Origin of the sequence: Lysinibacillus sphaericus OT4b.31 (assembly GCF_000392615.1) — a bacterium.
Classification (GTDB): domain Bacteria; phylum Bacillota; class Bacilli; order Bacillales_A; family Planococcaceae; genus Lysinibacillus; species Lysinibacillus sphaericus_B.
In genome coordinates, this window is sequence record NZ_KB933398.1 from 2858045 (window position 1) to 2915715 (window position 57671).

Genomic DNA, 57671 nt, shown 5'->3' on the forward strand with positions numbered 1-57671 from the left:
TGATGGCCAAACGAAATGGGTTGTGCACGTTGTAAGTGTGTGTAGCCAGGAGCAATTGTTTCAACATGCTCTTGTGCTTTTTCAAGTAACGTTTTTTGGAATGTCTCGATTAAGCCGACTGCTTCCTGCACACGTTTTTTCAAGAAAATATGCATATCCGTTGCCACTTGATCATTACGGCTACGACCTGTATGCAGTTTCCCACCAACAGGGCCAATTAAATCAATCAACATTTTTTCTAAGTTTAAATGGATATCCTCTTGCGCAACGCTAAATTCAAGCTCACCTGCGCTTGCTTTTTCCTGTAATTGTGCAAGGCCGTCAAGAATGCTCTCAACATCTGCTGCTGGTAAAATACCCGTTGCCCCAAGCATTGTAACGTGCGCTACACTACCTTCTAGGTCTTCCATTACAAGTTGTTGGTCAAAGCCGATAGATGCGCCGAACTCATCAACCCATGCTTCTGCTGATTTTTGGAAACGTCCGCCCCAAAGTTTTTTCATAACAGCTCACCTTTTCCTTTATTACTTATCGAAAAGGTGCAGTACAGCGCGCTGCTACACCACACCTAGGTTTTTCGTTGTGTCTAGCTCTAGTCTAGCTCCTCGCTACTTGCAATCCCTCGGGTTCGCAAGCAGCGGTTCGGTGCCAAACAATTTTCTTGACTATTTTTTATTTACTGAAGAATTGACAACTGTTGGTAAGCCCCATAATTCGATGAAACCAACTGCTGAAGCATGGTTGAATGCATCTTCTTTTGAGTAAGTTGCCAGTTTTTCATTGTATAAAGAATTTGGCGATTTACGTCCTTCAACGATTGCGTGGCCTTTGTAAAGTTTCACTCGAACAGTACCATTTACATATTGTTGTGACTCTTTTAAGAATGCTTCAAGTGCATCACGTAATGGTGAGAACCATAAACCATCATAGATTAATTCAGATAATTTTTTCTCAATTACAGGTTTAAAATGCGCTAATTCTTTTACAAGTGTTAAATCCTCAAGCTCTTTATGGGCAGTTAACAGTACTTTTGCACCTGGAATTTCGTACACTTCACGAGATTTAATACCAACTAAACGGTTTTCTACGTGATCGATACGGCCAACACCGTGTGCGCCAGCAACTGCATTTAATTCTTGAATTAAATCAGCTAGTTTCATTTCTTTGCCGTTTAAAGCAACAGGTTTACCAGCTACGAATTCGATTTCTACATATTGTGCTACGTTTGGTGCTTGTTCTACAGAAACTGTTAAACCGTAAGCTTCTTCTGGTGGTGCTACCCAAGGATCTTCCATTACGCCTGCTTCATTTGCACGGCCCCATAGATTTTGATCGATTGAAAACGGAGAATCAAGTGTTGCAGGAATTGGTACATTGTGTTTCGCTGCGTATTCGATTTCCTCATCGCGGCTCCAGCCCCATTCACGAACAGGTGCTAAAACTTCTAAATCGGGGTTCAATGCTTTAATTGAAACTTCGAAACGCACTTGGTCATTCCCTTTACCTGTGCAACCGTGAGCAACTGCGTCCGCGCCCACTTGGTTGGCGATTTCCACTAATTTTTTTGAAATAAGTGGACGAGATAAAGCCGATACTAATGGATATTTTTGTTCATACCAAGTATGCGCTTGTAAAGATACTAGTGCATAATTTTCTGCGAATTCGTCCTTTGCATCCACCATGTAAGACTCAACTGCACCTACTTGAAGCGCTTTGTTTTTAATGAATTCAAGATCTTTTCCTTCACCAACGTCAAGACAAACTGCGATAACGTCCCAACCTTGTTCTTTTAACCAAGGAATTGCTACTGAAGTATCAAGACCGCCTGAATATGCTAATACTACTTTTTTATTTACCATGAAAAAATGCGCCTCCAATTGCTCTATAGAATATGTATTTTTATACATTCTATTAAAAGTTTATACACGAATAGTATCATGTTATAAAAATAAAAACAAGTGTATTTTTATAAAAAAATAGACTTTTGTGTTTAATCATAAAAGTCAGTCATTACATGTTTTTAGCTACTGTTGGAACAGTAAATCTTTTTACTCGAAAATACGATTAATTCCTAATCACGCTAATGTATACAATATAAAAAAATGATCTACTAACGAAAAAGAGAAGCCGTCTCAAAAATCAATTGAAACGACTCCTCTAGTAAGTAAGGCATCATCTAAGCTGTTATAGTTATTTCTTATTAAAAAATGGCTTACCTAAAAATTCAATTGTGGCCGGCGCTAAAGCATACAACTTACTCGATAATCCCATAATACGTGGTAAATTAACCTCTCGTACAGGGCGTTCAATTGTTTTTATCGTAGCTTGTGCAACTTCTTCAGGCGTGAGTAAAAATCTACCCAAAGACGCTCGATAACCACTTTCATCATTTACCTTATCTAAAAAAGGTGTATCAATAGGGCCAGGATGAATCGCAGTAACTTTTACATTATATGGTGCCAGTTCCATACGCAGGCCGTTTGTAAAACCAACAATAGCATGCTTTGTTGCTGCGTAAACACTAGCCTTTGGTGTTGCTACCTTCCCTGCCTGTGAACCAATGAAAATAAGCTGGCCCCGCCCACATTCTATCATAGGAGCTGCTATACGTTTTGCTAAGTAAATTGGCACACTGACATTGAGTTCCACCATTTGAGTAATAGCCTCATCCGATAACGCTGGTGCAATGCCAAACTTACCAACCCCCGCGGAAAGAATAGCTACATCAAGCGTTGGTAACTGTGCACAAACTTCGTCAATTGCTGTAAGTGTTGTTAAATCAGCTTGGATAACATTAGCGCCTAATCGTTCTAGTGCTTTTAAAGCTACTGCATTGCGTCCTGTAGCATAGACCAAGTGACCCTGTGCAACTAATAATTCTGTAATTTTCAATCCTACGCCACTAGTGGCACCAGTAACAAAGATTGTCTTTTTATTCATTTTCATGTATAAACCTACTTTCGTTTAAACAGATTGACACCTTCATCATTTTTCATAGATGTCACAAGGTGGTTTGCCTCTAAGTAGTCTATATGACCCAGTGTTTTAGAAAGCGTTAGACCAAGTTTATGCTGAAAAATGGCTGGATATAAACGTTGTGTCATTTGCACGACTGTTAACTGATCTTCGTCGAACAACTCTAAAACCTTCAGTGATTGCTGATGTTGGCGTTCAAGTCGCTTATCGATTAAACGTGGAATATCTTGTAAATCTGCACCATGCCCTGTATACATTGTTTTTACGGGTAATTGGCGCAGAATTGCAAGTGATGCATTATATTGCAATAACGATTTCGTGCGCCCTATTGAACGATCTAATGGTGGTTCAATTAATGGATTCGGTGTAATCTTTTCAAGCAGTAAATCACCACCAATAACATTATGTGATTTTTCATCCCAAAAAATAAAATGACTTTGCGCATGTCCTAATGTTTCAAACGCCTGTAATCCAGGATGTCCAGGTACTTCATCACCGTCATTTAAAATTTGTGTCAACGGTCGTTCCCCTACGAGCTCTAATTCACGACGTACATGGACACTAGGTTGAATATATTCACGAGGGACACCATGTTCAAACAAACACTCACTATAAAACTGTTCATGATAACGTAAAAATTCTTCGTCATGACGTAGCCATTTATCGTTATAGGCATGCCCTAAAATCTCTGCATGCGGAAACGCATCCACCCAACCTGCATGATCTGGGTGATGATGGGTTAACACAACCTGTTCAATATCTTGCAACTGAAAACCAGCTGCCCGAATCCCCCATTTCAGAGCATCATATGCTTCCATTGTTTTTGGACCAACATCAAAAATTGTTAGTGCATCCCCTTTGACAACAAATGCATTAACATCTCCTACTTCATAGGGTGTTGGTATTTCAATTTTGTGTATAGACAAAGCTGTTTCCCCCTTAAATGCTACTTATGAATACCGATTCATTCTATTTTACAAGTTTTTCTCTCTTTCGTCACCCTCCTGTTGACAGGAGGACGTATTATCAATATAATTTTGAATAATCTAATTATTTATGTGCGTTGAGGAAGCCAAGTACGTAGTTGGTGAAGGTGTTCTAGAGAGTGTTACATTTGCTGCAAGTAACATCACCCACTCCCATTACCGAACCTACTTCTGAGCAGTTATGACAACATAACCGTCCCCCTTGCGATAAAAGGGCTATGAGTTGTGCCAATTGGCAAACAAAGGTGGTACCGCGGAAACGACAGCGTTTTCGTCCTTCTATGTAAGGACGAGAGCGCTTTTTATTTTGAACTGGAGGTTTTTCTTATGAAAAAAATACTATTTATTGGCGCAGGCTCAATGGCAGAAGCATTAATACAAGGCTGGATTAAGCAGAAGGTATTCATAGCGCAAGAGATATATGTCACCAATCGCTCAGATAAAGAGCGCCTACAATTCTTACACAACTCATACGGCGTGAACTATTTGATTGATAATGACATTTATATGCAGGCGGATCTAATCATTTTAGCGATGAAACCAAAGGATGCCACTGTTGCCATGCAAGAACTGAAACCAAAAATTTCCCAACACACGGCTATTCTATCTATTTTAGCTGGTATTGCCATTAACACTATAACAGAAGATTTAGGCTTGCGCCCGGTAGCACGTGTAATGCCTAATACTTCTGCAACGATTGGGATGTCAGCAAGCGGCATTGCATTTAACGATAAAGTTTCAGCTGAACATCGTACCATGTTTCTGCAATTATTAGAGGCCGTTGGATCAGTCATTGAAGTCGAAGAAGACCAGCTACATGCCGTTACTGCACTTTCTGGAAGTGGCCCAGCTTATATTTATTACCTTATGGAAGCCTTTGAACGTGTCGGTACAGAGGTGGGTCTTACAAAAGATACTGTACGACTACTGATGACGCAAACCCTTGCTGGTACTGCTGAAATGCTAAAACAATCTGTTGATGAACCTGATGTACTACGTAAAAAAGTTACAAGCCCAGGTGGTACAACGGAAGCCGGCATTAAAGCGCTTGAACAATACCAATTTAATGAAGCCATTACCGCATGCATCAAAGAAGCGGAAGCCCGATCTCGTTCACTTGCAAAAAGCAAGTAATCCATGCAAAATAGAGTTAACTACTAGGGATTAGGGGGACTTTGCATTGACTAAATTATTCGACCCATATCAATTAAAAAATATTTCTTTAAAAAATCGTATCGTCATGGCACCGATGTGTATGTACTCTGCTCAGGACGATGGATTAGTGACACCATTTCATGTTGTGCATTACGCAACACGCGCAGCTGGCCAAGTAGGATTAATCGTTGTGGAGGCTACAAGTGTAGTACCTGAAGGGCGTATTTCAAACAAAGATCTTGGTATTTGGGATGATGCTCATGTTGAAGGTTTAACACAGTTAGTGGATGGGATGAAAGCATATGGAGCAACAACAGCGATACAACTTGCACATGCAGGCCGTAAAGCATCAATTGAAGGAGAGATATTTGCACCATCTGCCATTGCGTTTAGTGATGCCTATAAAACACCAACTGAAATGACAATAGAAGATATCGAAAAAGTTATTGAAGCTTTTAAACTAGCAGCCATTCGTGCGAGTAAAGCTGGTTTTGATGCACTTGAGATTCATGGGGCACATGGCTATTTAATTAGTGAATTTTTATCTCCAGCAGCAAACAAGCGCACCGATGTATACGGTGGCTCACAGGAAAATCGCTATCGTTTATTGCGCCAAGTTATTGATGCAATTCGTAGTGTTTGGGATGGCCCACTGCTCGTTCGTGTTTCCGCTGAAGACTATGCCGAGGATGGCACAACAATGGAAGATTTTATCGTATTCAGTCGCTGGATGAAATCACAGGCTGTCGATTTAGTCGATGTCTCAACAGGTGGCGTCGTTCAAGCCAACATCCATGTGTTCCCAGGTTATCAAGTGCCACATGCTGAAATGATTAAGCAAGGTGCTGATATTCCAACAAGTGCAGTTGGTCTTATTACAACCGTTATTCAAGCAGAGGAAATTTTACAAAATAATCGTGCCGACTTGATTTTCTTAGGCCGTGTGCTATTACGTGAACCCTATTGGCCACTACATGCTGCAAAGGAATTAGGCGAAGAAGTGACACCACCCGTGCAATATATTAGAGGTTGGTAATTAAGTACCCTCTTTACAGATCATTAACAAAGTAAAGAGACTGTGATTTATGAATTACATGTCACAGTCTCTTTTAATAAGAACAACCTAGGTTGACATTCACAACCAGTCTCCTAACAAACGTATTGATGAACATCCGCAAGTCATTTTCTTCGATTTTCGTAAATACACTCTAGTACCTTTTCTATCATCCATCATCATCACTACCCGCTATAATGTGCTCTCAAAGAGGATTTAGATTAATTTCCTCATCTATTGCTTGCACTAATGTCTCAGCATCATCCGCCGTAATCACTTCTCCATTGACAATAGCGAATATACCTTGCTCGCAAACTTCACAGTGCGATGTACAGCCTGATTCTTCAATTTCAATATCTGGTCGCTCCATTAATACATCATAGGCATCTGCTGCACCAAGTGATAAGTTCGTTATGCAAAACTCCACTCTATTTTTCAATTGTTGTGGCTCTTTATTTTTCTTAAAAAAAGAAAACACCATATCATTTACACTCCCTTTGACGTTTACTTCCACACGATTAAATAAATTGTGCAAATAAATTATATCAATAAAGACGAATATTATTAAAGAAATTATAGTAATTGTTCATATCACATTGGTATTCCATTTATTGTTGGCAGCTGTACACCAAAGTTCGTACTTTCTCACTTAGATGAATTGAAGGTTATCATGCAGGCAAAGCTTGTGCCAACAAATGAAATTCGTCGCTGCGCGTACCTTTATCCGATGATGACAGAAATTTATGCAAAACATCAAAAGCCGCTCGCTTTTCTAGAAATTGGCGCAAGTGCGGGCTTGCAGCTGCATGGATCAATATAACTATACCTATAATCGAAAATTATCTGTAATAAATTCAGCAAGTGACCTAGTATTGACCTCGGATAATCAAGGTGAAGAATTACCACATTCCATTAGTAATTCAATTGTTGTTGGTCAGCGTATCGGCATTGATTTAAATCCAATTGATGTCCATAATGAGGCAGAACTTCGTTGGCTACAGGCGTTAATTTGGCCTGAACATCATGAACGACGTTCCATGTTAAATAAAGCAATCCCTATTTTAAAAGGACTTGATATACAACTTTTAAGAGGCGATGCCATTAACATCTTAAAAGAGATTAGTAGTACTATTGATCAACAAGCCATTTTGGTTGTCTACCATACACATGTTGCAAATCAAATACCTAGTGCGTTACGACTTGAATTGATAGAATGCTTACAAGAAATAAGCAAGCAAAGACCACTTTATCATTGTTATAATAATTTGTTTGATTACCAACTGCATCAAGACTTTATTCATCAAACAGAAATAACAACAGTTCGCACAATGGATCAACCGGACGGTCATGCACGGTGGTTTACGTGGGCAAACAATTAATATAAAACAACGCTGCAAGAGGAAAATCCTCATGCAGCGTCTATTGAATTAAAATCTATTAGAAATACTTTCACCTCTAAAAGCCATACTCCGCATCTTTTTTTGCACGAATTTCTGCGAAAGCATCGGCTACCATAACTGTATCCTCAGCCAAACGCTCTAAGCGGAAAAGAACGTCATCATTGAAAATTTCTTTACGTAAGAAATCCTTTTCTTCTATAAAAACATAGGTCGGTACAATATGTGCTTTCATATAAGCAAGAATCGGTTTTAATTGCTGTTCCACCATTAAATAATGCTTAGATGTGCCCGCAGTAACGACTGTACTCACAGTTTTATCTCGGAAGGCATTTACAGGTAGTAAGTCAAAAATATTTTTTAAAGTTGCAGGAATTGATGCTTGAAATGTTGGTGTGCCAATAATTAGTGCATCAGCAGCCATAATTGTTTCTGCTACATATTTTGTGTCGCCCTCGTATTCAAAATAGTTTCGACCATCGCTAAATTCCATATTGTAGTCAGCGAGATCAAGTAACGTTACTTCATGCTCGGGGTATTTTTGGTGAAGCATTTCAACGACTTTTGACATCGCTGTTTTTGTTTTAGAGCCGACAATTGAACCGGCTAGTGCTACGATTTTCATGTAGTGATCTCCTTAATTTGCTGTATATTTTTTAATCGCTGGTAATATATCATTGCCAATGATTTCGATGTTTTTCATAATTTTATCGTATGGTACACCACCAAAATCTATTTGTGCCATAAAACGTTGCATACCATAAAGCTCATATTGATAGAGTATCTTTTCGATAATTTCTTCCTTACTACCGACCATCAGTGCATCTCGTGTATCGGTAGCTTGAGCAAATTGCTGCTTTGGATAGCCACCGCCACGAATTGCCTGGAAGCCACCATTAATATGTGGGTACATACCTTGTAATGCTTCTTTTGTTGTGTCAGCTACATAAAATAAGCTTGTTGTAGCAATTGGTAATTCTTGTGCATCAAAACCACTTCGTTCTGCCGCCTCACGATAGGCATCAACAGATGGTTTAAAGTTCACGGCTGGCCCTCCTAATGTTGTTAACATCATCGGGATACCCATATATCCTGCTTTAATGGCACTGGCAGGTGGTCCCCCCACCGCACGCCAAATTGGAAGGGAGCCATCTTTCGGTTGTGGCAAAATTTGAGCATTGTGAAGAGGTGCACGGTATTGCCCTTCCCAAGTGATAAGCTCTTCGTCATTAATCTTTTTTAGTAGTTCCAACTTTTCCTCAAAAATTTCTTCATAATCCTGAAGTTCGACGCCAAGTAAGTGATAGGCACCGACGCGAGAACCTCGCCCAGCAACAATTTCCGCACGTCCATCTGAAATTAAATCAATCGTCGCAAAATCCTCATATACCCGTACAGGGTCAGATACACTCAGCACCGTTGCAGAGCTTGCTATTTTAATTTTTTTCGTTGCTTGTGCAATCGCTCCTAAAACGACCGTATGTGCCTGTGTTGTAAAATACGATTGGTGACTTTCACCAACTCCAAATACATCAATGCCTGCCTGCTCTGCTAATTGACTTGCTTCGATTAGCTCTTGAAGACGTTGCTGTGCAGAAATTCGTTCACCTGTTAATGGATTTGGAATATGGTCCCCTAACGAATAAAGTCCAAATTCAATCCCTTTTGATTGGTCTATACGATATTTTTCCATTATTGTTCTCTCCTTTAATCTAATGGTTCTAAAATTGCTTCAATTTCAGCTCGTTTTCCCTCTAAAAATGGAGGCAAATCAAGCTCTTTGCCAAGATCTTCTACAGGGGAATCCACGGTAAACCCTGGACCGTCTGTTGCCATTTCAAATAGAATGTTATTACGATCTCTAAAATAAAGACTTTGGAAATAATAGCGGTCTACAACGCCTGTACTTTCTAAACCGCGCGCTTTAATTAAGGCATCCCATTCTTGAAGTTCTTCCACTGTTGCTACACGTAAAGCTAGGTGGTGAATACTTCCTCGACCAGGTTTTTCACTTGGTCCCTCCAGTTCTTTAACGACAATCTCGCCAAGTGTTTCCCCTGCAATAGATTGAAGGCGAGCTTCTTTTTCATTTTCAGTGACAACTGTATAATGAAATAGTTCTTGTAGTAAAGTCACTGTACGACTTAAATAACGTACTGTCATTTCTACTGTACCCATACCTAAAATGCGATGCTCCACAGGGATATCTGAACTTTCCCATGCTTGCCAATCGGTAGGTGTCTCTTGATTGTGGTGATTTAATAGCACCATTCGCAAGCCTTCATGATCCTCAAAAAACAAGGCATCTTTGCCCGCATATATCGTAATCTCACTATGTTGCACCTCTAGGAGCTCAAAACGATTTTTCCAAAAAACTAAACTTTCATAGTTTGGTACTAATAGGCCAATGCGTGTAATCGCATTTGTCCCACGTACTGTACGGCCAGCAACAGGCATTTCGAAAAAGGATAATTCAGTTCCAGCAGCGCCTGTTAAATCTCCATAAAATAAGTGGTACATAGACGGTGAATCCTGATTGACAGTTTTTTTCACACGACGTAAGCCAAGGACTTTTGTATAAAAACCGTTATTTCGTTTTCCATTTTTTGTTAACATTGAAATATGATGATGTCCACTTAATTTTTGCATAAGTGCTTCCTCCTTATTTTCACTTGACTAAGCAAGTGATGGTGTAAAAAAAATCACACGAGTGGTAATTTTTTTTCTCGGCTATGCTTTTCTATCTTTGACATGAGTGTATATAATGATTTCTGCTCTTCTTCTGTTAATACATCTTCAAAAAATGAGGATTGAAAGTGAAGCTGACTTGGTGTCGCTGCATCAATCATCTGCTCACCCTTTAACGTTAACGAAATTGTTTTTGTCTTCCAATTTTGCTTACGCTCAATCAGACCGTCCTTTTCAAGTCGAGCAAGCATCCGAGATATGCCACCTTGCGTAACCGTAACTTTCTCTGCTAACGCTGATTGCGTTAACGGTGCATATGTTTTGATTTGAATTAATACATCAAATTGTGCGGTTGTTAAATCAAAGCGCTTTAAAAAGTCATTGGATAGCTGATTACTTTGATTTGTAAAGCGCATCATACGCAACCATGTAAGTGAGCCCAGTGTATGTTTTCGCATCACTTTTGTCCTCCCTGCTTTGTATTGTACTCTCACTTTACCACGCAAGTGATAAACAAGCAAGGGAAATATCTCGAATTAGAGATATTTTTAATTTAAAGAATTCCATGCGTTGTAATTGGATGCAAATTTCCATTAAAAGCAAATGAAATTCTTCCTGTTTCCTCAGACACGACCATAATAAGTGCATCACTTCGTTCACTTAATCCGATTGCAGCTCGATGTCTTGTGCCTAGTTTCTTTTCGCCAGTATAAATATCTGAAAGTGGAAGAACATTTGCTGCTGACACAATTTTATTGTGGCTCACTAATACAGCTCCATCATGTAGTGGATTTCCTGGGAAAAAAATAGATTCCAATAATGAATGCGTTAAGTCTGCGCCGATATGGATACCAGGTTTTAAGAAAGATTCAAGTGCATCTTCTCTTTGAATCACAATGAGCCCACCATGTCTTCTCTTAGACATATTTTGTACGCAATTTGATAGCTCTGGGTATTTTTCAGTAAACGGAGACAAATAACAATTTAAATAGAATGTCGCAGCCTGCATTTCAATCGTAATAAATTTCTCTTTGATTTTTTCAAAATCTCCAAGCAGACATTTTGATTCTGTATCCATTAATTCTATACTGTGCTGTATGGACATGATGACTTGACTAAGTTCTTCTTTTACCGTTTGTTTCATTGGTGAAAAATCACAATTTGATTGATTCACAAAAAACACGCCTCTTTTCTAATATAATGATGGATCACCTCTTGTTATATTTAGTCTCTCTATCTGGATTTTTTTTATTCGCTTTGGAGGCATTTCGCCAATCCCTTCCTTTATTTTCAAAATAATAAGGCGACTACCTGTTCATATGTGAACAAGTAGTCGCCTATTTTTGGGTCAATAAGATATAAATTGTGCACTAATTTCAGCTATTAAACCATAGCCTGGCGCAAAATAACTGCCAAAGGATTTTTCTACAACATTTTATTTGACACGATCCATTTCATAATTAAATGCTTGAACGATTATTCTTGGACTATAAAGAATGACAATACTAGCCCACAAATACTTAGTAAAGTGGCTGTAATAAAGGCAATCTGGATTCCTTGTAACATCGCTACCTCTAGTACATCCTGCTCTCTAAATGTTATGACGGTACTCATTACAGTAACAAGCAAAGCCGTTACAATGGCTCCCCCTACCATCCTTAATGTGCTATTCATGGCAGTTCCATGAGCCATTAAATTAGTAGGTAGAGCATTCATACCAGCAGTAGTAAGTGGCATCATAATCATCGCAATGCCTAAAGAAATAAATGTAAATAGCAGTGCCAACAACCATAGGGCTGTATTCATAGTTACTGTTACTAACATGCTTGTAGCAAGCACAATAAGAGAAAACCCGACAATCGCCAATTCCTTTCCACCAATTTTATCGAAAATTTTACCCGTCACAGGAGACATAAAGCCCATTACTAGAGCTCCCGTAAATAGAACTAGCCCCGTTTCAAGTGCAGAAAGACCGCGTACATTTTGAATGTAAAATGTTAATAATATTTGCGTGCCAATCATTAACGCATATACTAAACTGGATAAAATTGTGCTAATTGTAAAGGTCTTCGATTGAAAAACACGAAACTCAAGCATAGGATTTGCTAACGCAAGCTGTCTTTTAATAAATACATAAAGAGCTATACCTCCAACCCCTAATGGAACAAACACTTGTGCATCAGTAAAACCAACTGTCCCAGCTAAACTAAAGCCATATAGTAACCCTCCCCATCCTAGAGAAGATAACGCGATAGAAAGACTATCTAGCTGACCATTTTTTTGAGGTGTTACATTCCTCATAAATAAAACAACAAGTAACAACACAGCTATTGACGCAGGAAATACCATATAAAATAAATGCCGCCACGTAAAATGCTCAATAACCCAGCCCGCTAAAGTTGGACCCACTGCTGGAGCAAATCCAGTAACGAGCCCCGCAAGCCCCATCACCGAACCTCGTTGCTCTTTTGGGTACATGAACAATAAAACTGTCTGCATTAAAGGCATAATAATCCCAGCCCCTGCAGCCTGTATCACTCGCGCTACAAGTAATACGGTAAAGGATGGTGCAAATGCGCCTAGTATCGTACCTATGCTAAATAAGCTAAGTGCAGACATTAATAATAGACGGTTTGAGAAACGCCCGATTAAAAAAGCAGTAATTGGTATTAGGATCCCATTTGTCAATAAATAGACGGTTGTTAACCACTGCGCTAGATTCGCATCAATGTGAAAATCATGCATGATTGGTGGCATCGCAATTAATAATAAGGTCTGGTTTAAAATTGAAACAAACGCAGCCGCTAGTAAAATAGCGACGACTAAAATTTTCTTACTTGCCGTTATGTTTTTCATCTTTTCCTCCCTTAGTTAGTTAGTAATAACTAACATTTTTAAAAAAAATAAAACTATGCTTGCACTCCCTTCATAAAAACTTCTACTGTATCTTGAACAAAATTTTCTTGCTGATCTTTTAGAAAATGGTTCTCCCAAATCGCATTCGACACGAAAAAGCCAAACAATCCCGTTAAAAAAACAATCGCTTGCCCTTTTGTATCGATTTCCTTCTTCATGTGCCCCAATTCGATTAATTTTTGAAAATAGCTGGCCAGTAAATTTTGTAGTTGACGTGTATTATTATCAGAAATTATATCTATTAACTCTGGTAATATGCTTCGATCTTGAATGGCAATAAGAAAAATAGGTTTATTTTTCTCCATAAACGTTAAATAGCTGTGAGCAATTTGCTGCAAATCATTTTTTAAATGACCAGTCAATTCATGTAAAAAGAAATGTTCGAAGTACGGAATGTAAGAATACGTTTGAATAAGTGAATGTAATATCCCCATCTTTGTATCAAAATGACGAAAAACAGTCATCTCACTGACACCTGCTGTTAAGGCAATTTCTTTCACAGAAACATTGTTGTAACCACGTTCGGTCATCAATGCAAGTGCTGACGCTAAAATTTTGTCTGCGGTATTTTTTCTCAAAGTATGACCTCCTAAATGTTAGTTATGACTAACAAAAATATAGATGACTTCTTTCATGCTGTCAATCATTCGTAATTAGGCTAATAAAAAAACACACGCCATTCGGATCTACCATGACGTGTGTTGAATACATTTGGATGTTACATATGGCCGGCACGAATTTTCTTGACAATACTATATGTAGTAAAAGCAGCTGCTGGTGCAAGGACTACAATGAAGATTAGCCATACTTTCAAGCTTTCTGTTGACTTCAGTATTTCATAGTTTGTCGTAACATAAATAATAAGTCCGCCTAATAATAAATAGCTCAGCACGTTTGGAAAAATAACAAGTAAACGTAATACAGCTGGTGGCATTTTTTGTTGATCCATACAACCACACCCCTTTTACTTAATTATACGTAAATCATCTATTAAACGCACTATATTTCTCATAGAGTGCCGACCAACTATCTCCTACTTCCACTTGTCTACATAAATATAGTAGTTGACACCTTTGTAACTTTTGTTTACAATTTTCATAATTTGATACGCAAACTCACACTAACTTGTGAGTGGCGAAATTTTGTAGAGTTTTAACTCTGTTTCATTCGCCCGTCGTCTACTAATAGACGGCGGGGTTTTTTATTTTTTTGGAGGGGTTTTTTTGAATAAATTAAAGTTTTCATTAATCGTTTTATTAGGTGCCTGTAGCTATGGGATTCTTTCTTCCATTCTTAAAATTGGTTTTTTAAATGGATTTTCTTTTCCTGCACTTTTAGGTGGACAATATGTATTTGGCTGGTTTGGATTATTATTACTCGTTATGTTCTTCTCTCGCTATAAAGTAACCCTAAAAAATGTATTCTCTTTATTGGCTGTTGGGATGACAATGAGTTTAACCAGTATTTTTTATGGGCTTTCTGTAAAAGAATTACCTGCATCTATTGCTATTGTTCTATTATTTCAATTCACTTGGATGGGCGTGCTTATTGAAGCAATTGCTAACAAAACTTTTCCAAGTCGAGAAAAGTTATTATCCATCCTCATCTTATTTATAGGAACGATATTTGCTGGAGGTATATTTGATGGAATAGGACAAGAATTATCTATAAAAGGAATCACCTTTGGGTTATTAGCAGCTATAACTTTTTCCTTATATATATTTGCAAGTGGACGTGTTTCTACTGATGTTCCAATCTACTCAAAAAGCTTTCTTATGACAACGAGTGCTACACTCTTCGTTTGCTTAATATTTCCACCGACATATTTGATTGATGGTACATTGCAGGCCGGATTATGGAAATATGCTTTAATCCTTGGCTTCTTTGGTGTAGTTGTACCAGTCATTTGTTTTTCCATCGGTGTACCAAAGGTAGGGACAGGTCTTGGAACAATTTTAGGAGCTGTCGAACTCCCAACAGCAGTTATCGCTTCTATTACACTTGTTCATGAAGTGGTATCCCCTTTACAGTGGATTGGAATTGTTTGTATTTTATTCGGAATTTTCATACCTCAAATTCTAAAAGTACGAAAAGAGAAAAAACAAAGCCGTTTTCCTGAAGAAACAATTGAGTTTTAAGTAGAATTTTTGGTGAGCGCTAACCATAATAAAGCAACACGTCAAAAAAAATTTAAATGCAGAAATCGGATTTCAATTAAATCGCTTAAATGTTGAGTCTAACTCTTTAGCATACAACTATTGGTTGACTACAAATTATAAACTGACAATCAACTGTAAGGTAAGTTCCATTCCAAATAAAATAGGTATAGATACGGTAAAATCCCGAACCTATACCTATAAAAAAGTGTTTTTCACTCACTCGACTTATAAAAGAGATACTACAATTTTAGCAAAATAAAATATATTAAAGTAACTCATCATTACTCCAAGTGAACACCATCTGATCGGAAGTTAGGACAGTTTGCGGAAAAATTTCTTGGGCTTGTGCTAGGAAAATTGGTAAATCATGCGGCAAAAATCGTGCACTCAAATGGTTGAGTAGTAAAAATTTCACATTTGCTCGACTAGCAACCATAGCTGCCTCCACATTTGTAGAATGTCCATAGTTTGCAGCCAATCCCACTGTATCTCCATCAAAGGTCGCTTCGTGAATCACAATATCTGCATGCTCCGCCAACAATACCGCTTCTTCACAGTACTTTGTATCACCTAAAATAGTAAGTGTGAAGCCTTTTTTCGGAGGTGCTACAACATCAGTTGCTTTAATCATTGTGCCATTTTCAAGCTCAATATCGTGCCCCCTCTTTAACTGTCCGAGCAGTGGACCCTTTGGAACGCCTAAAGCTTGGACTTTCTCCATAAGCAATTCTCCCGGTAATTCCTTTTGTTCTATGCGGTAACCAAAACATGGAACTACATGACGTAATTCACCGGCTCGTACAGTAAAGTGTGCGTCCTCGTAAATGACACCTTCCTGTACTTCTACAAATTGTAGTGGATACGTTAAATGTGTTTTTGACAATGCAAATGTCTGCTCCACCCATTGCTGTAACCCTGCTGGTCCGAAAATCGTTAATGGCTCATCTCCTCCTTGAAAGGAGCGAGAACTTAGAAATCCTGGTAGGCCAAAAATATGATCGCCATGTAAATGGGTGATGAAAATTTTCGTAACTTTACGTGGCTTTAAGGATGAATGCAATATTTGATGCTGTGTCGCTTCTCCACAATCAAAAAGCCACATCTCACCAATTTCATCTAGAAGCTTGACCATTAGAGCACTCGTATTGCGCTCTTTCGAAGGCATGCCTGCGCCTGTCCCTAAAAAATGTAGTTGCACATATGCCACCTCAATTCTTTTTCTGTCGTTCTATTGTACCTTATTGCTGAAAATAAGAAAAACCTTTGGTGTGAAGTGACCCCTAAAAGTTAGACACGGTTATTTCATTAGGCAGATTGGGTAAAACGAGTCCGGTATTGCACCGGACTCGTTTTTAATTTTGCCTTAATCCGTTTCGTATTATAGTAATTGATATATTTCTCTAATTCTATTTTAAAATTCTCTATACTTTCAAATTCCCTCATGTAAAGGAATTCAGATTTCATAATTCCAAAGAAATTCTCCATTTCCACTTAAGTAACGCTCAACAGCTTGTAATTTATTTTCGACAGTATATTTGACCATAGAAAAACTGCACCTCCAATTGTTAGATTGTGTCTAACAATTGGGGCGCAGTTCAGTGACAAGCTTCCCAAAGGTTTTTCCTTTATCGCGCATTAACAGTCAGTAAGACGCCCACCTCAAGTTGATAGATGAGAACGAGTCAACTAGGTGGGCGATCAACTAACCGTAAAAGCCCGATTGGTTCAACTAACAATCCGTGGGGGATGAAGATAACCCCCATGGATTGAAGTTTCACTTTATTTTGGCTCCCAAGATACAAGTGCAGCATGGAAGTCATGACGGTAGTAATAACGACCATCCTTTTCTTCTATAAACGGTGCGAGAGAATCCTCGATATGTGCTCTTTTAACATCAGTATTCAATATTTTTTTACTCTGTGTTGTAACAAGTTGCTCATACGTATCATATTCATATACGCGTTTCAGCGGTATTATTTTGCATTCTGCATAAATATCCATTTCATATAACAAATTCAAAAACTCAATATAATCTCTTCGTGGGAACTTGATATCATAGCCATATTTGGTATGTAATAGTTCGTAATGCGGTTGAATCGGGCCTGTCGTCATCCCGATAATTGCACGCTTTTTAGCAAGACGATTCATATGTTTTAATGCCGCTTTGATTTCATACATGCGGTAAAAACAATTCACACCGATTACAATATCATGTGTTTGAATGTCATTTTCACCAAGCTCTTCCCATTTTGCATGGACATAAGAAACATGTTCCTCATGTTGTAAGCAACTTTGTAAGTACGTGAGAATACTTGCTGAACTGTCAACACAGGTAAGCTCTCGAACATAATCAGCAAGTGGAAACGTATAATTACCCCAACCAGGTCCGATTTCAAGGACTGAGTGTTCTGGCTGAATACTTCCCTTAATTTCTGCAAAGATCTGTGCCGCATAGGGGTCTGTTTGTCCAGTGTTTTTGCGTGCTATCGATTGCGACCAAAACTGTTCTTCTAAATGATCATTCACCATTCGCTCAGGCATTTGCCCTTGCCAATCCTTCATACCCTCTTGCCATAATGCCTCATAATTAATGGCTAACGGCCCTTTTCGTGTCATACGCTTACCTCTATATTCAACATGTCATATATTTTTTCCATATCTAAATTGGCCCGTACATGGGTAGCAAGCATGTTATAAGCATCTTCTCTACGCTCTGCATCGCTTTTCACATCACTAGGTAGCGCAGCAAGGCCTTTTTCCACACGTATGTCGTTGACTAGCTGTCGAGTAAAGGTACGATTATGGAACAAACCGTGGAAATATGTGCCGATAACTTGCTCATCCGCACTCACTGCTCCGTCCACACGACCATCTACTAACTGCAAAAATGGTGATACCTCATCACGCAAAATTTTTGTGCGCCCAAGGTGTATTTCATAGCCTGTGAATGTATCATTACCGCGTGTACCAGTCATTTGTACAGTCTTTTTATCCCCTACAAAAACGGTTTCCATAGGCAGTAGTCCTAAGCCTTGTGCGGGATCACCATTCCCTTCTACAGCGTCAGGGTCAAGTAGCGTTTCACCAAGCATTTGGAATCCACCGCAAATACCAATAATTTTGGTACCACGTGCACGTAAGTTGGCAATAGCTCGATCAAAACCTTGTGCCTTTAACCATGCTAAATCATCCATCGTGCTTTTTGTACCTGGGAGTATTAGTAAATCAGGAGTACCAAGCTCTGCAACATTGCCAATTAATCGCACACCCACTTCTGGTTCATCAAAAAAGGGATCTACATCTGTAAAATTCGAAATTCGCGGCAAACGGATCATGGCAATATCCACCAAAAATTCTCCTGGCTTTGGCTTTTTGAAGCGTAATGACGATAATGCAAGTGAGTCCTCTGCCTCAATATTGACATCTACATATGGCACGACACCTAACACAGGTATGCCTGTCTCACGTTCCACCCATTCAATACCATCATCGAGTAACTCACGCAACCCTCTGAATTTATTAATAATTAGCCCTTTCACGCGCGCACGTTCGGCATCATCGAGCAATGCTAATGTCCCGATTATTGACGCAAACACACCACCACGATCAATATCTGCAACTAAAACAACTGCAGCATCAGCTAAGTGAGCCATACGCATATTCGCGATATCGCGATCCTTTAAATTGATTTCTGCTGGGCTACCTGCACCTTCAAGCACAATCACATCATATGTATTTTGTAATGTTCGTACAGATTTTTCAACGATGGGCATCGCCTCCTGCACAAATTTATTGCGGTAACTTTTCGCGTCCATGTTCAAAAAATGCTTGCCATGTACAATGACCTCAGACACCATATCCTGCTTTGGTTTTAATAAAATAGGATTCATGTCAGTTGTAGCAATAACACGCGCAGCTTCTGCTTGTACACCTTGCGCACGGCCGATTTCACCACCATCCACCGTCACAAATGAATTAAGCGCCATATTTTGAGACTTAAAGGGTACTACCTTTAGCCCCGCATCAGAAAAAATACGGCATAAGGCTGTGCAAATCATGCTTTTTCCGACATCAGAAGCTGTTCCTTGAATCATAATTGATTTTGCTGGCACACTCTTTCCTCCCATCACTTTTACAGAAAGTTTATTTATTCAGGCAGTATCTCAACACCGTCTGAATAAAACATAAACCTCCTATTTCTCGTAACACCTCTAGATGTGACAAACCGCTCTGGACATCTAATTAGAATTCAAGTCCCTTAACTGCTGGGATACCCTCGTCATAATAATGCTTTGTCGCATCAATTGTTGATACTAAATCCGCCATTGCAATAAGCGCTGGATTTGCACTACGCCCCGTTATTACAAGGTGCATCGTTGTAGGTCGCTGTTTAATCGCTTCGATGACTTCAGCTAATGGCAGCACATCATCAATCGGAAACTTGGTAATAGCCAATGCATTGTTTAACTCATCTAGTACAAGTAAATCAATGCGGTCGTCTTGCAAAGCAGCCTTTGTTTTTTTCCAAGCTTTTGCAAGAGCTGCGCGATGCTCCTCTGGCGTTTTTGTCCAAGTAAAGCCTATGCCCATTTGTTCCATTTCCACGCCAAGCTTTCGAAGGGCGATTTGCTCGCCATACGTGCGCTCTGGTGATTTAATGAATTGCATAAATCTCACGTTTAAACCACGACCAACTGCACGTAACGTCACACCAAGTGAAGCTGTCGTTTTGCCCTTGCCCTCACCTGTGTATACTAAAAACAAGCCTTTTCTAGCCATGCTTCATGCCCCCTTAAAGCCACGTTGTTTTTTCTTCAAATGGCGTACGCTTTTTGTCTTTTAGCTCCTGCTCTTCCGGATAGCCAATGAATATTGTCCCTACTACCTTTTGACTGTCACTCGCACCGATAAATGTATGCATACGTGCATCATGGACAAGTCCAACGCCTCGTGTACGCCATACAAATCCTAGTCCTTGTTCTTCAGCTGCTAACCACATGGACATAATGGCACTGCAAACTGCAAAGACATTGTCTTGTGTTGCATCTGCATCACCTTCTACAATATCTGCTGTCACAACAATTGCAACAGGCGTTGTTTGTACTACTTTTAATGAGCTTTCTACTAGGTTTGGCTTTGTTGGAAAACGTTCCTGTAAATAAGTATTAGCCATTTCTTCATAGCGCTTCATGGCTTCATCTTGTATCACAAAAAAATGCCAAGGCTCACGCATACGGTCATTAGGTGCAAAAGTAGCTGCTTGCAAAATTTGTTCGATTTTCTCTTGTTCAACAGGCTGTGGTGTATAATTTCGAATTGCTCGTCGATTTCTTAACGCTTCGATGACTGTCATGATTGTTCCCCCTTATTTCCGCTACACTCCGGCGCCTATCTCTGTCGCTTTGTTATCGCCATAAATCAATGATTTTTGCCGGAGGGTTTTCTTTAAGTCACTGGATTAAACAACAACTTACTTACTTACTTACTTACTTACTTACTTACTTACTTACTTACTTACTTACTTACTTACTTACTTAACTTCCGTTCATAGCACCCTATGTTGAGGTAGGTGACTTTGACTGAATCATGTTAAAGTGAGACCTTGCTCTTCGAACCACTGAATGTTGTCGCGGACATTGACAACATCCCCTACAACAATCATGGAAGGATTATGATAGCCCTCACGTTCAATAATGTCAGCAATTTCATCTAGTTGCCCTGTGATTGTGCGCTGTTTGTCGGTCGTTCCCCACTCAATAACAGCTACTGGCGTAGTTGCTTTACGTCCATTGTCGATTAATTTTCTCGAGATGTAGGCAATATTACCAACGCTCATATAAAATGCTACTGTATCTATTCCTGTTGCCAGTGCTGGCCAATTTAAAAAGTCTTGGCCTTTTTCTTCACGACCATGTCCTGTTACAAGCGCAAAGCTTGTGGCAAAATCTCGGTGCGTTACAGGTATTCCTGCATAAGCTGGTGCTGCAATTCCTGCCGTAATACCTGGCACTACTTCATAAGCAATGCCATGATTTTTTAATATTTCGGCTTCCTCTGCTCCGCGACCAAAGACGAATGGATCGCCACCTTTTAAGCGGGTTACGATTTTGCCTTCTTGTGCCCTTCGGACAAGGAGCTCATTGATTTCATCTTGAATAAGATGGTGCTTACCAGGCAATTTACCGCAGTATACTAGTTCAGCATCCGGCTTTGCAGATTCTAACAATTTTGGGTTTACAAGACGATCATATGCAATGACATCAGCCTTTTGAATGCATTCAAGCCCATACACCGTGATGAGCTTTGGATCTCCAGGACCAGCTCCTACTAAATACACTATTCCGTCCTTCATGGCGATTCTCCCGTCAATAATTGTTGTAAATAAGCTTCACGTCTATCAATCTCTCCACTACGAGTCCATTCTAGTAAGTTTGGCTCAAGTAATGCTTGCAGCGCTGCCCGTCGTTTATCGCCCTTTTCAAACTTAGCAACAACCATTAATCGTGCCTGCTGTAAAAAGCATACGTAGTCTTCATAGACTGCATCAAATTGCTCGGCTAAATCTTCCTTTATTTTACAAGCTAAAGAGGGACTTGCACCTGATGTTGAAACTGTTAATACAAGAGGGCCACGGCGTATAGTAGCTGGTGTAATAAAATTACTTTCGCCTTGTGCATCTGCTCGATTTAATAGTTGCCAATGTTGAGCCGCTTCCTGTACGGCTTCATTCACGGTAGTATCATTTGTTGCCGCAATGATGAGCGATGCATCATCTAAATCACGCGGTTCAAATACCTTGTCACGCCATGTGATTTGACCAGATTCTGCTAGAGGCAGTAATGTTTCGTGCAATGTTGGGCTTACAACAACTACATTGGCTTTAGCCGGTAACAAAGACGCCACCTTCTGCGTTGCAACATGTCCTCCTCCAACAATTACTACCGTTTTATATTCGATATTTATATGAATTGGAAAGTAATTAGTCAAAATTTTTCACCTTCTTACAAGCTGCCAACCAGTTCTCGACAAGCTTTGGATTGGATACAAAATGAAAATGCGTATAGCCAGCGACTAAATTGCTTGCCTGATAACCCTCTTGTTTTGTGCCAAAGCGCCCTTTTGTTTCATAGGCAGGCGTTTCATGTGTCCCGCTATATTGTGAATAATGGAATTCATGTCCCTTTGCTTCTTCCTCTTCACCGATTAAAAAGTTTGCTTTCTTGCCGGTAATTTCACGATAGCCAAGCGCCGCAAGCTTTGTTTGCATTGCTACTTCACCTGGAATAATACCAAGCATGTCATAACGTTCGCCATCACTATTCGTAATGGCTTGTGTCAAATACATGAAACCCCCACATTCAGCTAAAGTTGGTAAACCCTTGTTAATGGCCTCACGAATTGACTGTTTTGCTATGGTATTGCCTGCAAGTGTATCGGCAAATTCCTCTGGAAAGCCCCCACCAATATATAGACCGTCAGCCTCAACTGGTACAGGCTCATTGGCTAAAGGTGAGAAAAATTGTAGCGTAGCCCCTTTTGCGCGCAGGAGGGCCAGATTTTCTTCGTAATAAAAGTTGAATGCAGCATCCTTTGCCACGGCAATATGAATATGTTGATCTTCGTGCTGTTCAAATAAATCACCTGTTTCTTCTAGAACAGGTGCCTTTGTTAATTCAAGCAATGTCTCTAAATCGATCGTTTCGGCCATTAAAGCGCCTAGCTTATCAAAAAACGAAGCAAGCTCACCACGCTCTATAGCAGGAATTAACCCTAAATGTCGACTTGGAATATCAATGCCTGCTTCGCGTTTTAAATACCCAATGACAGGAATACCACATTCCTGCTCAATCGCCGCTTTGGCAATTTCGTAGTGACCGACACTTCCGACTTGGTTCGCGATGACGCCCACAATATTCGGTTTATCAGATAGCATTTGGAAGCCCTTTACAACTGCTGCCACACTTCGAGCCATACTTGCGCAATTGACGATTAAAATAACCGGACTTTCGGTAATGACACTTACATCTGCGGCTGATCCTGCATCAGATAATGGGCTTTTACCATCATAGAAACCCATAACACCCTCAATAATCGAAACATCTGCATCCATACTGGCACGTGCCACAATATCACGCACGGCATCATGCGAAAACATCCAACTATCGATATTACGCGACACACGTCCAGTCACCGCTGTATGATAGCTAGGGTCTATATAATCGGGACCACATTTAAAGCCCTGTACGATTTTCCCCTTTTCCTGTAATGCCTTCATTAGACCAATTGTAAACGTCGTTTTACCAACACCACTACCAGTTCCAGCAAGTACAAAGCGATTCGTTTGCATAGGCTCCCTCCTTAAAATGTTAATCTCGCTACAGAAATTGTTGCGTTCCCTGATTTTTTCTTTGGTAGCACGAGCGATTCTACTTGTGCAAAGCGCATAGCAGCCGGCTCACTGACGCCGTATGCACCTGTATATTTAAATACCGTTTCAGACGGTGATGGGAAATTGATTTCGTTTAATTGTGCTGGTGTATATGTGATGAACTCCCAGTCATATTTCTTTGTCACATCAATGAAGCATTGTTCGTCTTTTTTTAAATCAATCGTACAAAGAGCTTTGACACTTTTTTTCGATAATTTTAATTCTGCGAGTGTTTCATCAATAACTTGTTCGATTTCTTCAAGTGACGTATCACGATTGCAGCCCATACCTAGCACAATCGATTTTGGACGATAAATCACGCCATTCTCAAGGAGCACTTCTTCCTCCGGTTCAATGATACGATCAGTAATCCATAACGTTGCATGAGGTTTCGCCTCTATCGCGGTTTGCGTCGATGGATATATTTTGATTTGCTCTGGCATAGGGGTATCACGCATCCACCAATCACGTTCACCAGTTTCTTGTACGATTGCGACATGCTTCTCGTTAACAACCGAGGCACTTACAGGCGTAAGCTTGTCTGCACTGTCCCACACCCAACCAAAGCGTGCGCCAAATAAATCAACAGGAATTGTTTTTTGGACATCCGAAGCCGTTGTAATAATTGGATTTGCACCAAGGGCCGCTGCAACTTCATGAGTAAGCTCATTGGCACCACCTAAATGACCTGATAGTACACTAATGACATTTTCCCCACGATCATCAATGACTACAACACCAGGGTCTGTCTTCTTATCCTGTAAAATTGGCGCAATCATGCGTACAACCGCACCAAGTGAAATGATTAAAATTAAGCCTTTATACTGCTTGAATAATGTAGGCAATAGCAATCGCACGGTACCAGAAAACAGCTGAATATGCTTCTCTGCTTCGTCGCCTTGCTCAAATTTACTCATATAATATAAATCACTCTGCGCAAAGGTTTGTTGTAGTCTACGTCCAATTTGTACACCGTGCTTGGTAATCGCCACAACCGCATAAGGATTACGTTGAGCAACTTCTGGTAAAACGCCCTCTTGCAATTTAATCACTTGTCTTCACACCTTTTCGGAAGCCGTGCGTAAAGGTCGCATCATATAATTTCGAACGGTATTCATCTTTATCATGAATATTCGGGTCTAATGCCCAGCCCGCTAAAATCATTGCATGTTTACGAATGCCATTAACACGCATCGCTTCATCTAGTTCAACTAATGTCGTGCGCACAATTTTTTGATCTGGCCAAGAAGCACGTTGAATCACTGCCACGGGTGTATCGTCCGCCCATCCTGCATTTTGCAATTCTTTGATAATTTTCTTAGTTAAAGTTGCACTTAAGAATAACGCAATCGTACAATGATGGCTTGCTAAAGCACGTAACTTTTCAAACTCTGGTACAGGTGTGCGCCCTTCAGCACGTGTTAAAATAAGCGTTTGCGTTAAATCTGGGATTGTAAGTTCCGCACCGATTGCCGCAGCAGCTGCAAATACTGAGCTAACACCAGGAATGACTTCGTAACCTATGCCTTCTTTTTTTAAAAGTGCTACTTGTTCCATAATGGCACCATACATGGCAGGGTCACCTGTATGCATGCGTGCTACTACTTTGCCCGCATTGACACGCTCTACCATTACCGCAACCATTTCCTCTAAATGCATACCTGCTGTACGAATAACTTCTGCATCAGGTTTTGCTTTTGCAATTAGATCTTCATTTACTAGGGAATCTGTATACATGACAACGTCCGCTGTTTGTAACATCTGTAAACCCTTCACCGTAATTAAATCCGGATCACCAGGGCCAGCACCGACAATAAAAATTTTCTTCATTATTTACGCACCACCATTAATGTTAAATATTCTAAAGCGACGCCTTCTAAATCTTGAACATCCCAAATGATTTCTTCGTCAGACGTTACTTTGGTCACAACCGATGCCTTATCAAGTAAATCTAAATCGCGCAGTACCTCCAGCATTAAATCCATAACCTTTGCAACTTTAATGAAAACAACCGCATCATGATTTTCAATTGCTTCACGCATAGCACCGTAATTGTCATGTGCTGGAATAATCGCCACACGATCATCACCATCTGCTAGGGCAATACCTAGTCGCGACGCTGAGCCATTAAATGAAGAAATACCAGGCACTGTACGAATTTCCACCTCTGGATGCCTATCTTGCATAAGCTTCATCATATGGATGAATGTACTATATAATAAGGGGTCCCCTTCTGTCACAAACGCGACGTCCTTGCCCTCTTGCAGCTTACCATAGACAAGTTCCACGGATTTTGTCCATTCTCGTTCTAACACAGCCTCATCTTTTGTCATTGGGAACACGAGACCAAGCATATCTTTCTCTTCTGGGTTAATGTACACATCTACAATACGATGCGCATAACTTTTACTGCCCTTCATTTTTTTCGGATAGGCAATAACCGGCGACTCCTGAATGACACGGAATGCCTTTACTGTAATTAACTCTGGATCGCCAGGGCCTACACCTAAGCCATATAAAATACCAAGATTACTCATGATTTTCTTCCTTTCGATGTGCCGAAATAATATAAATCGGATTTAATGGGACAAAACGGGTCATATCTAAAATCGGCTTACTACGTGCCAATTGCGCCTGCAAAATATCGACAGCAAAGCCACAAGCTTTAAACGCTTCAACCGCCTTATATAAATTTTCTATCGTTGCTGCATTTAAGACGATGCGACCATTAGGCTTCAAACGTGAACAGCACATCTGCAAAAGTTCCACCATTTCGCCACCTGTACCACCAATAAAAATCGCATCTGGATCCGGGAAATTTTCTAGTCCATTCGGTGCTTTACTATGAATAGCCGTCATATCTACACGGAATTTCTGCTGGTTTTGCATGCAGTTCTCTAAATCGGGTGCATTTTTTTCCACCGCAAATATTTGCCCCTCTGGTGACAGTTTGCCAGCCTCAATAGCCATTGACCCTGTACAAGTGCCAACGTCCCAAATGATGCTATCTTTTTGTAACTGCATAGCCTGTAGACTTAACACACGAATTTCCTTTTTCGTAATAAGCCCTTTATCTGGCTTACGTTGCGAAAATTCTTCATCATCAATACCTAGTGAATAGCGTTTGGGTGCTGATGTTTGCTGTAAAATGACAACATTCAACGTAGAAAATTCAGCTGTTTCTAATTCATCAAGAGAATACCAGCCGTATTTTTCTTCATTACCTTGTAAATTTTCTGCAACAAACACTCGGTATTCCGTCATACCAAAATGCTTCAGATAACGTGCCAATGCATTTGGGTTATTTTCAGCGTCAGTAAGTAGCGCTACTTTCTTTTTGCCGTCAATGCGCTGTGCTAAGCCCTTCATTGGTCGGCCGTGAATACTTGCTACATAGGCATCCTGCCAACTCTCGCCCATTTTTGAAAACGCAAGTTGCACCGAGCTCATATATGGATAAACCTCGATTTCTAGTTTTTTCACTAAATAACCACCGATGCCATAGAATAATGGATCGCCCGACGCTAAAATAACTGTTCTTCGTGTTTCTGCCGCTAACCTTTCAACAAGCGTTGAAAGACCACCCTTAATGACAACTTTTTCTCCTGTAAAGCTCGGGAAAAAATCAAGGACACGCTCACCTCCAACGAGTACTTCACAGTTTTCAATCCACTGCATGTACTGTGGCAATAAGCTTTCTTGTCCATTATCCCCGATCCCAATTAATTTCATCGATCGATGCAATGTCATCAGCCCTTCCTAATAATTGTCCCTTCATCGAGTAAATCGATGTGGAGAGCGTCAAACCGCCCCTTGTATGGTGTATCGATGAATAGCAACATGCCTCACATAAATGATGAAAAAAGTCATCATAGCCTTTATCCGCCATAATTTCACCAACTTGTGAAGCGGTATTGGCTTCTCTTACTTCGGTAATTGTGTCCTCATCTGCACCAATATCTGCTGCCAATTGCGCTAAAAAATTAAAGTCAATAGCAGCACTTTTTGAATGCACCATCATGACACCCTGTGCAACCTTTGAAAACTTCCCCATCATCCCAACGAGTGATACTTGCCTGATGCCAAGCCGTTTACAATGTTTTAACGTAAAGCCGACAAAATCACCCATTTCTATAAATGCTTCCTCTGGCAATTCAGGATACTGTGCCATTGCATACTTTTCACTGCGTCCACCTGTGGTCACCACTACATGTTCACACCCAGCAGCCTTTGCCACACTGATGGCTTGGACAATACTTGCCATATACGCTGAACTCGAAAAAGGCACGACGGTTCCCCTTGTGCCTAAAATGGAAATGCCTCCGATAATGCCGAGTCTTCCATTTAACGTTTTTTTTGCAATTTCCTCACCCTCTGGTACGGAAATAACGACATTCACGCCACGTTCTATATGAAACTCATCAAGTACACTCTGTACAGTACTATGTATCATCTTGCGCGGTACAGGGTTAATAGCAGCTTCCCCGACAGCAACTGGTAAGCCGGGCTTTGTCACTCGCCCGACTCCAATTCCTCCATCTAAATGAATACCTGGTGTATCAGCCCAGCTTACTGTGCCAATAATGAGCGCCTTATGTGTAGCATCAGGATCATCACCGGCATCTTTTATCGTTTCACAGCTTACAGTGTTACTAGCAAATGTACATTTTTCGATTGTAAACGTTGCATCACGCCCTATTGGTAAATGGATGGTGCTCGTTTCCTGTTCTTCATTTGTAATCAATGCTAGTAATGCAGCTTTTGAAACAGCAGTTGCACAGGCTCCCGTTGTATAACCGTGACGCATGTCCTTGGGATCCTTTTTTGGCTTCCGCTCCATTACTTTTTCGCCTGTTCGTCCGCTAAAATTGAAATGGCATTCAATGCGGCTACCGTCACTGTACTACCGCCTTTACGGCCAACATTTGTAATATACGGAATACCTTCTAGCTTTAATAGCTCCTCTTTGGACTCAGCCGCTGATACGAAGCCAACTGGCATACCGATAATTAAATCCGGTTTAGCTAAACCTTCTTTAATCAAGCGAATTAACTCAAGTAATGCTGTCGGTGCATTGCCAATGGCATAAATACCGCCTTCGTGTAATTTTGTAGCCTTTTGCATTGAAATAATAGCACGTGTTGTATTTTGTTTTTTCGCTTCGATTGAAACATCTTCATCTGCGATATAGCAATGTAAATCCCCGCCATGCTTTTGGAAACGTTTTTTCCCTGAACCACTTTCAATCATTTGTACGTCTGCAATCACGTGACGACCTGCAAGGATCGACTTTACCCCTGCTTCTAATGCTCCTGGCGTAATGATGACACTACGACCTAACTCAAAATCAGCAGATGCATGAATAATACGACGAACAACTTTCCACTCATCTTCTGTAAAGTTATGTTCACCCATTTCCTCTGCAATAATTGCGAAACTATAATCATAAATTTTATCTGGGTCTACTGTTAATGGTTTAAAATCTGTTTTAAAATCCATTTGTATTGCCTCCTAGAGTATGTTTTGAACAGCTTGCAGTACATCCTCAAACTTGGAATACTGTTGGCCGTATTGTATATTTGGTCGAGCAATTAAAATCGTTTCAATGCCACAAGCAAGTGCAGCCTCAAGCTTTTCATCAACTGAACCAACTTTCCCGCTTTCTTTTGTAATCATCAAAGTGACGTCATATTGACGGAAAAGTGCTTCGTTTAATTCTTTTGAAAATGGTCCTTGGATGGCAACAATATCTCTTTGAGCCACACCAAGTGCCTCACATTTTTCCATATTATCAAGGCGAGGAAGCATCCGCGCAATAACCCGCGTATTTTCTAGACCATGCAATACTTTGGTAAACGTCGCTAGCGTTTTACTGCCTGTAGTCAACATAATGACACCGCGTTTTTTTGCTGCTAGTTGCGCCGCTTGCTCATAATCTTTAACAACTGTGATGAGAGGATGTGCGTAGTGCTCATGGGCACGTTCATAGCGAATATAGAGTACACCTGCTTTTTCAGCTGCTGCCATCGCATTTTTAGAAGCCTCTTCGGCAAATGGGTGTGAGGCATCTACAACAAGTTGATAGCCCTTTTCTATTAAAATCGTCGCCATTTCGTCAGCCGTCAAACGGCCAACTAAATGTGGAAGACCAACTTCTGTAAGACTTGAAGCCGCTGAATCAGTGACCACGGTCGCAGTCACTTTATGTCCAGCAGACTGCAATTCCAGTGCTAGATTCCTTGCATCACTCGTCCCCGCTAACATGAAAATCATTTTACTGACTCCTCTTCATGGTGATGGTGGTGGTCATGGTCATGGTCATGGTCGTGGTCATGTCCGTGATCATGATGGTGATGGTGATGTGCATGACCATGTACCGCAGCATAAGCACGGTAATTTTCTAAATCTTGCATGCCAGTAGATGTACCATTCACAGCTTGCTCTATGCGCTCTAATAGCACATTTTGTAGGCGCTCATGATAGCCAAAATAATTAGCAATTTCAATATCACAGTCAGGATATTTTTCGTTAAATTGCTGGCACATGCCATGCATACGTTCCATTAGGATGCCTGTAAATAAAAAGTACGGCAACATAATAATTTTTTTCGCCCCCAACTTCACACAACGCTCAATTCCTTCTTCAACACGTGGATCTGTTACGCCCATAAAGGCACTTTCCACGTAAGGTACAGGGAGCTTTTCCCAAAGTAAACGAGTAATTTTATAAAAATCACCGTTGGCATAAGGATCACTACCACCACGAGCAATTAAAAGAATCGCGGTATCTTTAGGTTCTTCTTGTTGTGCATTGAAGCCGATTTCTGCTAGACGATCTTCCAGAATGGCAAAAATTTCATCATGAATACCAATTGTTTGAGCATATGTGAACGTGATATTTGGATAGTGTTCTCGCGCATGCTCAATTTCTGCCGGGATATGCATTTTGGAATGTCCAGCATGCAGTAAAATGATTGGAATTACATGTACTTCTGTAGCACCCTTCTTCACGCAATTCGTAATGCCTTCTTCAATGTTTGGCGAAGCAAACTCAAGGAAGCAAGTTTCTACTAAAAAGCTGTCATCAATCCGAGGAGTCATTTGCTCAATAAATGTGCGTACCTCATCATTTCCTGCTGCTAAACGGCTACCATGGCCAACAAATAAAATAGCTTTCATCTCTTTTCTCCTCACTAATCGCCGCACGGAGCTGGCTCTACTTTTATTTTTGAAGACATATCTTGATACGTAAAATGCAATATTTTTTTCACACGTTTGAAATATTTAAACAAGCGCTCATTTGGGTGCGCGTTAGCTTTGTACTCTTCAATAATGTCTGTAATAAGTGGCATAAGTTGTTCAGGTTCTAAGCCTTCTACAACAGGTTGTGCAGCATGCGCTGTACGCCCAACTGGTTTAGCGCCGATAAAGACATCAAATTTACTTTTACGATAGACGATACCAATATCATCAAACACTGCACGGTAGCATGCCATACCACAGCCGTTAAAGCCGATGTTTAGCGTTTTGGGTAAAGACAAACCACCTAGCTTTTCTTGAATTTCCTCAGCATATGGAATAGAATCTGCTTTCTCTCCATAACAAAAATCACATGCTTTTAATGACAGTACATCACCAATAGGGGCTAACAAAAAACCCACTTCACGTAATTTTGTTGTTATCTTATCGGGTTCTGCCGTTGGAATTTTCAAATGGATTTGATGATCAGGTGTATATTCCATCGTTCCTTCTTCTCCGACAACTTGTGCTAACGCCGTCATTTGCTGCGGCGTGAAAAACTTATTGGCCACCCCTGGACTTACGGCTAATTCAAAAATGGTTTCAATTTTTTGTTGTACAAGCTTAGGTGTTGCATGCCCTGCACTTGTGCCCTTTACCATTGCAAGAGCTGTTGCAGCCATTTCAAGTGATGATTTTTTTAGCGTTGCCATAGGCGTTATCGCTATACTGGGCTTGCTACGTCCTGCATTCGGGTCAGCCTCAAAATCAGCACGCGCTGTTCCTGTTTGTTGATTCATCGCCCATGGTTCATTTTCTTCTTTCAGACGCTGATGTGGACGTAGTGGCTGTTTTTCTTCTCCAAGTGTATATTTACGTTGGTAGCCACGTGGTGTAATCATTTTATTGTCATAGAAAAATGTAGATGAATTTCCGATAATGACCGTTGTGAGCATCCCAATATCATGTTCAAGCATCTCAGCTAATGTTGTCATGGTAATTTCCTGGCGATCACGATAGGCACTTTTCACGAGTCCCACTGGGGTATCTGGAGATCGGTATTCTAGTAAAATGCGTTGTGCTTCTACGATTTGACGTGTACGTCGACCACTTTTCGGGTTGTAAAGTGCAATCACAAAATCGGCCATCGCTGCAGCTTCCACACGTTTGGCAATTAGATTCCATGGCGTTAAATGGTCACTTAAACTAATTGTGCAGGAGTCATGCATAATCGGCGCACCTAGTAAACTCGCACATGAATTAATAGCAGAAATACCAGGAACAATCTCTACTTCAACACCTGTTGCTTCTGTCCAACCAAGCTCAATCAATACCTCATAGACAAGCCCAGCCATCCCGTACACACCTGAGTCACCACTGGAAATGACAGACACGATATTACCTGCCTCTGCCTGCCGCACAGCTTCCTGCGCTCTGGAAACTTCTTCGGTCATTCCTGTACTAACAATCGACTTGGCCGTCACTAAATCTTGAATGAGCTCAACATACGTTTTATAGCCGATGATAAAATCACTCTGTTGTAATGCCTCCACAGCTCGCGTTGTAATATGTTTAAAATCACCGGGGCCAAAGCCCACAACAAAAATCTTACCTTTTTGCGCCATTTCGTTACCCCTCTTTCACCTTTTCAATACCTTTTATAGCTGTTGTTTGTGCTGTACGCTGTAACGTACCTTCACGAAGTGTGAACACATGTTCACTATGTAAAGTCTCGTGGTGTAAGTCTTGCACGAGCGCCCTCGCATGCTCTGTCGTTGGCACACGATACCAATTTCCTTGTGGATAAGCGATGACAACACAAGCATCCTTACACCTGCCGTTACAGCGTGTTCTTGTCGTATGTATTTCCTTATCGAGTGCTTGTACCTGTATTTCATCACGTATTGCTTGGGTAATTTCCTCGCCATCTTTTTTCATACAGCTACTGCCATTGCAAATAAAAAGATGCGTTTTCATTCCTTCTAAGTTCCAAGTTGTCATTGTGTTGCTCCCCTCATTTGCTTTTAGGAAAAAGAAAAGACCTTCACTCTAAACGAAGAGTAAAGGTCTTGTAGAAGCCAAATAAAAACGAATATATAGGTACTCGCTCTCGCTTCAACTTCTCCCTCCGAAAAGTTTGCATGCCATCAACTAAGCAGGTTTCCTGACTTAAGCTTCTTCTTACTTTCGCACCTTCCCAGTTATACTAGTGGCTTTTACGATTTCATCAGCTATTACAGTAGCGGGGGCTGTATCGGATTCACACCGATTTCCCTATTATCTCGAATACTATCGAGCACTTATAGATGTATTTATATGAAATTTTAATTGTATAAAACGTAATAGAAAACTGTTTCTATCATAGCTTATTATTTATAAATTTCAACAATTCTTTTTTAATTTGTGAAATTTTTAGTAAAATTTCAACAAATATTTCAGGCAAAAATGTGGTTTTGCCCTTTAATTTATCATAATTTTCTATATTGAAGCTCAATTAAAAAAATTTTAATAAAAAGAGATAGCTTATTTATGGAAAATTATGTTACACTTTGTCGTGAAATCTCACAACTTCATCTTTTTCGGTGCGAAGTGTCTACATTTCGCTTAAAAGGGAAGCCGGTTCAAGTCCGGCGCGGTCCCGCCACTGTACTAGGGAGTTTTATAGATAAATGTCACTGTCCAAAGGATGGGAAGGCCTATAAAATGTCGAACTAAAGCCAGGAGACCTGCCGAAAAACACGTGATCGTTTCAACCTACGAGGATAGGTGTGCGGCTTGGCAGATTAACATTCTATTTGCTTTTTCAGCTATGCACTTTTCCTATATCGGAGAAGTGCTTTTTTTTATTGCGCACGCTACATTCGACATTTTATTTTAAGGAGGAGCCATTTTGAAATTTTCTTGTTGGAAGCTTAGTTATTTCTTACTGGCATTTTTACTCGTGCCAAATCGAGCATTTGCCATGCACATCATGGAAGGATTTTTGCCAATTGAATGGGCGATTTTCTGGTGGGTCGTCTCGATCCCATTTATTATTTTAGGATTACGTTCAATCCGTAAAACAATCGATGAAAACCCTGAAACAAAAATGATTCTCGGTCTTTCAGGTGCTTTTGCATTCGTTTTATCAGCACTGAAAATTCCATCGGTTACAGGAAGTTGTTCGCACCCAACTGGTGTTGGCCTGGGAACTGTATTATTTGGTCCATTAGCGATGAGCGTCATTGGAACGATCGTCTTATTATTCCAATCTTTACTCTTAGCTCATGGCGGTATTACAACATTAGGCGCAAATGCTTTTTCGATGGCTGTAGCGGGGCCATTCATCGCCTACTTCGTTTTTAAAGGTGCTCAAAAAATCGGTCTATCTTTTTCACTGGCGGTATTTTTTGCAGCAATGCTTGGTGATTTAGGTACATATGTTGTGACTTCTGTTCAACTTGCACTGGCCTTCCCATCAGAAGTAGGCGGATTTATGGCTTCATTTACTAAATTCGCAGGTATTTTCGCATTAACGCAAATTCCTCTCGCAATTAGTGAAGGTATTTTAACTGTCATCATTATGAATTTCTTGAAAAAATATAATATCAGTGAATTAAAAGCTTTACGTGTTTTCTCAGCTAAGGAGGCACATTAACATGAAAAAAAACTTACTACTATTAGCAATTGTTGTACTATTGGCAATCATTCCGCTATTTGTACAAAAAGGTGCAGAATTTGGTGGAGCAGACGGCGAAGCGGAAGCAGCAATTGGTGAAATTAATGCCGAATACGAGCCGTGGTTCGAAAGTTTTTGGGAGCCACCAAGTGGTGAAATTGAGAGCTTGTTATTCGTTCTTCAAGCCGCACTTGGTGCTAGTTTTATAGGCTATTTCATCGGCTACATGCGTGGCAAACATAAAGAAGGTTAAGCGATGCTACTCATTGATAAGTATGCTTATATGAATAAGCTAGCATCTGTTCATCCGCTAGAAAAAATGACGCTTTCCCTTGGTCTTCTACTACTGTCGCTTATCATGAGAAATGAACAAATTTCACTCATTACATTTATTGTGATGAGTGCTTTTATCATTGTCGGTGCAAAAATTCCCATTATGTATTTTGCCAAGTTATTACTACTACCAGGATTCTTTTTACTTACTAGTTTAGTATCCATTTTATTTTCTATTGTGCCTTCACCTAGCACACTTCCTACACACTTTTGGTCATACTCACTCAAAGGTGGTTGGATAATTTTTATTGGCAGTGCGAGCATCGAAACAGCGCAGCAGCTTTTTTTCATCGTCCTTGGCAGCATTAGCTGTCTGTATTTTTTAATTCTTACGACATCGGTACAATCTATTTGCTATGTTCTACGACAATGGCGGCTTCCCGTTCTATTTGTTGAATTAGTAGAATTAACGTATCGTTTTATTTTTATTTTTTTAGACAGTATGCAAAAAATTCATCTTGCCCAGCAGGCTCGATTAGGTTACCGTTCCCCGATGCAATGGTTACGCTCAATTTCAATGCTAATTGCAGCGTTATTCGCAGAGATGTTCCAACGAAGTCGTGAGCTCAACAATGCAATGCAGGCACGCGGTGGTGAAACAGTCTATTGGCAAGAGAATTTTACCCCTAGCATGAAAAACTGGCTAGGTATTGCTGTTATTTTTATATTCCTCATCATTTATGGAGGTTTTTTCACATGACGACAGATTTATATTTTGAACTAAAACAATTATCCTACGTTTACGCAGATGGAACCTATGCTTTAACCGATATTACCCTTCAAATTCCAAAAGGCAAAAAGATTGCATTACTTGGACATAATGGTGCAGGAAAATCAACGTTATTTCAGCATCTAAATGGCATTTTGAAACCAACCGCTGGTAGTATAGCATTTTGCGGCAAAGAAATTCACTATAGCAGAAAAGAATTAAAGGCATTACGGCAACAGGTTGGTATTGTGTTTCAGGATGCCGATAATCAGCTTTTTTCTGGGACAGTGAAGCAGGATATTGCATTTGGGCCACTTAATCTTGGTTGGGCCGCTGAAAAAATTGAAGAAAAAATAGCATGGGCCGTTGTACAAACTGAAATTGCAGCATTGCTTGATAAACCGATTCATTTTTTGAGTGTAGGGCAGAAAAAACGTGTGGCCATGGCAGGTGTTTTAGCAATGGAACCATCCGTATTATTATTAGATGAGCCAACTGCAGGGCTCGATAATTATTATGCTGCACAAGTTTTACAATACCTAGCCAAATTAGAAGATGGTGACAGAACCATTTTACTAGCAACCCATGACATTTCACTCGCTTATGAATGGGCAGATCAAATTATCGTTATGGTGGCCGGGAAGATTATTTATAACGGCGATCCAGTAGCCCTGTTTTATCAAGAGGATTTACTTGAACAGGCCCACCTTGAACGGCCATGGGTCTTTGAAATGGCGTTGGCCTTACAACACAAAAAACTATTTGAGAAAAATATTACGATACCGCGTTCGCAGGAAGATTTACAAAGACTTATTGAACAACTTTAAGACAATGTTTTAGGAACATAGCATTTTTCGGACTTTAATTGCGGGCCTTTCACCTGTACTTGAATCGACGTTCCTTGATTCCTATCTCACAAATCTAGTAGAGGGTGACTCCACCACTGTACGTACGGTTCTCTCTTATTAAGAACCGTTACACCTGTGCATCAAAGATGTGAAGTCGGTCTCTATTAAATATAAATTCTTGGAAAAATATTTACTTATATCCTTATATTATGAAACTTTTTTATCGTTCGTTCGTAATAGTATAGTTGTGACTTACATTAAAAGGAGAGAAAACAAGTGAAGAACTGGATTAAGAAATCAATGGCTGTAGGTGCATCTGCTGCACTAATGGTTCCTGCTGCTTCTGCCTTTGCAGAAGCGCCACAAAACATAGCGAAGAACCCAGAGTCTGTGAAAAATACTGTCGCTAGCAATCAGGAACAAATTCTAAAGCAATTCAACAATGAAAAAGAATGGATTAGTAAGGATACAATTATCGTCAAGCATTCAGGACTTGCTAAGAACGCTCATAAAAAAATTGGCTCTAAAGTAATCCGCTCTATCCCTTCATTAGGTTACGATGTTATCCAACTTAACAAAGGAGTAACGCTAGAAAAAGCAGTTTCATATTATGCCAAGCAAGTAGGGGTTAAAAGTGTATCTCCAAGCTACGTGTATCATGCCTTTGACACAGGAGAAGATCCAAAGAAAAAGGATATGTATCATCTAAACCTGCTTCAAATTGATAAGGCCTTAGAATTAGCAGGTGATCATGAGGTAAAAGTAGCAGTTATCGATTCTGGTGTGGATTTTAAACATCCTGAGCTAAAATCTCAAGTGCTTCCACCATATAATGCAGCAGCACCTGCCAATTCCACTTATCCTGGTGACCATGGAACACATGTAGCAGGTATTATTGGAGCGGCAAAAGATAATGCTGTAGGAGGACATGGGGTTAATCCAAAAGCCAAGATTCTTCCAATTGATGTATTCAACGGCAAAGATGGTGCCAATGATTTCGTCATTGCACAAGGAATCCTTCATGCCATTGAGCAAGGCGCTGATGTTATTAACATGAGCCTTGGCGGCTATGGAGAATCTCCATTAATGAAAGAAGCCGTTCAGAAAGCGATTGATAATGGCATTACCGTCGTAGCAGCTGCGGGAAATGAATCGACAGATAATTACTCCTTCCCTGCTTCTTTCGAAGGCGTTATTAGCGTAGGTTCTACGAATGAAAGAAACAAACTATCAAGCTATTCAAACTACGGTCCATCGGTTGACGTGGTAGCTCCAGGTGAAGATGTCTACAGTACTGTTCATGATGAGAAAAAAGGATCTTCCTTTGTAAAATTTAGCGGAACATCTATGGCATCTCCTGTCGTTGCAGGTGTGGCATCCCTACTAAAATCAAAATATCCAAATCTAAAACCTCATGAAATTGAAGCTATTCTTGAAATGACCGCAAAGGATTTAGGCGAGAAAGGCTATGATCTTACGTATGGACATGGTCTTGTCGACCCTATAAAAGCCTTACAGTTTGATTTAAAAAATCTACCTAAACAGTATTCAGAAACAAAAGATGAGCGAATGAAAAACGCAAAAGACCTTAAAAAGAATGTTTTGAATACAGAAAAAGGTGAATTCAAGCAACCGGATGAAAAAAAATGGTACAAGGTTGATTTAGATTCAAATGAATATGCGCAACTAACATTAAAAGGTGCAAATAAATTCGATTATGCAGTTGATTTGTACTTCTACCCTAAAGGTCATAAAGGTGAAGTAGAACCTATCAATGTGAATGATGTCCGCGTAGGAAAACAAGAAGGATACCTATTTAAAGCAGATCAAGAAGGAACCCTCCTTGTTGGTGTAAAAGATCATAATGGTAGCTATAGTTTAAAGGGCGAATCTAACTACATCTTAACAGCTCAAACAACTAAGGAATTACCAATTGATTCATTAGATAAGAACAATGTAGAGAAAATTAAACAATTCCCATTCAGTACAGCAGGGAAAAACTATACCCTACTATCTAAAGATCAACAAAGTGACCAAGATTATTTTACATTTACAGTAAAAGAACCAACAACGCTGAAATTTGATGTATCGGGTATTCCAGGTGTTACAGCATCGATGGAACTTTATTTAAAAGAAGACTTCGCTAATATACCGACAGAAGAACTTAATGAAGAAGAATCGGATGAGGCTTATCCAATTCAAACATCCTACGGCATGGATAAAGGAGACGGAGTAAGCCTTATTGTTGATGCTATTCCCGATGAAGAGTATGTACTTAGCGTATCTAATGACAGCGGTAGCGATTTTTCACTTGACATGTTCTTTAGCGGAGGCATTGAAGTTCAAGAGAGCATAAGTGAATCAATGATTCCTTACACATTAAAAGGAGAAGTCGTTACCCTTCCTGAAGATGAAGACGGACTTCCATTAAATGACGAAATACTAGAAGACAACGTACAAAATGATGATGTTTTACCTGTAACTCCAAATAAAGCTAAAAAAAATAATCAAATAAATGATTTAATGAGTATGTTCATGAGTCCAACTGGTATGGGAAGTCTGGAAGATGTGGATGTAATTATGGAGAAAGCGATTCGTTTTGATATTGGAAAAGATCAAAAAGCATACTTCCAAACAGAAAATGATGAAGATTACTTTTTATTTAAAGCAAAAGAAGATGCCGTTTATGGTTTCCATATTAATAAAGGCATGAACCAAGCACCAGCTGGAACGATTTTTGAATATGATGAGGAAACAAATGAATTATTACCAGTTTCTTCATTAACAAATGATTTGGGATTAATCAGTCTACTTCTAGGCACAACAACTGATGAAAACGAGGCCAAGACAATTGCCTTGAAAAAAGATAAAACCTATGTTGTAAGTGTAGCCAATTATGGTGGCCGTTCTTCTGAACCATACACACTTAAAACAAGTAAAATGGCAGATATTCCAACAGATAATAATACAGAAAATAATACACCAATAAAAGCTCAAATGATTCAACCTGGTAGTACTTTTAAAGACCATCTCATTTATAAAGATGATACTGATTTCTACTACTATAAACAACAAGGCAAAGATGAGGTCATGAGTCTTCTTGTTTCTTCCGTACCATTTACGAATGAACAGCTAAATCAATTACCTAAAGAGCTTCAAAAAGAATTAAAATTTTCAGGCTCCATTATTGAAGATACAAATGGTAATATGGAAATCGATCCAAAAGAAATGGAAACAGAAATTCCATTTGGGCAAGGTGAAAACTTAATTGAAATACTACTCGGTATTTCTGGCACAACAGATGTAAATACTTCATTTAAAGCGAAAAAAGATCGCGGTTATTTTATTGTTGTGAATGGCGCGAATCTTGGACAAGTATCACTGCAACCATATACTTTAACGATGTTTGATCATAATAGAGTAGATGAAGATGCAGATTCTGAGTTAGTTAATGGTGTACCAACAAAACCATCTCAGCTGACAAAAAAAGACGATAAATGGGTAGCAACTCAATATCTTAATGCAGGTGTTCCATTTGGAGATAAGGACTATTTTGAATTTACCAATGACAGCAAACGCGATGTGTTCTTCTCTCTACAAACTGAAAAAGCACTAGATGGCGTCATCCGTATTATTGATGCAAAAGGAAAAACAGTAGAAACCTTAGATCTTTACGGAGCTGAAGATGCTGAAGTAGGTACAGTCGAACTCGACAAAGGAACATACTATATTGAAGTAAGTGAAGTAGACGGCAAAGCTAGCACACAGCCATATACACTTGAAATAAAATAACATCTAAATCCCTTGACTGAAAAATGGACTTAGTAGAAGGACAGAAATTTCGGTTGAAGGTAGTGTAGTAAAGCCACTTTTTTAGATTTATCTTTTCAAGAAAACAATTAATAAGTGAAGGAATGTCCCCTAGATGATAGAAAATCTAGGGGATTTTCTCAGATTGTAGACAAACTCAATTTTTTGAGTTTGTCTACATTTTTTTCTTTTAAACATAGAAGTTTCTATAGGAACCTGTTGATTTCCGCTAGGGCGGACGCTTTTTACGGGCACGGCTTCTGTCTCCTCGTCGCTACGCTTCTGCGGGGCCTTTTCGCTCATGCTATTCCCGCAGAAGTCGCCGCCTGCGCTCCTTTCAACTAATGGTCGTCTATAAATGATTGAGGTGATGGATAGGAGGACGAACAATAGTAATAATGAACGACATCCATTAGAAATGCTGACATCAGAAAATCATTGAACGTCCTTTTTGGGCGCATCATGTTGAAGAAGCCGATATTTACGTCATCAAAGAGACATAAAACTGATTGCAATGACTGCCACCAACGCTATTGAAAAAATTAAAATGGAAGTTTTTTTGAATTCTGCTTCATTTACTTGATAGGGCGGGTCTTTAGGAACACGGACTTCATAGAGGGCACAGTATGCGTGGATGAAAGTGCGCAACAATACAAAGTCCTTTCTACCGAAGCGATTTGCTGCCCTGCTTCCTTCTGATTACACGTCATCACGAGTAACCTTGTACTTGGCTAACTTCTACACAATCTTCTCGGTTCGGGACTCCCCTATAGATTGCATCTATGCTCGGCACAAAAAAAGCATCTTCATCCGTGATGGACGAGATACTTTTTTCTAACTGAAGTATTTAACATAGTTACTATATTGATCCTGTACCATTTCAAGTTTTTCATATAGCTTACGTGCATTTACATTATCTGTTGCGGTTTGCAGCGTCACATAGCGAGCATACTGCTGCTCACAATATTGAAATACCTTTTCCATCAATGCCTTGCCCACCCCTAGGCCCCTAGCATCTTCCGTTACATAGATATCATTTAAAATATACGCACGCTGTAAAGCAATAGAAGAAAATGTCGGATATAATTGTGCAAAGCCAATTGTTGTGCCATTTTCCACAGCTATAAAAATAACTGATTCTTTTAAAGCCAGTCGTAGTTGTAAAAAAGCCTTCGCACTGCTTACATCGGATTCAATCCCATAGAACTGGCGATATTCATCAAAAAGCACTGTTAGCTCTTCGAGTTCATTCATTGTTGCTTGAAGTATTTCCATTCCATTCTCCCCTTGTGTCTACCCATGAATGTCTTAAATTATGAATCTAGTTTTCATTATAAAGGAAATAATGGTATAAAGAAAAGAATTTCCATCCATTTCAAGCAAATATCCACTTCAGCATGGCTTTTCATCTAAGTATTCGGCAACTTTTTGCACAATATGCTTCCAGTTTAATTCCGCTCTTGCAAATGCTTGGAGGTGCTCGCATGTAGCAGCCAGTAATGCTTCCTGCTTTGTTACTTGCTGCAATGTGCGCCCTACACTTTGCCAATCATGTGTCGGATGAATCGTCCCAAAACGTTGATGATGGGTAATATCAGCAGCACCGTCAACATCGGTCGTAACGATATAACAGCCATTCTTAGCTGCTTCAGCAAATACGTGTGCATAACACTCTACTAACGAGGTAAGGCAAAAGATTTTGGCTTGCCTATACTCTACCTCTAATTGAAATTTATCGTAAATGGGTCCTACTAGCATTACTTGAGAGCCAAACGGATTTCCTTCAAGAATATCCTGTAACTCTTTCTTAAATTCGTCTGACATGGGGCCAACTAAACGGAATTCCCAATCTGAGAGCTCAGCGGCTAAAAACGCTTTTACAGCCAATATTATTTGTTTTTCAGGCGCATCTAAACGGCCTACTGTTAGTATTCTATTTGTTTTCTCGTTAAACGAAACAGGCTCTGTATGGAATAGTTCATAAAAGCCATTTGGTATATGTTTAATATCTAAATTCACAAATTGATGAAGAGACTTTTGAATGGCTTCACATTCAGAGGAAACAACATCGCAAAGTTGGAGCAACTCTACAAAATAAGGATAGGTCTTTAATCGATTTAACCAAAATCGATTGACATCCAACTTCATATAGATTTTACCGTTCGGATTGAATTTCTTATACGTCTTCAGTATTGACAAATAAGATGGATATGGTCCAATTGCAAATGCGATATCAATATCTTGTGCTTGTTCGATTAAGTAAGAATTCATATTCGCTTCATAATCATCTTGAAAAGGAATATGTTGAAAAGTAACTGAAGGAAATGTTTGTTTGAGTAGTTTTTCATTCATTTCAGTAGTTAAAATAGTTACATCATATCCTAAATATTCTCCTAATAAAATAGGAACAAGGCAAAGGTCTTTGAACATATGTGCGTCAGAGAGCTTATACGATTCCACACTGCAAATAAAAGCTATTTTTTTTGACATAGTACCCCCCTTATAAAAAAACTCTAAATATAGCATATGTAGTCTCCGCAAATAAGGTGAAAAATTATCGTTTATTGGGGCAGAAACAACCTCCTTGTTGTCATTTTAATTTTCTTATTAGCTGTAGTTTTATAAGCTAAAAATGGCTTCGTTTACTATTTAAACTATCGTGTCAAAACTCTAATTCCAAAATGAACAATAGCCTACAGAACAAATCAATATATGCATATGGTAAAAAAGAGAGTCTTTGTGTAGATCATTAACGTATCTCTTCGTTCCCTTTATCTTTAATAATAGATTCACATAAGACTAATGAAATGAACAAAGAATTGAGGGTGCTCATGAATATTAGTTTTTTAACACCTGCTTACAATAGTGAAGAATGGATTTTAACATTGCTCGATAGTATTCCTAAAGAATATGCCTATGAAATTATCGTTTGTGATGATGGATCAACCGACAAGACATTAGCTATTTTACAAGCCTATCAACAAACATGTCCTTCATTAAAAATATTAGTCAACCAAATCAATATCGGTGCTAGTGAGTCCTATAATCGATGTATCGCAGAAGCAACGGGCGATTATGTAGCTATCATTGATAGTGATGATCACTATTTGCCGGCCATTAAAGACGTTTTGGCACAAGTAGATGGTCAATTTGACATCTATTACTACAACATGTTAACGAAAGCTGGCTATACATTTATTAAAAACGAAGAAAATCGTTATTCATTGCCTGGACAATTTAAAATCATTCGCAGAAGTTTAATAGGTGATGCAAAGTTTACGAAAAGAAAAGATATTGCTGGGGATTGGGACTTTAATTGCGCATTAATGAATAAAAAACCTACATGTAAATATACAGAAATAGTGGCCTACTGGTACAACTTTCCAAGAGAAAATTCAGAATACGATTTACATTTAAGAGGATTGAAATAAGGAGGTGCAAACATACAATACGATGTTTAAGGATAAAATATTGTTGATAACTGGCGGTACTGGTTCATTTGGTAATGCCGTATTACAAAGGTTTTTGCATACTGATATAAAGGAAATTCGAATTTTCTCAAGAGATGAGAAAAAGCAAGAGGATATGCGTATTTTATATCAAAATAATAAAATCAAATTTTATATCGGTGATGTTCGCGACATTCAAAGCATCCACAATGCAATGTATGATGTAGACTTTGTATTCCATGCTGCAGCTCTAAAACAAGTTCCCTCCTGTGAGTTTTTCCCACTTGAAGCTGTCAAAACGAATATTCTAGGCACAGATAATGTATTGACTGCAGCTATGCAGGCAGGCGTTAAAAAAATAATATGTCTTTCCACCGATAAAGCCGCCTACCCTGTTAATGCAATGGGCATTTCTAAAGCAATGATGGAGAAAACATTCATTGCCAAGTCAAGGATGGTTCATTCCGCTAAAACTTTAATTTGCGGAACGCGATATGGTAACGTTATGGCTTCACGCGGCTCCGTCATTCCCCTCTTCATCGAACAAATAAAGACTGGTAAAGCACTAACTATTACTGATCCAAAAATGACGCGTTTTATGATGAGCTTAGATGAAGCAGTTGAATTAGTATTATACGCCTTCTTACATGCCGATAACGGGGACATCATGGTGCAAAAATCACCGTCAGCGTACATTGAAGATTTAGCACAAGCACTTCTGGAAATTTTTCAAGCTCCCAATAAAATTCAAATTATTGGCACACGTCATGGAGAAAAAAAATATGAGGTGCTCTTAACAAAGGAGGAAGCAGCTAAAGCGATTGACATGGGTAATTTTTATAGAATCCCAGCAGACAACCGGGATTTAAATTATGGCAAATACCTTGATGAGGGCTCTCCTAAAATTACTTTAACAGATGAATATAATTCGAATAATACGAAAATACTTTCCATACAAGAAATCAAGGAAAAGTTATTAAAGCTCTCGCTCATTCAAGAAGAACTACATAATTGGACGGGAGGAAAACCTTGAAATTTTTAGTTCTTGGCGCAACGGGGATGGCTGGCCATACAATCTCCTTATTTTTAACTATGCAGGGGCATGATGTCACAACTTATTCAAGATCAGTCTTTCCCTATGGAAAAAACATAACTGGTGATATTACGGATTATGCTTTTTTACAGCAGCTTTTGCTAGATGACTATGATGTGATCATCAATTGCCTAGGCGTTTTAAATGAAGCATGTAATGACAACCGTACAAAAGCTGTTTTTCTAAATAGCTATTTACCACATGCCATTGTTGCTCTACTGAAGAATACCAATACAAAGCTATTTCATATGAGTACGGATTGTGTGTTTTCAGGTAAAGCAGCACCTTATAATGAAAACAGTTTGCCTGACGGTGAAACCTTTTATGATCGCACAAAGGGATTAGGGGAAATTGACAGCGTTGAGCATTTAACGTTTCGAAACTCCATCATTGGTCCTGATATGAATGAAAATGGTATTGGACTCTTTAATTGGTTTATGAAACAAAAAGGCCCTATTAACGGTTATACTGGTGCTATTTGGACGGGTGTCACCACCTTATCCTTAGCAAAGGCAATGGAACGAGCAGCAATGGAAGGAACAACCGGCCTCTACCATCTCGTGAATGCTGTAAGTATAACTAAGTTTGATTTACTACAATTATTCAATAAACACTTTAAAGGTAATCAAATGACGATTCACCCCTCTCCTTTAGTTAAGCTAGATAAAACTTTAATCAATACTCGAAATGATTTTTCATATAAGGTTCCTAGCTACGAAGAAATGATTATTGACATGAAGGACTGGATTTTGACGCATAAAGACTTATATCCTCACTATTTTAAATGAGACACACATTTAGTGCTCAATACATCCAACAGCTCCTTGTACCACAAAGAATGTTGTCTTTTACCCTTCTAACAGCTAGAGCATAAAAACCTCCAGTTTCCTTAACATCCAGAAAAGTCGAATCCTATTTTGGGTTCGACTTTTTCCTAATGATTATCTGAAAAATCTTTACTTTGCCGGCATACCACGTTTAATGACTCCTTGCCAAAGCGGTCTTCAATCTGAGCCAGTATTTCCTGGGCAATACTAGGGGCATGTCTTTCCTTACTTAATGCTGTGATATCCATATACCCCGTTGATTTCCGCTACGGCGGACGCTTTTTGCGGACATCGCTTCAGTCTCCTCGTCGCTACGCTTCTGCGGGGCCTTCAGCTCATGCTATTCTTTGCTAAAGTCGCCGCCTGCACTCCAATCCACTAGTGTAGGTCAAGTTGAGCGACCAAGTATTGATCCTATTGTTCTAGTTAAAAATGACGTTTATTCATTATGTATTTGGTATTTGTTCTAAGCGTCAGACGATGAAAGAAATCCAATCTAACATGGCGTATCGTTGGTTTTAGGATTTGGCTTTCATACCGAAGTGCCAAATTTCTTAACCTTCAGTAAAAATTATGAGATTATTAAGCGCTGACCATGTCTTTATGGATTCGACACATGTGAAAGCGAGTGCGAACAAGAACAGGCGTAAATTTGACAAGAAAATCTTGCGTAAGGAAACACGTGCATATGAGGCAAAATGGCGAGAGTAACACGCTACGAACAATTATTTTTGCCGTTTTTTTACTTTTCGATGTCGCTTTTTCAAATTCATGGCAACAAATACACGTTCAATTTTTCATTGTCCACTCGGTCTTGATTCAGCAATTCTTGGTACGAATATTCCTGATAAAATCGAGTAGGAGGGAGTGATTAACTCCCGACCTCTCACACCACCGTACGTACGGTTCCGTATACGGCGGTTCAATTAAGATGAATAACGCAAAGTTTCGTAACGAACTTGCAGACTTTTCAGCCCTTGGCCATTCCAATAGGAATTGCCGAGGGTTCTGTGTAATATGGGGCTTTTTGAGATGCGCCAGTATCCTTTTCGGGTATTACCCCATTCGTACGCTTTTCCGTATGGAACTTTTAAACGAATGAGATTCCGCGTCGCCACGGACACCCTTGCTCTTGGCTAACCTCTACTTCTGTCTTCGGGGTTCGGGACTTGCACCCTATAGTTCATACGCATGCCGGGCGCACATTTAAAAAGGTATTCGGAATAATCACATTCCGAATACCAAAGCAATTTGTAATACTTAGACTTACAATAGACATTATTGATTCATTGTTAAAACTGTTTTAGCAATATTTTTATCTAAATCTTCAAAGTCATTATAGGAAATCGTTTCATATAATTCACTTCTGGATTGCATATCCTCAATAGCTTCTTTTTGGGTTCCCGTATTTTTTATTAATTCAAATACTCGTTCATATGCTTTTGCTGCTACTCTCATTGATGTAACGGGGTAAATAACCATGGAATAGCCCATTTTTTTAAACTCCTTGGCTGTATAATAAGGTGTTTGACCAAATTCGGTCATGTTTGCTAATAATGGAGCATCTACTTCTTGTCCAAATTGTTTAAATTCTTTTTCATTTTGTAGGGCTTCTGGGAAAATAGCATCAGCTCCAGCTTCTACATAGGCTTTTGCGCGGATGAGAGCCTGTTCTAAACCTTCTACAGATCTTGCATCGGTACGCGCAATAATTACCATGGTAGGCGCTATTTGTTTAATCATTTTTATTTTTTGTATCATGTCATCTTGAGAAACGAGTGTTTTTCCATTCAAATGCCCACATTTTTTGGGTAAATTTTGATCTTCTAACTGTACGGCTGCCACTCCTGCCTCTACCATTTCACGAGCAGTGCGAGCAACATTTAATACACCACCAAAACCAGTATCGATATCCACTAGCATTGGTAAATTCGTAGCTCGGATAATGTCTCTAGCACAATCTGCTACTTCATTCGAATAAATCATGCCTAAATCAGGTAAGCCACGACTCGCTGTATACGCAGCTCCAGATAGATACAATGCCTTAAAGCCTACTTTTTTAGCCATTAAGCCGGCCATTGCATCATGAGCTCCTGGTATTTGTAAAATATTTGAACGAGTAATTAAAGCTCGAAATTGTTCTGCCAATTGTTTTTGTGAAACAGATTCATTCACAATCCACGCCATCTACAAAAAACCTCCCATCTATTGTTGAACAAATAAATCAACAAATTCATGTACATAACTATTTTCGACTAGTTCTTTATCGGCACATACCTTATTTATTTTATTAGATTGTTTTTGTGAATAGTGAGTACTTATATTTTGCCGGAATTTATCGATGATTTGAGGGAATGCTTCCTCACGTCGGAAACGATGTCCTAAAGGATATTCACACTCTACTAATTCTGACGATGTACCATCTTTGTAGTAAACCTGAACAGCATTGGCAATAGAACGTTTCTCTGGGTCTAAATAGTCGACTGTATATTGTGAATTTTCAACAATAACCATTTTTTTTCTCAGTTCATCTATGCGTGGATCAGCAGCCACGTTATCTTCATAATGGTCTGCCGTAATATCACCAAAGATTAGCCCAATTGCTGTAATGTATTGAATACAGTGATCACGATCAGCTGGATTATTTAGCGGTCCCTCTTTATCGATGATACGAATGGCTGATTCATGTGTCGTAAGCTGAATTTTTTCAATATCATCTAAGCGATTTGTCACTTCATGATGTAAATGTACGGCACATTCCGCAGCAGTTTGCGCATGAAATTCAGCTGGGAAAGAAACTTTAAAAAGAACATTTTCCATGACATAAGAGGCAAGCGGTCTTGCAAGCTTTAATTCTTGTTTGTTAAAGAGCACATCTTGGAATCCCCAGCCAGGTGCAGATAATGCAGTTGCATACCCCATTTCCCCCTTCACGGCCATCATGGCTAATTGTACTGCCCTACTTGTTGCATCTCCAGCAGCCCAAGATTTTCTTGATCCTGTATTAGGTGTATGTCGATATGTTCTTAGGCTTGAATTATCAATCCAAGCATTTGACAATGCATTAATTATTTCTTGACGAGATCCCCCTAATACCTTTGTCACAACAGCTGTTGTAGCAATTTTGACATATAATACGTGATCTAACCCAACACGATTCAGGCTATTTTCTAGAGCTAAAACGCCTTGTATTTCATGGGCTTGTATCATCATTTCTAAAACGTCTTTCATTTTAAAAGGCTCTTTACCTTCTGCAATACGTACGCGACTCAAATAATCTGCAACGGCCAAAATACCACCTAAATTATCAGAAGGATGTCCCCATTCAGCCGCCAGCCATGTATCATTGTAATCTAACCAACGAATCATGCATCCAATATTGAAAGCCCCTTTCACTGGATCAAGGACATAAGAAGTTCCTGGGACACGTGAACCATTTGGAACTACTGTACCTTGAACAACAGGTCCAAGGAGTTTCGTACATTCTGGGTACTGTAAGGCCAAAATGCCGCAACCCAAAGTATCTAGTAAAACATAGCGTGCAGTTTCATATGCTTCTTCACTTGTAATGTTAGTATTTAATACATAATCCGCGATATCTGTTAATAATTGATCTGTCGTAGATATTTCATTCGTTTTAATCATCTTATCTTCCTTTCAACGCATGTATTTGATATACTAGTATGCCAATGGACATTGGTCAGAATGTCCATCAGCTTTAAGGCGAGTTGTTAAACGTTGATTACACTGTTAGTTCTTCAAGGTTATGACGCTCGCCAATATAAGTGACACGAGGTCTAAACAACCTATTATTCTCATGCTGTTCAATCACATGAGCACATAAGCCGACAGTACGTGAGCTAAAGAAAATTGGCGTATACATTTCAATAGGCAATCCAAGCATGTAATATACGGGAGCTGCGTAATAATCTAAATTTGGATACAATCCTTTTTCCTGCACCATCATTTTTTCACCGACTTCACACATGCGATATAATAGATCATCTCCTTGCTCTATACATAATTTGTGTAAAGCCTCTTTCATAATTTGCGCTCTTGGGTCCATTTTTTTCATATACACACGATGGCCAAAGCCCATAATCTTTTCTTTGTTCTGCAGTTTATTTTTCAGCAATGTTTCAAAGCCTTCCACTGTCTTGGCTTCAAGAAGCATATACATCACTGCCTCGTTCGCTCCGCCATGCAAATTTCCTTTCAATGATGCTACAGCTCCAGTTAAAGCACCGTACAAATCAGATTGTGTAGAGGCAATGACACGGGCCGTAAACGTTGAATTGGGCATCTCATGTTCACTATATAAAACGAGCGATTGATCAAAGATTTCTTCTTCTAACGCAGTTGGTTTTCTTCCAGTAATCATGTAATAAAAATTGGCACTATAAGAAAGCTGACTATCTGTCTCTACGACCTCTTGACCATTCAACACACGATAGCTATTCGCTACGATATTTGGCATACCGCCTAAAAGCCTAAATGCTCGCTTCAAATTCATTTCAGTAGACCGATCATGGATTTGCTGATCGTAGCCTGCTAATATAGAAATACCTGTTCTAAGCCCATCCATAGCATGTGTCCCATTAGGTAATAACTTGAAAATTTGAAAAATCTCTTGTGGAACTTGATAACTTGATTTCAAAATGTCCTGTAACTCACCCCGTTGCTCAGTAGTCGGTATTTCTCCATGCAACAATAAGTACACAATGTCTAAATACGAATATCTCTGTGATAATTCAATCAAATCATAGCCCCTTATGACAATTTGACTTTGTACAGTATCTAAAAAAGATAATTTCGTCTCAGCGGCAATAATGCCATCGAGACCTGGTGAATAGTTTAACTCCATACATTCCAACCCCTTTGTTTTATCATTCTTGTAAGCGTTCACATTCATCGACAAAAGAACAACAAAAAAACAACTTCTACCCCTTTTAGAAGTTGTTAATCTACAAAAACATGACAGAGCAAAAAACAGTGAATTTAAACGAATTCACAACCATCATACAGTAGCTAACACCCCCTATCCTCGTAGGTACATTGATGCTTTCTTTAGTGGCAGGTCTCCTGACTTATGATCAACGTTACAATAACACCTTCCCATTTTGACAATCAAAACAGTGGTATTGTTATCTAACTCCCAAATACAGTTGCGGGACAGTGTTGGACTCTCACCAACTTCCCTTTTAATCAAATGAAATATATTCATTTGAACCACCAAAATTTAGCATATTCAATTTGTCTTTCAACCTTAACATAGAGGCTCAAAAACAAGCAATATAGACAAAATTCAGAAAAAACAAATAACTAAAAACTATTCTTCTTATTCAAAAGACTATTCTACATTTTTTAGCATTATTTCTCACAAAAAAGATTATTATTCCCTCGATTGAAAATGATTTAATTAACTTAATACTCAATGAATGTACGTACATACATTCGCTATAAATATATTAGTCGTTAACTAATCAACTTTTATATATGTTTTTTCTCTATCCTACGTCAAGGTATTTCTTGGAATATAACAGGACCTAATGTTAGTTAAATTACTTTGAAATCTTTTCATTTTACTGTGAGTACAGCTTTTCGAAATACTTAGCAAGCGCATCCACTATATCATCTTTCGAAAAGATCGCATTATTTATAGATTTGCTTCGAGTATACGTCTCCCAATCAGCTGTACGAATCATAACACTCACAGTGACACCGGCAAGTTTCTTTGCCTTTAATCTTTCTGCTACCTTTTCAGAAAGTGTTGAAATTATTTTATATAATTCATCTCTGTCTGTCGTATCATGAGACAACGTTGTTGAATTACCTACACTTTTTGTATCGTATATTGCTTGTGGATCGACAGGTCTATCATCTTCGCCATTCGCTTTTTGCTTCATGCGCAGACCATTAATGCCAAAGTTTTGCTTTAATGTATATTCATCAGCAACAGCTAGTTCCTCTATTTTTTGAATACCTAACTTCTTTAATTTCTCTGCCGTACTTTTACCAATGCCATGCATTTCAATTACATTCATCGGCCACAAAACTGTTGGCACGTCACGCTTACGCAGTATTGTAATACCCATCGGCTTTTTCATATCACTTGCCATTTTCGCCAAAAATTTATTCGGAGCAATGCCGATTGAACATGGCAGTTGAAGTTCGTTCCAGATTCTATCTTGCATTTTTTGTACGTGTTGCAATACATTTTGACCCTCGATTACAGGGAGTTGCAAATATCCTTCATCGATTGAAACTGGTTGCAGGATTTCGCTATACTCTTTTAACAAATTAAAAAAAGACTTCGACGCAGCTCTATATCGTTCAAAATTAGGAGGCAGCACAATTAACTCTGGGCACTTTCGGCGCGCCTCTCCGACATTCATGGTTGTATAAACGCCTCTTGCTCTTGCTTCGTAGCTACATGTTATAATGATCCCTCTACGTTCCTTTGGATTCCCTGCGATTGCGACTGGTTTTCCCTTTAGTGTAGGATCGTAAATTTGTTCGACAGAAGCATAGAAGCAATTAAGGTCAATATGTAAAATGATTCTTCCTTTGTTCATTTGTCATCACCCCATTAACTCAGCTACAGTTTTTTTTTTGAAGTTTGAATGGCGAAATCACTCGTATTAATTATTTCGTATCATTCCCCACCACTTGCCATGTTGAAAATTTTGTTAGAAATGCTCACACAAATATTGCATAACAGTATTCGTGTCAGTAAATATACTTTTATTTAGTTTCATTATACTAATCTTGAGTAATTAGTGTGTATTTAATGATTGATGTCCAAATGAATTTCAAGATTTTCTATTAAAATGACTACATCCATAAATACTCCTTGAGTAATTAAAAGAAGGATATTGGCTAGGAGTGCTAATCCCAATCAATATCCAAACTTCATTAAATTTATTATGACTACATTTAGTGAGAATTTAAGTTCCCAAGACTGCAAAGCTACTATTTTTAGACAATAAAAGTCTCGGATTTTTGAACACACAATAATCCGAGGCTTTTCAAAGTAAAGGTTAGTGTTTTTTCATCGAATAAAGGCAACTTTTATTTATAGAGAGACGCGCCAAAAGAATGCTGTTCAGCAAACCATACTTTGTATCCTTCAGTCCAATTTCATGCACAAATTATTTAAACTTGAATTATAACGGATTGTTAAAGATCTAACTCGTCTATTTATATAGTCCATTGCTGTGTTTATACGAACAGCAAACCTCAACTGAAAAGCCCCCATTGATAGACACAATCTTTCAATTGGGGTTGTTGCTTTTGAATTGAAGCAAACCTTACTTTATTGTTCTCCATCTTATTATAAGCTTTCATACACATAGGAGTTTATTGTAAATCAAGATGCATTTTCATTATTCTGATTATTGATTAAATTCTGTGTTCAATATATAATTTACTATGTTAGTAAAATATTACATAGAGGTGTAGGATGAAAGCTTTAGAACGTTTTAGTGAGTTTGGTAGCAAAACATTTGCTATTTGGGTGCTTCTTTTTGCAGCATTTGCCTTTTTTGTTCCAAGCGGTTTTTCTTGGATTGCAGCGTATATCACGATATTACTAGGTATTGTTATGTTTGGTATGGGATTAACAATAACGGTCGCAGACTTTAAAGAAGTATTAACCAGACCAAAAGATGTGGCGGTTGGTATAGTTGGTCAATTTCTGATTATGCCAAGTTTAGCCTTTTTATTGGTAAAAATATTTAACCTTCCACCAGAAATTGCAATCGGTGTTATTTTGGTAGGTTGTTGCCCAGGGGGTACATCATCAAATGTTATGACATTCCTCTCCAAAGGTGATGTAGCATTATCTGTGACAATTACATCCATCACAACTTTATTAGCCCCGATTGTGACACCTGGGCTTATTTATTTATTTGCAAGTGAGTACATTGATGTCGCACCTAGCGCACTCTTTATGTCGATTGTCAAAGTAATTATAATTCCGATTGCATTAGGCTTCATTGTACAGAAGCTCTTTAACAAGCAAGCCAAAGCAAGTGTGAAGGTGATGCCGCTTGTTTCTGTAGTAGCTATCGTTGCTATTGTGGCTGCTGTTGTTGCAGGCAATCAACAAAAGATTGCTGAAACTGGTTTGACTATCTTCGCTGTTGTTGTTTTACACAATAGTTTAGGATACTTAATCGGGTATTTATTTGGAAAAATGTTCGGTATGAACTTAGCGAAAAAGAAAGCTATTGCCATTGAAGTAGGAATGCAAAATTCGGGCCTAGGTGCGTCTTTAGCCGTTGCACATTTCTCTCCATTAGCAGCAGTACCAAGCGCAATTTTCAGTGTATGGCACAATATATCAGGTCCTATATTAGCAACCGTTTTTAGTCGTATGAAAGATAAGAATACGTGAATTAATTAAGACTCCGCACGCAGCATGTAAATATTTAGAAACTCTAGAAACTTTGGCTTTACGGGGAAAGAGTATTACTCACCGAAAAACTAATAAACTATGTGTGCTCAGACGATTGTTTTAGCGAGTTGACGGGGAATCCTCTCATCTCGATTCGTCTGAGTGCTTTTTTTGTAAAACGACAACAAATCTCACTACATGCTTGTCAATTATCAGCTTCACTCTTTCATTGACAAAAAGAAAAAGTATTTGCGTCCAACGTAATGTTAGCCACAAATACTTAGATGGAATTTTATAAAAAAACAAGCATATTAACAAAATTATATTTGTTGTTCTCGTAATACGTGCTTTAATACTTTGCCAGATGGGTTTCGAGGTAAGTCTTTTACGAATTCTACCATATGAGGTATCTTATATTTAGCCAATTTAGTTTTCGCAAAATCGATAACATCTTGTTCTGTGATTGCCCCTTCATCTACAAGTGCAATAATCGCTTTCGGGACCTCCCCATATACTTCATGCGGTATACCAATAACTGCTGCATCTAGCACTTGTGGTATTTGATACAGTACATTTTCCACCTCGATTGGATAAATGTTTTCACCACCACGAATAATCATATCTTTTTTTCGATCGACAATATACAAATACCCATCGTCATCTAAACGTCCTAAATCTCCCGTATATAGCCAGCCATCTATAATTACTTTTTTTGTTTCTTCTTCGTTCTTCAAATAACCTTTCATAATTTGTGGCCCTTTAATACAAATTTCCCCTACCTGTTCTGAAGGTAATTCTTGTCCATCATTATCTACTATTTTTATCTGCGTCCTTGCCAATGCTCTACCAACAGATCCTACTCGTTCTAATGCTGCATCATCCGTTAATGAAGTGCCTCCCGGGGTACTTTCTGTCTGTCCATATAGGTTTTGAATTTCAACGTTAGGAAATGATTCTTTTAATTGTTTAATAATTTCCTGTGGCATCGGTGCCGAGCCATACGCAAATTTTCTCACATGCTCAAACTGATAATTTGTCATATCCTTTTTTCCTAACAGGATGGCATACATTGTTGGTACACCTGTGAAGATTGTCACTCGTTCTTTAGTGATGCTCTGTAATGTTCGTTCTGGCGAGAAAGTTTCGTCAATAACAAGCGCTGCCCCACCACACATTGTCCCAACACCAATGACATGTAAACCCGCACAATGGAATAAAGGAATAGAGATATACACGCGATCTGTAGGTCGATATTGAAGGGCATCATGCCAAATTTCTGCTGCGTTTACAATATTGGCATGTGATAACATTACTCCCTTAGGATTGCCTGTCGTTCCTGATGTATATAAGATGACAGCAGTATCTTGTGGATTAAGTTCTATAGGAGTAAATGTATTTGGTCCATCAATAATTTCTCGAAGTTGTTGACGATTCAATTTCAATGCAAAATCATAATCGATTTGCTTACCTGTTTCATTTAATCTTTCATCATAGAACAAACCTTTAATTTCTGAATGATTAAAAATATACGCTAACTCAGCAGGTGCTAGTTTTGTATTGATCGGTAGAACCGTAAAGCCAGCCAATTGCACGCCATAATATACTGTCATAAAAAGATCTGAATTTAATAACATTAAACCGATGACATCACCTTTTTCAAAACCTTTTTGCTGTAAGTACCCTGCGATTTTTTGGACATTTGTATACAATGTCTCATAGCTAGTTTCATGACCTTCAAAAACAAGTGCCGTTGCTTGCGGCGTCTGCACTCCATGACTTTTCAAAATATCCGTAACAAAATTTGAACGACTTGTTATAACCGTTTTATCTTTCATCACATTTACCCCTCCTCACAAAAACTATTAATAAATTAAAATTAACACACAAAGCAGAAAACAATAAATATTAAGTAGAATTACCGAACGTTCACTGTGTTGACCAAAAGGTATAAGAGCGTATACCATACTTCGTTTTATAATGGTCATGTCCATTTTGGTGTAATACATATTTCACGAACTTAGCTAGGCGCGTTTCAATCAACAAACGCATAGTCTCCATCACTGTCGAGTAAATCCTTTAATATTGTTAAGGCTTGTTCTAGCTGCGCGCTATTTTCTGGCGCTGTTATCGCTAAGCGAACTGCATTTACCGGTTTTGCATTTCCTACAGCAAAGCGTTCCGCCGCATAAACTTGTACCCCTGCCTTCGATGCGAGCAACTCAAACTGTACACCAGTAAATTTTTTGGGTAGCAAAAGCCATCTAAATATACATTCCCCATCCCCTAAAACTGTGTAACCATGTAAATACTGATTAACAAGCGCATTTTGTTGCTGTGCATACAAACGATGTTTCTCTAATATCGTTTGTGCAACGCCATCTTGAATCAGCCGTGCTGTAAGTTCCACCATAACAGGAGATACGGAAATATTGATATTATAAAGCGTCTCCATAATTTTCTTCCTAAGGGCTGTAGGTGTGACAATAAAGGATAGCCTTAGCCCAGGAGAAATGGTCTTTGATATACTGGCAATATAAATTATCTTATCAGGTGCATAAGTAGCAATCGGTGCAAGTGGTTGTTCTTTTAAAAAACTATAGATGGCATCCTCAATGACGATTAAACCTGTTTGCTTCGCTACTTCCGCGATCATTTTTCTTGTTGCCATAGTCATCGTATGAGTTGTTGGATTATGAAAATCTGGAATGACATAAAGACCCTTTATATGCTCATTTTTGCAAGCATACAATAGTCCTTCTCTGGTCATTTCTCCATTTCTTTGTTGAATCGCTACAAGTTGGATGCCGAGCATATTGGCCGCTGTTTTTATACCCGCATATGTAATTGGATCTGTGCCGATTCGGTCCCCTGGCTGAAATAATGCAGCTAATGTACCAACGATGGCATTTTGACCTCCCGCTGCAAGTAATACAGGTTGATCGATTTGATAGCCGACCTTTTCTAGTAGTTTCGTTGCTGCCTCGGTTTGCCAGGCATTACCCTCTGGTCGTCCGTATTGAAATAACTTGCTGAAATTAGGATCATTCAGCATTTTTTTCATGTAACGCGTAATTTCCTCATTCGCATGATTTTCTGGCAACACGGAGCCCATCTCAATAATGTGCGATGAATTACTTGTCGGTAATAAAATTTTATTCGTTGCTGCATCTGATGAAACGAACGTTCCACTCCCAATAGAAGCATATATAAGCCCCTTCTGCCCACAAAGTTTAAACGCTCGAGTAATCGTGCTTAAGTTCACATCTAAAAAATCGGCTAACTCTCGTTGTGGCGGTAGTTTCGTCCCTGGTGATAATTGCCCATCTTTAATATCTTGTTCAAGCTGCTCGGCTATTGCTATATATAACGGCGCTGAAATATTGCTTATATCTGGCTTCCAGCTCATTGGATATTCCTCAAATGAATTAACTGGCATATTCAAGCTCCTTCTTTCTCTTCGTGCATTTGCATACAATATTATAATTGTCTTGCATACAATCATAATATTGTATGCAAATGATTACAATGATATAATTTTTAAAAAATCAG

Annotated in this window: 51 protein-coding genes, 4 pseudogenes and 3 riboswitches (1 of these 58 cut by a window edge); of the genes and pseudogenes, 14 read left to right on the top strand and 41 right to left on the bottom strand. The window is 39.1% G+C overall.

The window, feature by feature from the left end; genetic code table 11:
• The 4 genes from argH to H131_RS13120 form a co-directional block, all read right to left on the bottom strand.
• On the bottom strand, positions 1 to 503 hold the start of the coding sequence (gene argH, locus H131_RS13105; RefSeq protein ID WP_010859642.1) for an argininosuccinate lyase. It extends 895 nt beyond the left edge of the window; 503 of the gene's 1398 nt are visible here — the first part of the coding sequence; its start codon is at positions 501 to 503; its stop codon lies off the left edge, out of view.
• Positions 504 to 665: 162 nt separating this feature from the next.
• Positions 666 to 1859, bottom strand: coding sequence for an argininosuccinate synthase (locus H131_RS13110; protein WP_010859643.1), 1194 nt, complete (start codon positions 1857 to 1859; stop codon positions 666 to 668).
• Positions 1860 to 2190: 331 nt separating this feature from the next.
• On the bottom strand, positions 2191 to 2946 hold the full coding sequence (locus tag H131_RS13115; protein ID WP_010859644.1) for an SDR family NAD(P)-dependent oxidoreductase: 756 nt from the start codon (positions 2944 to 2946) through the stop codon (positions 2191 to 2193).
• Between the two features lie 8 nt (positions 2947 to 2954).
• Positions 2955 to 3902, bottom strand: a complete 948-nt coding sequence (locus H131_RS13120; RefSeq protein ID WP_010859645.1) for an MBL fold metallo-hydrolase — start codon at positions 3900 to 3902, stop codon at positions 2955 to 2957.
• 387 nt (positions 3903 to 4289) lie between these two features.
• On the opposite strand from H131_RS13120, the gene proC reads away from it, so the two are divergent.
• Positions 4290 to 5096, top strand: a complete 807-nt coding sequence (proC, locus tag H131_RS13125) for a pyrroline-5-carboxylate reductase (protein ID WP_010859646.1) — start codon at positions 4290 to 4292, stop codon at positions 5094 to 5096.
• Positions 5097 to 5142: 46 nt separating this feature from the next.
• The gene (gene namA, locus H131_RS13130; protein ID WP_010859647.1) at positions 5143 to 6153 is read left to right on the top strand and encodes an NADPH dehydrogenase NamA; all 1011 of its coding nucleotides are present in this window, start codon (positions 5143 to 5145) and stop codon (positions 6151 to 6153) included.
• 223 nt (positions 6154 to 6376) lie between these two features.
• On the opposite strand, the gene H131_RS13135 is transcribed toward namA, so the two are convergent.
• Positions 6377 to 6652, bottom strand: coding sequence for a YuzB family protein (locus H131_RS13135; RefSeq protein WP_010859648.1), 276 nt, complete (start codon positions 6650 to 6652; stop codon positions 6377 to 6379).
• A 189-nt stretch (positions 6653 to 6841) separates the two neighbouring features.
• On the opposite strand from H131_RS13135, the pseudogene H131_RS13140 reads away from it, so the two are divergent.
• A pseudogene (locus H131_RS13140) lies at positions 6842 to 7550 on the top strand (DUF2332 domain-containing protein).
• Positions 7551 to 7626: 76 nt separating this feature from the next.
• Here H131_RS13140 and H131_RS13145 read toward each other — a convergent pair.
• The 8 genes from H131_RS13145 to H131_RS13180 form a co-directional block, all read right to left on the bottom strand.
• Positions 7627 to 8193 carry an NADPH-dependent FMN reductase gene (locus H131_RS13145; protein WP_010859651.1) on the bottom strand — a complete coding sequence of 189 codons (567 nt, stop codon included), beginning with the start codon at positions 8191 to 8193 and terminating at the stop codon, positions 7627 to 7629.
• A gap of 12 nt (positions 8194 to 8205) precedes the next feature.
• On the bottom strand, positions 8206 to 9261 hold the full coding sequence (locus H131_RS13150; protein WP_010859652.1) for an LLM class flavin-dependent oxidoreductase: 1056 nt from the start codon (positions 9259 to 9261) through the stop codon (positions 8206 to 8208).
• Positions 9262 to 9275: 14 nt separating this feature from the next.
• Positions 9276 to 10217 carry a ring-cleaving dioxygenase gene (locus H131_RS13155; RefSeq protein ID WP_010859653.1) on the bottom strand — a complete coding sequence of 314 codons (942 nt, stop codon included), beginning with the start codon at positions 10215 to 10217 and terminating at the stop codon, positions 9276 to 9278.
• Positions 10218 to 10270: 53 nt separating this feature from the next.
• Positions 10271 to 10714, bottom strand: coding sequence for a MarR family winged helix-turn-helix transcriptional regulator (locus H131_RS13160; protein WP_010859654.1), 444 nt, complete (start codon positions 10712 to 10714; stop codon positions 10271 to 10273).
• Between the two features lie 95 nt (positions 10715 to 10809).
• Positions 10810 to 11430, bottom strand: a complete 621-nt coding sequence (gene cdaS, locus H131_RS13165; protein ID WP_010859655.1) for a sporulation-specific diadenylate cyclase CdaS — start codon at positions 11428 to 11430, stop codon at positions 10810 to 10812.
• Between the two features lie 302 nt (positions 11431 to 11732).
• Positions 11733 to 13112: an MDR family MFS transporter gene (locus H131_RS13170; RefSeq protein WP_010859656.1), complete on the bottom strand. Its 1380-nt coding sequence runs from the start codon at positions 13110 to 13112 to the stop codon at positions 11733 to 11735.
• Between the two features lie 53 nt (positions 13113 to 13165).
• Complete coding sequence (locus tag H131_RS13175; protein ID WP_010859657.1) at positions 13166 to 13750, bottom strand: TetR/AcrR family transcriptional regulator; 585 nt, start codon at positions 13748 to 13750, stop codon at positions 13166 to 13168.
• Positions 13751 to 13890: 140 nt separating this feature from the next.
• A complete protein-coding gene (locus H131_RS13180) occupies positions 13891 to 14121 on the bottom strand; it encodes a hypothetical protein (protein WP_010859658.1) in 231 nt (76 codons plus the stop codon).
• A gap of 274 nt (positions 14122 to 14395) precedes the next feature.
• Between H131_RS13180 and H131_RS13185 the strand changes: the two genes are divergently transcribed.
• On the top strand, positions 14396 to 15310 hold the full coding sequence (locus tag H131_RS13185) for an EamA family transporter (protein ID WP_010859659.1): 915 nt from the start codon (positions 14396 to 14398) through the stop codon (positions 15308 to 15310).
• 286 nt (positions 15311 to 15596) lie between these two features.
• Here H131_RS13185 and rnz read toward each other — a convergent pair whose 3' ends face one another.
• The 19 genes and pseudogenes from rnz to H131_RS13275 all read right to left on the bottom strand — a co-directional run bounded on the left by rnz (position 15597) and on the right by H131_RS13275 (position 32998).
• The gene (rnz, locus tag H131_RS13190; RefSeq protein WP_010859660.1) at positions 15597 to 16529 is read right to left on the bottom strand and encodes a ribonuclease Z; all 933 of its coding nucleotides are present in this window, start codon (positions 16527 to 16529) and stop codon (positions 15597 to 15599) included.
• A gap of 107 nt (positions 16530 to 16636) precedes the next feature.
• Positions 16637 to 16816 (bottom strand): annotated as a pseudogene (locus tag H131_RS23765) (IS3 family transposase); the annotation flags it as partial.
• Between the two features lie 294 nt (positions 16817 to 17110).
• The gene (locus H131_RS13195; RefSeq protein ID WP_010859662.1) at positions 17111 to 17947 is read right to left on the bottom strand and encodes a class I SAM-dependent methyltransferase; all 837 of its coding nucleotides are present in this window, start codon (positions 17945 to 17947) and stop codon (positions 17111 to 17113) included.
• Positions 17944 to 19443 (bottom strand): cobyric acid synthase, encoded by a 1500-nt coding sequence (locus H131_RS13200; protein WP_010859663.1) that lies wholly within the window; start codon positions 19441 to 19443, stop codon positions 17944 to 17946. The genes H131_RS13195 and H131_RS13200 overlap by 4 nt, the downstream gene beginning before the upstream one ends.
• Positions 19444 to 19573: 130 nt before the next feature.
• The gene (locus tag H131_RS13205) at positions 19574 to 20110 is read right to left on the bottom strand and encodes a cob(I)yrinic acid a,c-diamide adenosyltransferase (RefSeq protein ID WP_010859664.1); all 537 of its coding nucleotides are present in this window, start codon (positions 20108 to 20110) and stop codon (positions 19574 to 19576) included.
• Between the two features lie 13 nt (positions 20111 to 20123).
• Positions 20124 to 20684 carry a nitroreductase family protein gene (locus H131_RS13210; protein ID WP_010859665.1) on the bottom strand — a complete coding sequence of 187 codons (561 nt, stop codon included), beginning with the start codon at positions 20682 to 20684 and terminating at the stop codon, positions 20124 to 20126.
• A 231-nt stretch (positions 20685 to 20915) separates the two neighbouring features.
• The gene (gene cobA, locus H131_RS13215; RefSeq protein WP_010859666.1) at positions 20916 to 21683 is read right to left on the bottom strand and encodes a uroporphyrinogen-III C-methyltransferase; all 768 of its coding nucleotides are present in this window, start codon (positions 21681 to 21683) and stop codon (positions 20916 to 20918) included.
• Positions 21680 to 22318: a precorrin-2 dehydrogenase/sirohydrochlorin ferrochelatase family protein gene (locus H131_RS13220; RefSeq protein WP_010859667.1), complete on the bottom strand. Its 639-nt coding sequence runs from the start codon at positions 22316 to 22318 to the stop codon at positions 21680 to 21682. Before H131_RS13220 ends, cobA begins: the two co-directional genes overlap by 4 nt.
• Positions 22311 to 23678, bottom strand: a complete 1368-nt coding sequence (locus tag H131_RS13225; RefSeq protein ID WP_010859668.1) for a cobyrinic acid a,c-diamide synthase CobB — start codon at positions 23676 to 23678, stop codon at positions 22311 to 22313. Before H131_RS13225 ends, H131_RS13220 begins: the two co-directional genes overlap by 8 nt.
• A gap of 11 nt (positions 23679 to 23689) precedes the next feature.
• A complete protein-coding gene (locus tag H131_RS13230; RefSeq protein ID WP_010859669.1) occupies positions 23690 to 24811 on the bottom strand; it encodes a cobalt-precorrin 5A hydrolase in 1122 nt (373 codons plus the stop codon).
• Entirely contained in the window at positions 24804 to 25589 is a 786-nt protein-coding gene (cobM, locus tag H131_RS13235; protein WP_010859670.1) for a precorrin-4 C(11)-methyltransferase, read from the bottom strand. The genes H131_RS13230 and cobM overlap by 8 nt, the downstream gene beginning before the upstream one ends.
• Complete coding sequence (gene cobI / locus H131_RS13240) at positions 25589 to 26296, bottom strand: precorrin-2 C(20)-methyltransferase (RefSeq protein ID WP_010859671.1); 708 nt, start codon at positions 26294 to 26296, stop codon at positions 25589 to 25591. Before cobI ends, cobM begins: the two co-directional genes overlap by 1 nt.
• Entirely contained in the window at positions 26289 to 27509 is a 1221-nt protein-coding gene (locus H131_RS13245) for a bifunctional cobalt-precorrin-7 (C(5))-methyltransferase/cobalt-precorrin-6B (C(15))-methyltransferase (RefSeq protein WP_010859672.1), read from the bottom strand. The genes cobI and H131_RS13245 overlap by 8 nt, the downstream gene beginning before the upstream one ends.
• Entirely contained in the window at positions 27466 to 28599 is a 1134-nt protein-coding gene (locus tag H131_RS13250; protein WP_010859673.1) for a cobalt-precorrin-5B (C(1))-methyltransferase, read from the bottom strand. Before H131_RS13250 ends, H131_RS13245 begins: the two co-directional genes overlap by 44 nt.
• Positions 28599 to 29258, bottom strand: a complete 660-nt coding sequence (locus H131_RS13255) for a precorrin-8X methylmutase (protein WP_010859674.1) — start codon at positions 29256 to 29258, stop codon at positions 28599 to 28601. The genes H131_RS13250 and H131_RS13255 overlap by 1 nt, the downstream gene beginning before the upstream one ends.
• A gap of 12 nt (positions 29259 to 29270) precedes the next feature.
• Entirely contained in the window at positions 29271 to 30032 is a 762-nt protein-coding gene (gene cobK, locus H131_RS13260) for a precorrin-6A reductase (RefSeq protein ID WP_010859675.1), read from the bottom strand.
• On the bottom strand, positions 30029 to 30937 hold the full coding sequence (locus tag H131_RS13265; protein WP_010859676.1) for a sirohydrochlorin chelatase: 909 nt from the start codon (positions 30935 to 30937) through the stop codon (positions 30029 to 30031). The genes cobK and H131_RS13265 overlap by 4 nt, the downstream gene beginning before the upstream one ends.
• Before the next feature lie 14 nt (positions 30938 to 30951).
• Positions 30952 to 32622: a precorrin-3B C(17)-methyltransferase gene (gene cobJ, locus H131_RS13270; protein ID WP_010859677.1), complete on the bottom strand. Its 1671-nt coding sequence runs from the start codon at positions 32620 to 32622 to the stop codon at positions 30952 to 30954.
• Between the two features lie 4 nt (positions 32623 to 32626).
• Positions 32627 to 32998, bottom strand: coding sequence for a (2Fe-2S) ferredoxin domain-containing protein (locus H131_RS13275; RefSeq protein WP_010859678.1), 372 nt, complete (start codon positions 32996 to 32998; stop codon positions 32627 to 32629).
• Positions 32999 to 33135: 137 nt separating this feature from the next.
• Positions 33136 to 33314: riboswitch (cobalamin riboswitch) on the bottom strand.
• A 246-nt stretch (positions 33315 to 33560) separates the two neighbouring features.
• Positions 33561 to 33745, top strand: a riboswitch (cobalamin riboswitch).
• 142 nt (positions 33746 to 33887) lie between these two features.
• Between H131_RS13275 and H131_RS13280 the strand changes: the two genes are divergently transcribed.
• The 5 genes from H131_RS13280 to H131_RS13300 all read left to right on the top strand — a co-directional run bounded on the left by H131_RS13280 (position 33888) and on the right by H131_RS13300 (position 40337).
• Positions 33888 to 34634, top strand: a complete 747-nt coding sequence (locus tag H131_RS13280; protein ID WP_036130297.1) for an energy-coupling factor ABC transporter permease — start codon at positions 33888 to 33890, stop codon at positions 34632 to 34634.
• Between the two features lies 1 nt (position 34635).
• On the top strand, positions 34636 to 34908 hold the full coding sequence (locus H131_RS13285; RefSeq protein ID WP_010859680.1) for an energy-coupling factor ABC transporter substrate-binding protein: 273 nt from the start codon (positions 34636 to 34638) through the stop codon (positions 34906 to 34908).
• Between the two features lie 3 nt (positions 34909 to 34911).
• Positions 34912 to 35688 (top strand): cobalt ECF transporter T component CbiQ, encoded by a 777-nt coding sequence (cbiQ, locus tag H131_RS13290; RefSeq protein WP_010859681.1) that lies wholly within the window; start codon positions 34912 to 34914, stop codon positions 35686 to 35688.
• Positions 35685 to 36524, top strand: a complete 840-nt coding sequence (locus H131_RS13295; RefSeq protein WP_010859682.1) for an energy-coupling factor ABC transporter ATP-binding protein — start codon at positions 35685 to 35687, stop codon at positions 36522 to 36524. The genes cbiQ and H131_RS13295 overlap by 4 nt, the downstream gene beginning before the upstream one ends.
• Before the next feature lie 297 nt (positions 36525 to 36821).
• On the top strand, positions 36822 to 40337 hold the full coding sequence (locus tag H131_RS13300) for a S8 family peptidase (RefSeq protein WP_010859683.1): 3516 nt from the start codon (positions 36822 to 36824) through the stop codon (positions 40335 to 40337).
• 852 nt (positions 40338 to 41189) lie between these two features.
• On the opposite strand, the gene H131_RS13310 is transcribed toward H131_RS13300, so the two are convergent.
• Together H131_RS13310 and H131_RS13315 are read right to left on the bottom strand one after the other, a co-directional pair.
• The gene (locus H131_RS13310; protein WP_010859685.1) at positions 41190 to 41630 is read right to left on the bottom strand and encodes a GNAT family N-acetyltransferase; all 441 of its coding nucleotides are present in this window, start codon (positions 41628 to 41630) and stop codon (positions 41190 to 41192) included.
• Positions 41631 to 41747: 117 nt separating this feature from the next.
• Positions 41748 to 42845, bottom strand: a complete 1098-nt coding sequence (locus H131_RS13315; protein ID WP_010859686.1) for a glycosyltransferase family 4 protein — start codon at positions 42843 to 42845, stop codon at positions 41748 to 41750.
• Between the two features lie 341 nt (positions 42846 to 43186).
• Between H131_RS13315 and H131_RS13320 the strand changes: the two genes are divergently transcribed.
• The 4 genes and pseudogenes from H131_RS13320 to H131_RS24525 all read left to right on the top strand — a co-directional run.
• On the top strand, positions 43187 to 43786 hold the full coding sequence (locus H131_RS13320) for a glycosyltransferase family 2 protein (protein ID WP_010859687.1): 600 nt from the start codon (positions 43187 to 43189) through the stop codon (positions 43784 to 43786).
• 22 nt (positions 43787 to 43808) lie between these two features.
• On the top strand, positions 43809 to 44837 hold the full coding sequence (locus tag H131_RS13325; RefSeq protein ID WP_010859688.1) for a polysaccharide biosynthesis protein: 1029 nt from the start codon (positions 43809 to 43811) through the stop codon (positions 44835 to 44837).
• The gene (locus H131_RS13330) at positions 44834 to 45685 is read left to right on the top strand and encodes an SDR family oxidoreductase (RefSeq protein WP_010859689.1); all 852 of its coding nucleotides are present in this window, start codon (positions 44834 to 44836) and stop codon (positions 45683 to 45685) included. The genes H131_RS13325 and H131_RS13330 overlap by 4 nt, the downstream gene beginning before the upstream one ends.
• 437 nt (positions 45686 to 46122) lie before the next feature.
• Positions 46123 to 46423: pseudogene (locus tag H131_RS24525) on the top strand (transposase); the annotation flags it as partial.
• 227 nt (positions 46424 to 46650) lie between these two features.
• Here the strand turns inward: H131_RS24525 and H131_RS25440 are convergent.
• The 5 genes and pseudogenes from H131_RS25440 to H131_RS13350 all read right to left on the bottom strand — a co-directional run.
• Positions 46651 to 46860 (bottom strand): annotated as a pseudogene (locus tag H131_RS25440) (group II intron reverse transcriptase/maturase); the annotation flags it as partial.
• A 142-nt stretch (positions 46861 to 47002) separates the two neighbouring features.
• Positions 47003 to 47911, bottom strand: a complete 909-nt coding sequence (prpB, locus tag H131_RS13335) for a methylisocitrate lyase (protein ID WP_010859690.1) — start codon at positions 47909 to 47911, stop codon at positions 47003 to 47005.
• An 18-nt stretch (positions 47912 to 47929) separates the two neighbouring features.
• Positions 47930 to 49369: a 2-methylcitrate dehydratase gene (prpD, locus tag H131_RS13340; protein ID WP_010859691.1), complete on the bottom strand. Its 1440-nt coding sequence runs from the start codon at positions 49367 to 49369 to the stop codon at positions 47930 to 47932.
• A 97-nt stretch (positions 49370 to 49466) separates the two neighbouring features.
• Positions 49467 to 50588, bottom strand: a complete 1122-nt coding sequence (gene mmgD / locus H131_RS13345; RefSeq protein WP_010859692.1) for a citrate synthase — start codon at positions 50586 to 50588, stop codon at positions 49467 to 49469.
• Positions 50589 to 50779: 191 nt separating this feature from the next.
• Positions 50780 to 50973, bottom strand: a riboswitch (cobalamin riboswitch).
• A 333-nt stretch (positions 50974 to 51306) separates the two neighbouring features.
• A complete protein-coding gene (locus H131_RS13350; RefSeq protein WP_010859693.1) occupies positions 51307 to 52299 on the bottom strand; it encodes a DNA polymerase IV in 993 nt (330 codons plus the stop codon).
• An 887-nt stretch (positions 52300 to 53186) separates the two neighbouring features.
• Here H131_RS13350 and H131_RS13355 point away from each other — a divergent pair.
• A complete protein-coding gene (locus H131_RS13355; RefSeq protein ID WP_010859694.1) occupies positions 53187 to 54122 on the top strand; it encodes a bile acid:sodium symporter family protein in 936 nt (311 codons plus the stop codon).
• 320 nt (positions 54123 to 54442) lie between these two features.
• Here the strand turns inward: H131_RS13355 and H131_RS13360 are convergent, their stop codons facing one another.
• On the bottom strand, positions 54443 to 55957 hold the full coding sequence (locus H131_RS13360; protein WP_010859695.1) for a class I adenylate-forming enzyme family protein: 1515 nt from the start codon (positions 55955 to 55957) through the stop codon (positions 54443 to 54445).
• A gap of 197 nt (positions 55958 to 56154) precedes the next feature.
• Positions 56155 to 57558 carry an aminotransferase-like domain-containing protein gene (locus H131_RS13365; RefSeq protein WP_010859696.1) on the bottom strand — a complete coding sequence of 468 codons (1404 nt, stop codon included), beginning with the start codon at positions 57556 to 57558 and terminating at the stop codon, positions 56155 to 56157.
• Positions 57559 to 57671: the final 113 nt, after the last annotated feature.

What these genes read in the sequence shown, in the direction of transcription:
- H131_RS13115 (WP_010859644.1), bottom strand. Translation starts at nt 2,946, where the DNA reads ATGAAAATGAATAAAAAGACAATCTTTGTTACTGGTGCCACTAGTGGC.
- cobK (WP_010859675.1), bottom strand. Translation starts at nt 30,032, where the DNA reads ATGATTTTCATGTTAGCGGGGACGAGTGATGCAAGGAATCTAGCACTG.
- H131_RS13320 (WP_010859687.1), top strand. Translation starts at nt 43,187, where the DNA reads ATGAATATTAGTTTTTTAACACCTGCTTACAATAGTGAAGAATGGATT.
- H131_RS13225 (WP_010859668.1), bottom strand. Translation starts at nt 23,678, where the DNA reads ATGCAAACGAATCGCTTTGTACTTGCTGGAACTGGTAGTGGTGTTGGT.
- prpD (WP_010859691.1), bottom strand. Translation starts at nt 49,369, where the DNA reads ATGATTAAAACGAATGAAATATCTACGACAGATCAATTATTAACAGAT.
- cobI (WP_010859671.1), bottom strand. Translation starts at nt 26,296, where the DNA reads ATGAGTAATCTTGGTATTTTATATGGCTTAGGTGTAGGCCCTGGCGAT.
- H131_RS13295 (WP_010859682.1), top strand. Translation starts at nt 35,685, where the DNA reads ATGACGACAGATTTATATTTTGAACTAAAACAATTATCCTACGTTTAC.
- H131_RS13325 (WP_010859688.1), top strand. Translation starts at nt 43,809, where the DNA reads ATGTTTAAGGATAAAATATTGTTGATAACTGGCGGTACTGGTTCATTT.
- cobM (WP_010859670.1), bottom strand. Translation starts at nt 25,589, where the DNA reads ATGAAGAAAATTTTTATTGTCGGTGCTGGCCCTGGTGATCCGGATTTA.
- H131_RS13135 (WP_010859648.1), bottom strand. Translation starts at nt 6,652, where the DNA reads ATGGTGTTTTCTTTTTTTAAGAAAAATAAAGAGCCACAACAATTGAAA.
- H131_RS13275 (WP_010859678.1), bottom strand. Translation starts at nt 32,998, where the DNA reads ATGACAACTTGGAACTTAGAAGGAATGAAAACGCATCTTTTTATTTGC.
- H131_RS13155 (WP_010859653.1), bottom strand. Translation starts at nt 10,217, where the DNA reads ATGCAAAAATTAAGTGGACATCATCATATTTCAATGTTAACAAAAAAT.
- H131_RS13245 (WP_010859672.1), bottom strand. Translation starts at nt 27,509, where the DNA reads ATGACATTGCATCGATCGATGAAATTAATTGGGATCGGGGATAATGGA.
- H131_RS13255 (WP_010859674.1), bottom strand. Translation starts at nt 29,258, where the DNA reads ATGGATTTTAAAACAGATTTTAAACCATTAACAGTAGACCCAGATAAA.
- H131_RS13350 (WP_010859693.1), bottom strand. Translation starts at nt 52,299, where the DNA reads ATGAACAAAGGAAGAATCATTTTACATATTGACCTTAATTGCTTCTAT.
- H131_RS13150 (WP_010859652.1), bottom strand. Translation starts at nt 9,261, where the DNA reads ATGGAAAAATATCGTATAGACCAATCAAAAGGGATTGAATTTGGACTT.
- H131_RS13110 (WP_010859643.1), bottom strand. Translation starts at nt 1,859, where the DNA reads ATGGTAAATAAAAAAGTAGTATTAGCATATTCAGGCGGTCTTGATACT.
- H131_RS13170 (WP_010859656.1), bottom strand. Translation starts at nt 13,112, where the DNA reads ATGAAAAACATAACGGCAAGTAAGAAAATTTTAGTCGTCGCTATTTTA.
- H131_RS13250 (WP_010859673.1), bottom strand. Translation starts at nt 28,599, where the DNA reads ATGGAGCGGAAGCCAAAAAAGGATCCCAAGGACATGCGTCACGGTTAT.
- H131_RS13145 (WP_010859651.1), bottom strand. Translation starts at nt 8,193, where the DNA reads ATGAAAATCGTAGCACTAGCCGGTTCAATTGTCGGCTCTAAAACAAAA.
- H131_RS13180 (WP_010859658.1), bottom strand. Translation starts at nt 14,121, where the DNA reads ATGGATCAACAAAAAATGCCACCAGCTGTATTACGTTTACTTGTTATT.
- mmgD (WP_010859692.1), bottom strand. Translation starts at nt 50,588, where the DNA reads ATGGAGTTAAACTATTCACCAGGTCTCGATGGCATTATTGCCGCTGAG.
- H131_RS13360 (WP_010859695.1), bottom strand. Translation starts at nt 55,957, where the DNA reads ATGAAAGATAAAACGGTTATAACAAGTCGTTCAAATTTTGTTACGGAT.
- H131_RS13315 (WP_010859686.1), bottom strand. Translation starts at nt 42,845, where the DNA reads ATGTCAAAAAAAATAGCTTTTATTTGCAGTGTGGAATCGTATAAGCTC.
- H131_RS13210 (WP_010859665.1), bottom strand. Translation starts at nt 20,684, where the DNA reads ATGACAGTCATCGAAGCGTTAAGAAATCGACGAGCAATTCGAAATTAT.
- H131_RS13195 (WP_010859662.1), bottom strand. Translation starts at nt 17,947, where the DNA reads ATGACACGAAAAGGGCCGTTAGCCATTAATTATGAGGCATTATGGCAA.
- cbiQ (WP_010859681.1), top strand. Translation starts at nt 34,912, where the DNA reads ATGCTACTCATTGATAAGTATGCTTATATGAATAAGCTAGCATCTGTT.
- H131_RS13285 (WP_010859680.1), top strand. Translation starts at nt 34,636, where the DNA reads ATGAAAAAAAACTTACTACTATTAGCAATTGTTGTACTATTGGCAATC.
- H131_RS13365 (WP_010859696.1), bottom strand. Translation starts at nt 57,558, where the DNA reads ATGCCAGTTAATTCATTTGAGGAATATCCAATGAGCTGGAAGCCAGAT.
- H131_RS13160 (WP_010859654.1), bottom strand. Translation starts at nt 10,714, where the DNA reads ATGCGAAAACATACACTGGGCTCACTTACATGGTTGCGTATGATGCGC.
- prpB (WP_010859690.1), bottom strand. Translation starts at nt 47,911, where the DNA reads ATGGCGTGGATTGTGAATGAATCTGTTTCACAAAAACAATTGGCAGAA.
- cobA (WP_010859666.1), bottom strand. Translation starts at nt 21,683, where the DNA reads ATGAAGGACGGAATAGTGTATTTAGTAGGAGCTGGTCCTGGAGATCCA.
- proC (WP_010859646.1), top strand. Translation starts at nt 4,290, where the DNA reads ATGAAAAAAATACTATTTATTGGCGCAGGCTCAATGGCAGAAGCATTA.
- cobJ (WP_010859677.1), bottom strand. Translation starts at nt 32,622, where the DNA reads ATGGCGCAAAAAGGTAAGATTTTTGTTGTGGGCTTTGGCCCCGGTGAT.
- H131_RS13355 (WP_010859694.1), top strand. Translation starts at nt 53,187, where the DNA reads ATGAAAGCTTTAGAACGTTTTAGTGAGTTTGGTAGCAAAACATTTGCT.
- H131_RS13265 (WP_010859676.1), bottom strand. Translation starts at nt 30,937, where the DNA reads ATGAAAGCTATTTTATTTGTTGGCCATGGTAGCCGTTTAGCAGCAGGA.
- H131_RS13205 (WP_010859664.1), bottom strand. Translation starts at nt 20,110, where the DNA reads ATGGCTAGAAAAGGCTTGTTTTTAGTATACACAGGTGAGGGCAAGGGC.
- H131_RS13310 (WP_010859685.1), bottom strand. Translation starts at nt 41,630, where the DNA reads ATGGAAATACTTCAAGCAACAATGAATGAACTCGAAGAGCTAACAGTG.